General features: G+C 51.1%; 56 protein-coding genes and 1 pseudogene (2 of these 57 only partly in view). 34 read left to right on the forward strand and 23 right to left on the reverse strand.

The window, feature by feature from the left end; translation table 11 throughout:
* On the reverse strand, positions 1 to 1004 hold the 5' portion of the coding sequence (locus tag EHN13_RS15050) for a CynX/NimT family MFS transporter (RefSeq protein ID WP_048211931.1). 184 nt of this gene lie to the left of the window's left edge; the window shows 1004 of its 1188 coding nt (coding positions 1-1004); the start codon lies at positions 1002 to 1004; its stop codon lies beyond the left edge, outside the window.
* Between the two features lie 99 nt (positions 1005 to 1103).
* Here EHN13_RS15050 and EHN13_RS15055 point away from each other — a divergent pair.
* Positions 1104 to 1896, forward strand: a pseudogene (locus EHN13_RS15055) (AraC family transcriptional regulator); the annotation flags it as partial.
* On the opposite strand, the gene EHN13_RS15060 reads toward EHN13_RS15055, so the two are convergent.
* The 3 genes from EHN13_RS15060 to dgcJ form a co-directional block, all read right to left on the reverse strand.
* Positions 1879 to 2325 carry a DUF441 domain-containing protein gene (locus EHN13_RS15060; protein WP_042308914.1) on the reverse strand — a complete coding sequence of 149 codons (447 nt, stop codon included), beginning with the start codon at positions 2323 to 2325 and terminating at the stop codon, positions 1879 to 1881. The pseudogene EHN13_RS15055 and the gene EHN13_RS15060 sit on opposite strands and share 18 nt — an antisense overlap.
* Before the next feature lie 138 nt (positions 2326 to 2463).
* The gene (locus tag EHN13_RS15065) at positions 2464 to 2967 is read right to left on the reverse strand and encodes a YbaK/prolyl-tRNA synthetase associated domain-containing protein (RefSeq protein ID WP_048211929.1); all 504 of its coding nucleotides are present in this window, start codon (positions 2965 to 2967) and stop codon (positions 2464 to 2466) included.
* A 43-nt stretch (positions 2968 to 3010) separates the two neighbouring features.
* Entirely contained in the window at positions 3011 to 4501 is a 1491-nt protein-coding gene (gene dgcJ, locus EHN13_RS15070) for a diguanylate cyclase DgcJ (RefSeq protein WP_048211928.1), read from the reverse strand.
* A 165-nt stretch (positions 4502 to 4666) separates the two neighbouring features.
* On the opposite strand from dgcJ, the gene EHN13_RS15075 reads away from it, so the two are divergent.
* Positions 4667 to 5437 (forward strand): class I SAM-dependent methyltransferase, encoded by a 771-nt coding sequence (locus tag EHN13_RS15075; protein ID WP_115643511.1) that lies wholly within the window; start codon positions 4667 to 4669, stop codon positions 5435 to 5437.
* A 65-nt stretch (positions 5438 to 5502) separates the two neighbouring features.
* Here EHN13_RS15075 and EHN13_RS15080 read toward each other — a convergent pair whose 3' ends face one another.
* Both EHN13_RS15080 and yeaG read right to left on the reverse strand, forming a co-directional pair.
* Positions 5503 to 6786: a YeaH/YhbH family protein gene (locus EHN13_RS15080; RefSeq protein WP_048211926.1), complete on the reverse strand. Its 1284-nt coding sequence runs from the start codon at positions 6784 to 6786 to the stop codon at positions 5503 to 5505.
* Between the two features lie 121 nt (positions 6787 to 6907).
* Entirely contained in the window at positions 6908 to 8842 is a 1935-nt protein-coding gene (gene yeaG, locus EHN13_RS15090) for a protein kinase YeaG (protein WP_005120355.1), read from the reverse strand.
* Between the two features lie 433 nt (positions 8843 to 9275).
* Here yeaG and EHN13_RS15095 point away from each other — a divergent pair, with 433 nt between their 5' ends.
* From EHN13_RS15095 to EHN13_RS15110, 4 genes are all read left to right on the forward strand, one after another.
* Positions 9276 to 10022, forward strand: a complete 747-nt coding sequence (locus tag EHN13_RS15095; protein ID WP_048212595.1) for a MipA/OmpV family protein — start codon at positions 9276 to 9278, stop codon at positions 10020 to 10022.
* Between the two features lie 579 nt (positions 10023 to 10601).
* A complete protein-coding gene (locus tag EHN13_RS15100; RefSeq protein ID WP_124021664.1) occupies positions 10602 to 10844 on the forward strand; it encodes a hypothetical protein in 243 nt (80 codons plus the stop codon).
* Positions 10845 to 10854: 10 nt separating this feature from the next.
* On the forward strand, positions 10855 to 11205 hold the full coding sequence (locus EHN13_RS15105; RefSeq protein ID WP_124021665.1) for a hypothetical protein: 351 nt from the start codon (positions 10855 to 10857) through the stop codon (positions 11203 to 11205).
* Positions 11206 to 11382: 177 nt separating this feature from the next.
* On the forward strand, positions 11383 to 12237 hold the full coding sequence (locus EHN13_RS15110) for an aldo/keto reductase (RefSeq protein WP_124021666.1): 855 nt from the start codon (positions 11383 to 11385) through the stop codon (positions 12235 to 12237).
* A 98-nt stretch (positions 12238 to 12335) separates the two neighbouring features.
* Here the strand turns inward: EHN13_RS15110 and EHN13_RS15120 are convergent, their stop codons facing one another.
* Complete coding sequence (locus tag EHN13_RS15120) at positions 12336 to 13220, reverse strand: D-hexose-6-phosphate mutarotase (protein WP_124021667.1); 885 nt, start codon at positions 13218 to 13220, stop codon at positions 12336 to 12338.
* 83 nt (positions 13221 to 13303) lie between these two features.
* Positions 13304 to 14299 carry a glyceraldehyde-3-phosphate dehydrogenase gene (gene gapA / locus EHN13_RS15125; protein WP_124021668.1) on the reverse strand — a complete coding sequence of 332 codons (996 nt, stop codon included), beginning with the start codon at positions 14297 to 14299 and terminating at the stop codon, positions 13304 to 13306.
* A gap of 341 nt (positions 14300 to 14640) precedes the next feature.
* Here gapA and msrB point away from each other — a divergent pair, with 341 nt between their 5' ends.
* Positions 14641 to 15054, forward strand: coding sequence for a peptide-methionine (R)-S-oxide reductase MsrB (gene msrB / locus EHN13_RS15130; RefSeq protein WP_061067757.1), 414 nt, complete (start codon positions 14641 to 14643; stop codon positions 15052 to 15054).
* A gap of 42 nt (positions 15055 to 15096) precedes the next feature.
* Entirely contained in the window at positions 15097 to 15372 is a 276-nt protein-coding gene (locus EHN13_RS15135; protein ID WP_048211919.1) for a YeaC family protein, read from the forward strand.
* Between the two features lie 44 nt (positions 15373 to 15416).
* Here the strand turns inward: EHN13_RS15135 and yajD are convergent, their stop codons facing one another.
* On the reverse strand, positions 15417 to 15761 hold the full coding sequence (gene yajD, locus EHN13_RS15140; RefSeq protein WP_003030690.1) for an HNH nuclease YajD: 345 nt from the start codon (positions 15759 to 15761) through the stop codon (positions 15417 to 15419).
* A 94-nt stretch (positions 15762 to 15855) separates the two neighbouring features.
* Positions 15856 to 17109 (reverse strand): chitinase ChiD, encoded by a 1254-nt coding sequence (chiD, locus tag EHN13_RS15145; RefSeq protein ID WP_116360183.1) that lies wholly within the window; start codon positions 17107 to 17109, stop codon positions 15856 to 15858.
* A 296-nt stretch (positions 17110 to 17405) separates the two neighbouring features.
* On the opposite strand from chiD, the gene EHN13_RS15150 reads away from it, so the two are divergent.
* The 8 genes from EHN13_RS15150 (at position 17406) to EHN13_RS15185 (ending at position 26150) form a co-directional block, all read left to right on the forward strand.
* Complete coding sequence (locus tag EHN13_RS15150; RefSeq protein ID WP_101741742.1) at positions 17406 to 18482, forward strand: zinc-binding dehydrogenase; 1077 nt, start codon at positions 17406 to 17408, stop codon at positions 18480 to 18482.
* A 27-nt stretch (positions 18483 to 18509) separates the two neighbouring features.
* Positions 18510 to 19889 carry an MFS transporter gene (locus tag EHN13_RS15155; protein WP_124021669.1) on the forward strand — a complete coding sequence of 460 codons (1380 nt, stop codon included), beginning with the start codon at positions 18510 to 18512 and terminating at the stop codon, positions 19887 to 19889.
* Positions 19890 to 19906: 17 nt separating this feature from the next.
* Complete coding sequence (locus EHN13_RS15160) at positions 19907 to 20950, forward strand: NAD(P)-dependent alcohol dehydrogenase (protein WP_101741741.1); 1044 nt, start codon at positions 19907 to 19909, stop codon at positions 20948 to 20950.
* Between the two features lie 24 nt (positions 20951 to 20974).
* Complete coding sequence (locus EHN13_RS15165) at positions 20975 to 21811, forward strand: ketose-bisphosphate aldolase (protein WP_124021670.1); 837 nt, start codon at positions 20975 to 20977, stop codon at positions 21809 to 21811.
* A 4-nt stretch (positions 21812 to 21815) separates the two neighbouring features.
* Positions 21816 to 22763 carry a carbohydrate kinase family protein gene (locus EHN13_RS15170; protein ID WP_048211913.1) on the forward strand — a complete coding sequence of 316 codons (948 nt, stop codon included), beginning with the start codon at positions 21816 to 21818 and terminating at the stop codon, positions 22761 to 22763.
* 9 nt (positions 22764 to 22772) lie between these two features.
* A complete protein-coding gene (gene ydjG, locus EHN13_RS15175) occupies positions 22773 to 23756 on the forward strand; it encodes an NADH-dependent methylglyoxal reductase (RefSeq protein ID WP_124021671.1) in 984 nt (327 codons plus the stop codon).
* Positions 23757 to 23892: 136 nt separating this feature from the next.
* The gene (locus EHN13_RS15180) at positions 23893 to 24651 is read left to right on the forward strand and encodes a DeoR/GlpR family DNA-binding transcription regulator (protein ID WP_124021672.1); all 759 of its coding nucleotides are present in this window, start codon (positions 23893 to 23895) and stop codon (positions 24649 to 24651) included.
* 140 nt (positions 24652 to 24791) lie between these two features.
* The gene (locus tag EHN13_RS15185; RefSeq protein WP_124021673.1) at positions 24792 to 26150 is read left to right on the forward strand and encodes an MFS transporter; all 1359 of its coding nucleotides are present in this window, start codon (positions 24792 to 24794) and stop codon (positions 26148 to 26150) included.
* Between the two features lie 37 nt (positions 26151 to 26187).
* Here EHN13_RS15185 and pncA read toward each other — a convergent pair whose 3' ends face one another.
* From pncA to sppA, 3 genes are read right to left on the reverse strand one after another with little or no spacing between them, the layout of a single operon-like run.
* The gene (pncA, locus tag EHN13_RS15190) at positions 26188 to 26826 is read right to left on the reverse strand and encodes a bifunctional nicotinamidase/pyrazinamidase (protein ID WP_124021674.1); all 639 of its coding nucleotides are present in this window, start codon (positions 26824 to 26826) and stop codon (positions 26188 to 26190) included.
* Between the two features lie 14 nt (positions 26827 to 26840).
* Complete coding sequence (ansA, locus tag EHN13_RS15195) at positions 26841 to 27857, reverse strand: asparaginase (protein ID WP_003030673.1); 1017 nt, start codon at positions 27855 to 27857, stop codon at positions 26841 to 26843.
* Positions 27858 to 27912: 55 nt separating this feature from the next.
* Positions 27913 to 29769 (reverse strand): signal peptide peptidase SppA, encoded by a 1857-nt coding sequence (gene sppA, locus EHN13_RS15200; RefSeq protein ID WP_124021675.1) that lies wholly within the window; start codon positions 29767 to 29769, stop codon positions 27913 to 27915.
* 174 nt (positions 29770 to 29943) lie between these two features.
* Between sppA and EHN13_RS15205 the strand changes: the two genes are divergently transcribed.
* From EHN13_RS15205 to EHN13_RS15215, 3 genes are all read left to right on the forward strand, one after another.
* Complete coding sequence (locus EHN13_RS15205) at positions 29944 to 30495, forward strand: NAD(P)H nitroreductase (RefSeq protein ID WP_061067766.1); 552 nt, start codon at positions 29944 to 29946, stop codon at positions 30493 to 30495.
* Positions 30496 to 30611: 116 nt separating this feature from the next.
* A complete protein-coding gene (selD, locus tag EHN13_RS15210) occupies positions 30612 to 31655 on the forward strand; it encodes a selenide, water dikinase SelD (protein ID WP_124021676.1) in 1044 nt (347 codons plus the stop codon).
* Between the two features lie 4 nt (positions 31656 to 31659).
* Positions 31660 to 33603, forward strand: coding sequence for a DNA topoisomerase III (locus EHN13_RS15215; protein WP_124021677.1), 1944 nt, complete (start codon positions 31660 to 31662; stop codon positions 33601 to 33603).
* Between the two features lie 89 nt (positions 33604 to 33692).
* Here the strand turns inward: EHN13_RS15215 and gdhA are convergent, their stop codons facing one another.
* Positions 33693 to 35036: an NADP-specific glutamate dehydrogenase gene (gene gdhA, locus EHN13_RS15220; RefSeq protein WP_101741733.1), complete on the reverse strand. Its 1344-nt coding sequence runs from the start codon at positions 35034 to 35036 to the stop codon at positions 33693 to 33695.
* Between the two features lie 236 nt (positions 35037 to 35272).
* Here gdhA and EHN13_RS15225 point away from each other — a divergent pair, with 236 nt between their 5' ends.
* Positions 35273 to 35548: a YnjH family protein gene (locus EHN13_RS15225; RefSeq protein WP_101741732.1), complete on the forward strand. Its 276-nt coding sequence runs from the start codon at positions 35273 to 35275 to the stop codon at positions 35546 to 35548.
* Here EHN13_RS15225 and EHN13_RS15230 read toward each other — a convergent pair.
* Positions 35508 to 35921 (reverse strand): pyrimidine (deoxy)nucleoside triphosphate diphosphatase, encoded by a 414-nt coding sequence (locus EHN13_RS15230; protein WP_124021678.1) that lies wholly within the window; start codon positions 35919 to 35921, stop codon positions 35508 to 35510. The two genes, EHN13_RS15225 and EHN13_RS15230, sit on opposite strands and share 41 nt — an antisense overlap.
* Positions 35922 to 36000: 79 nt before the next feature.
* Between EHN13_RS15230 and EHN13_RS15235 the strand changes: the two genes are divergently transcribed.
* Both EHN13_RS15235 and EHN13_RS15240 read left to right on the forward strand, forming a co-directional pair.
* Complete coding sequence (locus EHN13_RS15235) at positions 36001 to 36570, forward strand: carboxymuconolactone decarboxylase family protein (protein WP_124021679.1); 570 nt, start codon at positions 36001 to 36003, stop codon at positions 36568 to 36570.
* A complete protein-coding gene (locus tag EHN13_RS15240; protein ID WP_124021680.1) occupies positions 36563 to 37186 on the forward strand; it encodes a CDP-alcohol phosphatidyltransferase family protein in 624 nt (207 codons plus the stop codon). Before EHN13_RS15235 ends, EHN13_RS15240 begins: the two co-directional genes overlap by 8 nt.
* Positions 37187 to 37193: 7 nt before the next feature.
* Here the strand turns inward: EHN13_RS15240 and EHN13_RS15245 are convergent, their stop codons facing one another.
* From EHN13_RS15245 to xthA, 7 genes are all read right to left on the reverse strand, one after another.
* Complete coding sequence (locus EHN13_RS15245) at positions 37194 to 38501, reverse strand: rhodanese-like domain-containing protein (RefSeq protein ID WP_124021681.1); 1308 nt, start codon at positions 38499 to 38501, stop codon at positions 37194 to 37196.
* A gap of 88 nt (positions 38502 to 38589) precedes the next feature.
* Positions 38590 to 39222 carry an ATP-binding cassette domain-containing protein gene (locus EHN13_RS15250; protein WP_101741727.1) on the reverse strand — a complete coding sequence of 211 codons (633 nt, stop codon included), beginning with the start codon at positions 39220 to 39222 and terminating at the stop codon, positions 38590 to 38592.
* Positions 39222 to 40757 carry an ABC transporter permease family protein gene (locus EHN13_RS15255; RefSeq protein WP_124021682.1) on the reverse strand — a complete coding sequence of 512 codons (1536 nt, stop codon included), beginning with the start codon at positions 40755 to 40757 and terminating at the stop codon, positions 39222 to 39224. The genes EHN13_RS15250 and EHN13_RS15255 overlap by 1 nt, the downstream gene beginning before the upstream one ends.
* Positions 40730 to 41899: an ABC transporter substrate-binding protein gene (locus EHN13_RS15260; RefSeq protein WP_124021683.1), complete on the reverse strand. Its 1170-nt coding sequence runs from the start codon at positions 41897 to 41899 to the stop codon at positions 40730 to 40732. The genes EHN13_RS15255 and EHN13_RS15260 overlap by 28 nt, the downstream gene beginning before the upstream one ends.
* Before the next feature lie 31 nt (positions 41900 to 41930).
* Positions 41931 to 42641 carry a TVP38/TMEM64 family protein gene (locus EHN13_RS15265; protein ID WP_124021684.1) on the reverse strand — a complete coding sequence of 237 codons (711 nt, stop codon included), beginning with the start codon at positions 42639 to 42641 and terminating at the stop codon, positions 41931 to 41933.
* Complete coding sequence (locus tag EHN13_RS15270) at positions 42638 to 43294, reverse strand: TVP38/TMEM64 family protein (RefSeq protein WP_167470004.1); 657 nt, start codon at positions 43292 to 43294, stop codon at positions 42638 to 42640. The genes EHN13_RS15265 and EHN13_RS15270 overlap by 4 nt, the downstream gene beginning before the upstream one ends.
* A 223-nt stretch (positions 43295 to 43517) precedes the next feature.
* Complete coding sequence (xthA, locus tag EHN13_RS15275) at positions 43518 to 44324, reverse strand: exodeoxyribonuclease III (protein WP_116360166.1); 807 nt, start codon at positions 44322 to 44324, stop codon at positions 43518 to 43520.
* A 444-nt stretch (positions 44325 to 44768) separates the two neighbouring features.
* Between xthA and astC the strand changes: the two genes are divergently transcribed.
* The 7 genes from astC (at position 44769) to ves (ending at position 52555) form a co-directional block, all read left to right on the forward strand.
* A complete protein-coding gene (gene astC / locus EHN13_RS15280) occupies positions 44769 to 45989 on the forward strand; it encodes a succinylornithine/acetylornithine transaminase (protein WP_061067774.1) in 1221 nt (406 codons plus the stop codon).
* The gene (gene astA, locus EHN13_RS15285) at positions 45986 to 47020 is read left to right on the forward strand and encodes an arginine N-succinyltransferase (RefSeq protein WP_101741722.1); all 1035 of its coding nucleotides are present in this window, start codon (positions 45986 to 45988) and stop codon (positions 47018 to 47020) included. Before astC ends, astA begins: the two co-directional genes overlap by 4 nt.
* The gene (gene astD / locus EHN13_RS15290; protein WP_124021685.1) at positions 47017 to 48495 is read left to right on the forward strand and encodes a succinylglutamate-semialdehyde dehydrogenase; all 1479 of its coding nucleotides are present in this window, start codon (positions 47017 to 47019) and stop codon (positions 48493 to 48495) included. The genes astA and astD overlap by 4 nt, the downstream gene beginning before the upstream one ends.
* Positions 48492 to 49835: an N-succinylarginine dihydrolase gene (gene astB, locus EHN13_RS15295; RefSeq protein ID WP_124021686.1), complete on the forward strand. Its 1344-nt coding sequence runs from the start codon at positions 48492 to 48494 to the stop codon at positions 49833 to 49835. The genes astD and astB overlap by 4 nt, the downstream gene beginning before the upstream one ends.
* Complete coding sequence (gene astE, locus EHN13_RS15300; RefSeq protein WP_115602142.1) at positions 49828 to 50793, forward strand: succinylglutamate desuccinylase; 966 nt, start codon at positions 49828 to 49830, stop codon at positions 50791 to 50793. The genes astB and astE overlap by 8 nt, the downstream gene beginning before the upstream one ends.
* A 348-nt stretch (positions 50794 to 51141) precedes the next feature.
* A complete protein-coding gene (gene spy / locus EHN13_RS15305; protein WP_048211888.1) occupies positions 51142 to 51627 on the forward strand; it encodes an ATP-independent periplasmic protein-refolding chaperone Spy in 486 nt (161 codons plus the stop codon).
* 352 nt (positions 51628 to 51979) lie between these two features.
* Positions 51980 to 52555, forward strand: a complete 576-nt coding sequence (gene ves, locus EHN13_RS15310; RefSeq protein ID WP_124021695.1) for an environmental stress-induced protein Ves — start codon at positions 51980 to 51982, stop codon at positions 52553 to 52555.
* 57 nt (positions 52556 to 52612) lie between these two features.
* Here ves and nadE read toward each other — a convergent pair whose 3' ends face one another.
* Positions 52613 to 53443: an ammonia-dependent NAD(+) synthetase gene (nadE, locus tag EHN13_RS15315; RefSeq protein WP_101741717.1), complete on the reverse strand. Its 831-nt coding sequence runs from the start codon at positions 53441 to 53443 to the stop codon at positions 52613 to 52615.
* A 210-nt stretch (positions 53444 to 53653) separates the two neighbouring features.
* Here nadE and osmE point away from each other — a divergent pair, with 210 nt between their 5' ends.
* The 5 genes from osmE to chbR form a co-directional block, all read left to right on the forward strand.
* Positions 53654 to 53995, forward strand: a complete 342-nt coding sequence (osmE, locus tag EHN13_RS15320; protein WP_003030621.1) for an osmotically-inducible lipoprotein OsmE — start codon at positions 53654 to 53656, stop codon at positions 53993 to 53995.
* 298 nt (positions 53996 to 54293) lie between these two features.
* The gene (chbB, locus tag EHN13_RS15330) at positions 54294 to 54614 is read left to right on the forward strand and encodes a PTS N,N'-diacetylchitobiose transporter subunit IIB (RefSeq protein WP_003832547.1); all 321 of its coding nucleotides are present in this window, start codon (positions 54294 to 54296) and stop codon (positions 54612 to 54614) included.
* A gap of 82 nt (positions 54615 to 54696) precedes the next feature.
* A complete protein-coding gene (gene chbC / locus EHN13_RS15335; RefSeq protein ID WP_040233680.1) occupies positions 54697 to 56055 on the forward strand; it encodes a PTS N,N'-diacetylchitobiose transporter subunit IIC in 1359 nt (452 codons plus the stop codon).
* A 54-nt stretch (positions 56056 to 56109) separates the two neighbouring features.
* Positions 56110 to 56457, forward strand: a complete 348-nt coding sequence (gene chbA, locus EHN13_RS15340) for a PTS N,N'-diacetylchitobiose transporter subunit IIA (protein WP_101741716.1) — start codon at positions 56110 to 56112, stop codon at positions 56455 to 56457.
* 13 nt (positions 56458 to 56470) lie between these two features.
* Positions 56471 to 57212 carry the 5' portion of a transcriptional regulator ChbR gene (gene chbR, locus EHN13_RS15345; RefSeq protein WP_005120798.1) on the forward strand. The gene runs 98 nt beyond the window's last position, so only the first 742 of its 840 coding nucleotides appear in the window; its start codon is at positions 56471 to 56473; its stop codon lies beyond the right edge, outside the window.

Genomic DNA, 57212 nt, shown 5'->3' on the forward strand with positions numbered 1-57212 from the left:
GCGGCAGCCTGGTGCGCTGAGCTTGCACGTAGCCCGATAAAGGTGAGACCGAGGATCATCGTGGCACCGGAGCCAAAGCCAAACAGCACGGTCCACAGGGCCGCCTGCCCGGGCATAACAGCAAACCCTGCAGCGCCGACAGCGCACATTAACGAGACCAGTGCGGCGATAGTACGCTGATCTTTAAACCGATACAGAACGAGGGGGATCAGTAGCCCGGGAGCTGCGGTCGCCAGTTGCAGCAAACCATGCAGCGATCCCGCCTGTGCCTCACTGTAGCCGTGGCTGATCATAATGGCGGGTAACCAGCCGATAATGACATAATAGATGAGTGAGTTGATGCCCAAAAACAGCGTGACCTGCCAGGCGAGACTGGAGCGCCAGATCGCGCGGGAGTGCAACGCTCGCGAATTACTGAGGCTGGCATTGGCCGTCTGGCGCCATTGAGGTAACCAGATCAATAACGCCAGCAGCGGAAAGATCATTAACATCATCAGTGCGCCGCGCCAGCCAAATCCATTTAACGCCAGCGGCACGACCATTGCCGACCCCAGCGCTGCTGCAGCGCCCATCGTTAACGAATACGCCCCGGTAAGCTTTGCCACATGCTGTGAAAAATCACGCTTAATGAGTCCCGGCAAAAGGACATTTCCCAGTGCGATGCCACAGCCAATGACTGCCGTCCCACCAAACAAGGCTCCGGATGAAGGGAGCGAACGTATAGCAATACCCACACAGATCAGCAGCATGGCGGCTAACAGGCTGCGCTCAATGCCCCAACGGCGCGCAACGGCGGCAGCGAGGGGAGATACCAGCGCGAAGGCCAGCAGCGGCAGGGTAGTCAGAAGTCCCGTCTGGGCGGTACTCAGGCCGTAGTCGGCGCGAATGGCATCCAGCAATGGGGCTGCACCGGTAAAGGTGACGCGTAGTGTGGTGGCAATCATCAGGATCCCCGCGATCAGCAGCGCTGCGCTTTTGCCGCGGGAGGAAGGTGTAATAATCATTTTTTTCTCATATCGTCAGGCGAGGCGATACTTTAGCGTTTTTACACTATGGATGAATCAAGCTAGAATGACAGTTTATCGCTAAAATAGGACATTCTTATGTTGGGGCTGAGACTGGATGGGTATCAACCCGATCTTTACCACGATGCCGCCGTGGCTTTTTGTATTCAGGCTCAGGAAGATGAACTTTTCAGCCCACTGCATCAACACCGCAAAGGTCAGTTAATCCTGGCGTTGCATGGTGCAATTACCTGCGAAGTGGAGAACGCCATGTGGATGGTGCCGCCGCAATATGCGGTGTGGATCCCTGGCGAAATTCCACACAGCAACCACGTTACCGTGGGCGCGCAATTGTGTTTTCTGTTTATTGAGCCGCAGGCTGTCGTGATGCCTGAACGTTGCTGCACGCTGAAAATCGCTCCGTTATGTCGGGAACTTATTCTTGCGCTGGCGAACAAAACGGATGCCCAGCTCTGTGAACCAGCTACCCAGCGGTTAACGCAGGTGTTGTTTGACGAACTCCCGCAGCAGCCACAGGAGCAAATGCAGTTACCAGTATCCGATCACCCGAAAATTCGCAAGATGGTGGCGACGATGGCGCAGGAACCTGCACAATGGCAAACACTGGGGCAGTGGGCCAACGTGTTTGCCATGAGTGAGCGTAACCTTGCTCGTCTGGTTGTCAAAGAAACAGGATTAAGCTTTCGCCGCTGGCGTCACCAGCTACAGCTGATTCTGGCGCTGCAAGCTCTGATCGACGGGTACAATGTACAGCAGGTTGCTCAAATGCTCGGTTACGATTCAACGACCGCGTTTATCACCATGTTCAAAAAAGGCCTGGGACAAACGCCAGGCCGTTATCTGGCAGGATTGACTACTGCTTCCCAACAATCAACGAGACCAGACCTGCCGCAATGAGCGGTCCCACTGGCACCCCGCGAAACAGCGCCACGCCCAGAACCGTGCCCACCAGTAAACCGGCGACGAGTTGAGGTTGGCTACCCATCAGCGTGACGCCGCGCCCGCCAAGCCAGGAGACAACAACGCCGACGGCGATAGCGACCAGCGACTTCCAGTTTACAAAGGAGTGAATAAGCGTAGAGGGGGGCAGCGTTCCGCTGGCGATCGGCGCCATGACGCCAATGGTCAGAATAATAATCCCAACGGTAAGCCCCTGCTTTTCAATCCACGGGAAGAATGTATTCAGCGGAGTAACACGGACGATTATCAGCACCAGAATTGAAACGGCGACAGTGGTGTTGTGGCTGACAAAGCCCAGAGCTGCCAGTCCAAGCAGGATCAGCAGAGTGACATCAAACATCGTAGTTTCCTTGCCAAAAGAAAAAATAAGCCTGCTTACTGTACGCGTAAACGCGTGACGGAACAGGCTTTTTTTAATGATTATGATTTTTTTTGGGCTAATGCACGATGCGACGTTTTTTACTGCTAACGCAGACCGTTATTGTTCACGGCGGAAAGGGATTAATTCAGGTTGCGCGATACGCAGGTAATCTGCGGTATCCATGATCACAGATTTTTCCAGCAACCCGGCATTAAACGCAATTTCATGAAAACGCTCAAACAATAGCGGATCGGCGACCAGCTTGAGATTCGGGTGGAAGCTAAACGGCGGGATCGCGCCAAATACACAGCCGGTAAGTTCATCGACTTCCGCCGGGCTGGCAAGCGATGCTCTTAACCCACCAATATGACCCGCTAACAAACTGAGATCGGCCTGCTGGTCAGCGGGCAAAATTGCCAACACATGCTGATTAACGCCGTTGCCTTTGACCTTACAGACCAGGGCTTTTGCTCCCTGGCCGAGCGCGGTACCACGAATTTCAGAAACTGCCTCACATTTGCCGACGGCTTCATGGCTTACCACGCGGTACGTTGCGCCTTGCTCTGACAACAGCGAAATTAAACGCTGATGCGTTGCGTTACCTTTGTTCACTTCCGTCATGACTTACTCCTGGTACAACAATGAAAATCCTGCAGAAAAATAATCACGCACCGGCGCGTTTTTTCTGTTTATTCAGATAGAGCTGTGCATCAGATGCTTTGTAAGCATCATCAATAGTGTCGTTCGGCTGCATATTATAAACCCCGGCGGAGAAGCTGATGGATATATCATGCGCAATAATTTGTAAGTTATAGCGAATTCTCTCCAGCAGGCGGGGCGTTAAATCACTGGGATGGTCGATGAGGATGATACAAAACTCATCGCCGCCGAGGCGGATGGCGTAGTCGCTTTTGCGAATGGAACTTTGAATGGCTTTGGCCAGATGAGTGATAATCCGATCACCTTCTTTATGCCCTAACGTATCATTGATGACTTTCAGTTTATCGCAGTCGATGGCGATAAAGGTGACGAGAGTGCCCGTATTGACCAACTGCTGCAAACGTTGTTCGAGCGTCGGGGTTAAAACTTTCCGATTGTAGAGTCCGGTCATGGCGTCACTGATATTTTCGCGCGTGACGTTGTGATACAAGCGAAAATGCGTTCTGACCAAATTCAACAGCAAAATTGTTGCCAGCAGATAGAAAGCGAAGATTTTCCAGGATGAGACAATAAAGTACATTAAATCAAGCGTTAAGGTGATGCGTATGCCGCCTGGAATGTCCTTCTCGTAGTGAACATAGTGAAACAGGTTAGTCTCACTTTGGTGAACGAGAATCTCTTTACCGGAGCTGGTATCCGAGAGCGTAACGTTAAGATAGCGCCATACCAGAGGCCGGTCGCTGGTATAAAAGATATTCTTTAAATTCTCTTTGTTGATATCCACCATTACTACACCTTTTAACTTACCGGTAGAGTAGACCGGCGTTAAAAAGCTCATCACCTTTTTCCCGGTCAGGTTATCCAGATAAATACTGGAGATCACCGTACGCCCCGTGAAAATACCGTCAATATCATTCTGGTCGATGCCCAGGGTGCCTTTTTGCAAAAACGTCCAGTTATGTATCGCAAATTGGCGCGAGTCGATTCGGTCATAGAAATAGACGTAGTTATTTTTGAGGTCGACGTAATATCGGAATTTATACTCCAGAGTACCTAATCCCTGACCGTAATCTTTCTGCTCACGATTAGCGTTTACCGCCTTATCAAAAGAGGGCAGCAGGAATATGTCTTCAAGTTGTTCGCTACATTTCGTTGAGGTGGTTTGCAGCGTCCCGTGCAATGGCGGGTAGTTATGCTCTGTGAGATTGAGTCCATGAGTGCCGTTAACGCTGTCGAAAGCGTTGCAAAGTGCTTTTTGTTGTTCGACAGACGCGGGTTCCTGAGGGGATGAAAATGTGCGCATCAGATGGGCGGCAATACTTTGATTAGTATACTTATCATAAAGAAACGATGAGTCGGCTTTCTCATTGATATAGCGCATGTACGCATTCATCGCTTTATCGCTGGCAATGAGCTCATAAACCAAAAAAGAAGACGTCAAAACAATTACGCTAACGGAGATAAAGAGCCTGAGCGCTTTATGATGCAATTTCATAATGATTTACAGCCCTGTAAGTCTGATACTTCAGTCTATCACACGGTATAGCTCCTCTCTAACGCTACGCGGAAGGACATTTTGTAATAAAAAACATTCGTACTCTTCACCTTTAACTCTTAATGTTGTATTTATAATGCAACTTATAGAAAAGGAGACAGGCAGATGAGCACGACTGAAAAAGCGGGCCATACGTTCTTAGCCAGCCTGGGCAAAACCCGTCTGCGTCCGGGGGGCATTGAAGCAACAGAGTGGTTGTTCAGCCAGTCACAGCTGGCGCCCGACAGCCAGGTGCTGGAAGTGGCCTGTAATATGGCCACCACGGCGATAGAGATAGCGCAACGCTTTGGTTGTACGGTCTACGCTATCGATATGGATAAAACCGCGCTATCAAATGCCAGAAATAATGTGGCAGCAAATGGGCTGGAAAATCACATTCATGTGATGGCTGCGAATGCCAGTACCCTTCCTTTTGCGGATAACAGCTTCGATGTGGTGATTAACGAGGCCATGCTGACAATGTATGCCGATAAAGCGAAGGCGAAATTAATTGCCGAATATTATCGCGTGTTGAAACCCGGCGGTCGTCTGTTAACCCACGACATTATGTTCACCACTCAAAGACTGGACGCGAGCGAGCAGGGCAAGCTTGTGGAGGTGGTGAAATCAAACGTGAGTCCGATGACCAGACAAGGCTGGCGTGAGTTATTTCTCAACTGCGGTTTTGAACAGGTCATGCAGCAGAATGGCGCTATGTCGCTGATGTCGCCAGGAGGATTAATTCGTGATGAGGGAGTTACTGGGGCGATTAAAATTATGTTTAACGGTTTACGCACTTACGAAAATCGCCGTCGGTTCCTGAAAATGTTTCGCTTCTTCCGTTCGCAACGTCATCAGCTAAACTACATTGCCTGCTGCTCTGTTAAGGTAAAATAAAAACAGGATGGGGCACTATTTATAAAATCAGTCAGCACATATACGCGCTGACTGATTTGTTTAGGCTAATTATTGCTGGTCGTACTTTGCTTATGGAACAGTTCGCGGAATACCGGGTAAATATCATCCTGATCGCGAATATGCTGCATCGCAAAGTTATCAAACGTTGATTGCAGATGTTCGTATTCACGCCACAAGGTCTGGTGCGCACGGCGAGTGATTTCGATATAGCTGTAATATCTCACCACCGGCAGCAGTTTTTTCGCCAGGATTTCATGACATAGTGGTGAATCATCTGCCCAGTTATCGCCATCCGATGCCTGAGCGGCATAGATATTCCACTGGGCAGGGTTGTAGCGATCTTTTACCACTTCATCCATTAACTTCAGGGCGCTGGAAACTATGGTTCCCCCCGTTTCCTGAGAGTAGAAGAACTCGTGTTCATCAACCTCTTTCGCCTGAGTATGATGGCGAATATAGACAACCTCCACGTTTTTGTAAGTGCGACTCAGGAACAGATACAGCAGGATATAAAAACGTTTTGCCATATCTTTAGTCGACTGATCCATTGAGCCGGAGACGTCCATCAGACAGAACATCACCGCCTGGCTGGAAGGATCGGGTCGTTTCTCATAATTTTTGTAGCGTAAATCAAAGGTGTCGATAAACGGTACGCGTTCAATTTTTGCCCGTAGTTCGGCAATCTCTTTGCGTAACCGTTCCTCTTCCAGCAACTGCGCGGGTTCACTTTTGGCGATGGTTTCCAGATCGGCCTCAAGCGCATGCAGTTCACGACGTTTACCCGCCGTCATTGCTGTGCGACGCGCCAGTGAGTTTTGCAAGGAGCGCACCACGCTGATATTGGCGGGCACACCGTTGGAGGTAAATCCTGCACGGTGCGTTTTAAACTCCGTTAACTGACGTTGCTGATTCTGCTTCAGGTTAGGCAGCGCTAAATCTTCGAACAGCAGATCAAGATATTCATCTTTAGATATCTGAAAGACGAACTCATCCTGACCCTCGCCATCCTGACTGGCCTGGCCTTGTCCGCTACCTGAACCGCCGCCGCCCCCCTGCGGACGTTCGATACGGTCATTCTGTACAAAATGATCATTACCTGGATGCACGCGATGACGCAGGCCACCGCGCCCCTGATGAAACATCGGTTCGCTAATATCATCGGTCGGAATAGAGACAGATTCGCCGCTATCTACATCGGTCACCGAACGCTTGTTAATGGCCTCGGAGATCGACTGTTTAATTTGCGATTTATAACGGCGCAAGAAGCGTTGGCGATTTACCGTGCTCTTGTTCTTGCCGTTAAGACGCCGGTCAATAAACCAGGTCATATGCCCCCCGTACTGCCAACTGTTCGCCATGTCTGTAAGTGCCGGATGGCGCTGGCGCTATCCGGCCTACGGAACATTATTTTGCAAGCCCGGTAAGCGCATGCACCACCGGGCACTTATGTTAAGACGATTTACGTACGCGCAAATACCATTCGCACAGTAAACGTACCTGTTTACGCGTATAGCCTTTTTCCATCATACGGTCGACAAAATCGTCGTGCTTTTTCTGCTCGTCAGTCGAGGTTTTAGCGTTAAACGAAATGACCGGCAGCAACTCTTCGGTATTCGAGAACATTTTCTTCTCAATAACCGTGCGCAGTTTTTCGTAACTGGTCCAGTTTGGATTGCGACCGCTGTTATTCGCTCTGGCACGCAGAACAAAGTTGACGATCTCGTTACGGAAATCTTTCGGGTTGCTGATACCCGCCGGCTTTTCAATTTTCTCCAGTTCTGAGTTCAGTGACTCGCGATCAAACAGCTGACCGGTATCTGGATCGCGATACTCCTGATCCTGAATCCAGAAATCCGCATAAGTGACATAACGGTCGAAAATGTTCTGTCCGTATTCGGAATAGGATTCGAGATAAGCTGTCTGGATCTCCTTGCCGATGAATTCAGCATATTTCGGGATCAGATAGCCTTTCAGGAACTCAAGATAACGCTCAGCTTGCTCCTGCGGGAACTGTTCACGCTCGATTTGCTGCTCCAGTACGTAGAACAGATGAACCGGGTTAGCTGCCACTTCGGCATGGTCAAAGTTAAAGACGCGAGAGAGGATCTTAAACGCGAAACGCGTGGACAGACCGTTCATTCCCTCATCAACCCCGGCGTAATCCCGATACTCCTGATAGGATTTCGCTTTTGGATCGGTATCTTTCAGGCTTTCGCCATCGTAAACGCGCATCTTCGAGTAAATGCTCGAGTTCTCAGGTTCTTTCAGGCGAGAAAGAATGGTAAAGCGAGAGAGCGTTTCCAACGTGCCCGGTGCGCAAGGCGCATGGGTCAGCTCACTGTGGTTAAGCAGTTTTTCGTAAATTTTGATCTCTTCAGAGATCCGCAGGCAATAAGGCACTTTGACGATGTAAACACGGTCAAGGAACGCCTCATTGTTTTTGTTATTACGGAACGTTACCCATTCAGATTCGTTCGAGTGGGCAAGAATAATCCCGTTAAACGGCAGGGCGGAGATACCTTCTGTCCCGTTGTAGTTTCCTTCTTGGGTGGCGGTCAGCAGAGGATGCAGCACTTTAATCGGTGCTTTAAACATCTCAACGAACTCCATAATCCCCTGGTTTGAGCGGCATAGTGCGCCCGAATAACCGTAGGCATCAGGATCGTTCTGGGCGTGGTGTTCGAGTTTACGAATATCCACTTTCCCGACCAGCGCAGAAATATCCTGGTTGTTTTCATCACCAGGCTCCGTTTTAGCGATGGCGATTTGCTCGAGAATAGACGGCCAGACTTTGACGACGCGGAATTTAGTGATGTCCCCGCCGAAATCATGCAAACGCTTCGCAGCCCACGGCGACATGATTGTACCGAGATAGCGACGCGGGACCCCATACTCTTTTTCCAGGATCTGTGCATCTTCCTGCGGATTAAACAGGCATAACGGATGATCGTTAACCGGGCTACGTTCACCATTGGCGCTGAGGACATAAATGGGCACTCTTTGCATCAGCGATTTCAGTCGCTCTGCAAGCGATGATTTCCCGCCTCCCACAGGCCCCAGCAGATAGAGGATCTGCTTCTTCTCTTCCAGCCCCTGAGCCGCATGTTTCAGATAAGAAACAATCTGTTCAATCGCGTCTTCCATGCCGTAAAACTCTTCAAAAGCGGGATAACGTGCAATCACCCGATTCGAAAAGAGTCGAGAAAGTCGAGGTTCGTGGGCAGTGTCAACCATGACAGGCTCACCAATAGCCATTAATAGCCGCTCTGCCGCGTTGGCATAAGCACTGCGATCTTGCCGACAAGTGGTAAGAAACTCCTGCAGCGTGAACTCTTCGTCCTTGGCAGCTTCATAACGCTGGCGATAGTGATCGAATATATTCATGGTATGCCGTCCTTTCGTTTTTTAGCACATGTTAAGAGCCGTTCATATGAATAGTAGAGGCCCCTGAAGAGGTAAACTGAACGACGTCGCTGCTGAAGAAATAAGCAACTCTCATGCCATTTCGATGGTCAGGAGATCAACGTATTCGGTGATACACCTTCTAAATTTAAGCGTAGATGGCATTTGCAAAACTTGCCTGTACGCGCAAATGAATTTCAATGGCATATCAATAACTCATCAGCAAAAAAAGCACATGTTATGTAAAGAAATGGGGCTGAATTCATGTGGTGTTCACCGTACTGCAAGCAAAATGTCATCACTCGTTGAGAAATTAGGGGGTTACATTGGGCAGGTAATACGTAAAATAGTTGGGCTGAAGCGTATTGGCGGTTACACTTTCGTCGCTAAACATTTGAATAAGGAATTATGGATTGTGACCAAACTCAAACTTCTGGCACTTGGCGTGCTTATTGCCACGTCCGCGAGCGTCGCGCAAGCAGAAAGCAACCTGACGCTGGGCGCAGGCGTTGGTGTGGTTGAACACCCTTACAAAAACTACGATAGTGACGTTTACCCGGTCCCTGTTGTGACCTATGAAAGCGACAACTTCTGGTTCCGTGGTCTGGGCGGCGGTTACTACCTGTGGAATGACAATACAGATAAATTATCTGTGATGGCGTACTGGTCGCCACTGTACTTCAAGCCGGGCGACAGCGACGATAGCCGTCTGCGCAATCTCGATAAGCGCAAGAGCACCATGATGGCCGGGCTTTCTTACGTGCATAACACACAATATGGTTTCCTGCGTACCAGCCTCGCGGGAGACGCACTGGATAACAGTAATGGTATCGTATGGGATCTGGCATGGCTGTACCGTTATACCAACGGGGGCCTGACGCTGACACCGGGGATTGGTGTTGAGTGGAACAGTGAAAACCAGAACCAGTACTACTACGGTGTATCGCGCCACGAATCGTCCCGCAGTGGTTTACGCAGCTACGATCCTGAAAGCAGCTGGAATCCGTACCTTGAACTCAGCGCCAACTATAATTTCTTAGGCGACTGGAGCGTGTACGGTACTGCGCGTTACACCCGTTTGTCTGATGAAGTGACAGACAGCCCGATGGTAGACAAATCCTGGACGGGTCTGATCTCAACGGGTATCACCTATAAGTTCTGATGCATTTCCAATGCTGAACATGAGCCCGCGTTATGCGGGCTTTTTTATGCCTGACGGGAATGAATGTTGATCTCAAGCATGAGAATTCACGATTTCTGCTGATTCTGCCTTATGCGATGCTGCAACGAATAATTAACGTGTTTTACCTGGTGTAGTTACCAAAAAGGAACGTATTATTTAATTAGTCTGATATCGATTTTCTTACAGCGTAAGAAATACAGGTGTCGCAGAACCAATCATCGTTAGCGACTAACAAAATCTACTACGGCAATATACTGAAAATGCACTGTTTTGTTATTACTCCTGGATCTCAATTAACCTTGCAAAACGTGTTGAAAATATCTGATAACTATTTTTATCGTTTAATTTAACCATGAAAGTCATCTTTCATGTGAAAACTAAAAAACAAAACGTTTAATTTTATTTTACATTCTTTAGGTAATTATCTGAAAAAATTAAAATTGACATTAAATATTCTATTGCAGATATTACTCAAACTTTGAAAATAGTGAGCGTAATTCTTTCTTGCAGAAATATAATCTGCGATGAAGGTTTTTGAGAATAAACCTGGTATAGATAATGAAAAAATTAATCATGATAGCTGTGATGGGTGGGGTTCTGGCGGGTTGTTCTACCGAGGCCTCTCGCATGAATGACTGTGAGAACAAGGGCGTCAGTCGGGATGCATGCTACGTTGTTGAGCAGAATCGTCAGGCTACAATCAATGCTGCAGCGGAAAAACAGGCTATGGAAAATGCACAGAACCTGTACATCACAAATGACTGTAATTCCAGCCATCATCATAATCACAATAAATATTAAGGTTTTACTCATGAATAAATTAATTATTACCGCTGCGCTGGTGGCATCAACTGTTGTCCCTGCTCATGCTATTAGCGAGGCTTACCGTCGTCAGTTGCAACATGATCATAAAACCATGGTTAGTGAAGCGAATGTTCCGGTTAACGCCAGTATGGTAAAATCTATACATGTGAATAAACTGGGGGTTGATTTTAAACGTGGTACCGATGGCATTGCCTACATTAATGGTAGCCCGGCAGCCAATGATGAAAATAATGCAGATGCGCAAACTTACAGTGCAGGCCTGACTTCGGTTATTGTGTATAAGAACGGAAAAATAAACGCCATGAAAGAAGGTAAATATTTAGGCCGTTTAAAATAATCTCTGTACAGCTAACAAGTTATCTGTCTGAGCCCGGAAATAAATACTGTTCCCGGGTTTTTTATTGTGTCTGATTAACGACGAGCCCTCCAAACGAGGATGGTGCAATTTGTGCACCATCACAGGACACATCACCCATGTTTTGCTTTACTGTGGTGCATGTGCTCAGGGGGAACTATGACAGTAAAACAAGTGATGTTTACAAAACAGGTATCACTTCCTGCTATTGGGCAGGGAACATGGAACATGGGGGAGAACCCCTGCCGTCGTCGTGATGAAGTCTCGACGTTGCAGGCTGGCCTGGATCTGGGGCTGCGTCTGATTGATACGGCAGAAATGTATGCTGATGGTGCAGCAGAAGAGATTGTTGGCGAAGCCTTAGCGGGACGGCGCGATGGTGCATTTTTGGTTTCAAAAGTTTATCCGTGGAATGCCGGAGGCCAGAAAGCGATTGCTGCCTGTGAAGGCAGTCTGCGCCGGCTGAAAACCGACTATCTGGATCTCTATTTGCTGCACTGGACGGGGGACTTTACTTATGAAGAAACCGTCAGCGCCATGGAAAAACTCATCGCTCAGGGGAAAATTCGTCGGTGGGGTGTTTCGAATCTCGATTATGACGAGATGCAGGCGCTATGGCAGGTTGCAGGTGGACGACAATGCGCCACTAACCAGGTGCTATATCATTTAGCGTCGCGCGGCATTGAATATGACTTGCTGCCGTGGTGTCAGCAGCAGCAGATGCCGGTCATGGCATACAGTCCGCTGGCCCAGGCGGGACGGTTGCGCCGTGGTCTGCTCACTCATTCGGTGATTAGCGACATTGCACGTGCACACGATGCCAGTACCGCCCAGATCTTGCTGGCGTGGGTTATTCGTCAACCGGGCGTGATCGCGATTCCAAAAGCGGCAAGCGTAGCGCATGTCGAACAAAATGCCGCCGCGCTGAATATCACGCTCTCGGTTGATGAACTGAAGTTGTTAGATGAGGCATATCCGGCGCCAAAAGGTAAAACGGCGCTGGATATGGCCTGATTTGCCTGATGGCGCTGCGCTTATCAGGCCTACGGCTACGAGCGGTTTGTAGGCCGGATAAGGCGTCAGCCGCATCCGGCATGATGCGCAGAGTTGTCTTAGCGTTTAGCCACACGAATAGTCTGCGCGAGGCGAGATGGTTTTTCTTCGGTGGTTTTCTGCGGAGCGGTCGCGTAAGCCGTTTCTACACAAACAAACGTTTTGTAACCGTCATCCGGCATGTCGCCCATGCTAATGGACAGCGCCGGACCCGGGTTCCAGCCGACAACGTTCAGATGGTGGTGGTGCACGACATCGATATTGCGATTCAACGCATCATCATGAATCACGCTGCACGCTTCCGGATTCAGATAGACACGATCGGTGCGGTCCGGGAAGGTCTGAATGCCGTCAGCCAGCACATCTTCTTTCGCATCGTTCACTTTATCGATCAGGCGATCGCCAAGACCACTGACTTTCACTGCGGCAATATCACCCACGTTGAAGTAGGTATGCAGTGCGGAGGTGGTTTCAAACTCACCGTGGGCTTCCAGTTCGATTTCACAGGTAGCACCGACCTTAAAGCGGGCAAGCAGGGTAAAGTCGTGTGGCCATAGCTGACGCGTTTCAGCGTTGCTCTGCAGTTCAAACGTCAACACCACGCCATTGTCGTCTTCGTTATGCGCTTTCAGCGTCCATGGCAGGTTACGGGCAAAACCATGCGAAGGCAAACCCTGTTGAGCCGCCGGGCCAAACCACGGCCAGCAAATGGGGACGCCGCCACGCAGCGCTACGCCTGTTTTGAACGGGGTATTGTTACTGAGCCACAGGACTTCCTCTTCGCCGTTTGGTTTCCAGGAAAGAAGATGTGCGCCCTGTAGCGCGAAAGAAGCTTTAACCTGTGGGTGATCGATAACAAGAACCTCAAGTTCATCAAGCTGACGGCGGGAGAGGACAGGGGTAAGCTGTTCAATGACCGGGAGAGCGAAAATTTTGTTAATCATGATGCAATCCTTGGTATATAAATATTTTGGTCATAAAAAAAGGCGACCGAAGTCGCCTTTTTGGATCAGATACTCATCTCAACTTATTTGGAGATGTGAGCAATCAGGTCCAGAACTTTGTTGGAGTAGCCGGTTTCGTTGTCGTACCAGGATACCAGTTTCACGAAGTTGTCGTTCAGTGCGATACCAGCTTTAGCATCGAACACGGAAGTGCAAACTTCACCGTTGAAATCGGTAGATACGACGTCGTCTTCGGTGTAACCCAGAACGCCTTTCATCGGGCCTTCGGAAGCAGCTTTGATTGCTTTCTTAATTTCTTCATAAGAAGCAGCTTTTTCCAGACGAACGGTCAGGTCAACAACGGATACGTTCGGGGTAGGAACGCGGAACGCCATACCGGTCAGTTTGCCGTTCAGTTCTGGCAGTACTTTACCTACAGCTTTAGCAGCACCGGTAGAGGACGGGATGATGTTCTGGGATGCGCCGCGGCCGCCGCGCCAGTCTTTGTGAGACGGGCCATCAACGGTTTTCTGAGTAGCGGTGGTCGCGTGAACAGTCGTCATCAGACCTTCGATGATGCCGAAGTTGTCGTTGATAACTTTAGCCAGCGGAGCCAGGCAGTTAGTGGTGCAGGAAGCGTTAGAAACGATGTCCTGACCTTCATATTTGTCAAAGTTTGCGCCTTTAACAAACATCGGCGTGTTATCTTTGGACGGACCAGTCAGAACCACTTTTTTCGCGCCAGCAGTGATGTGCTTACGAGCAGTTTCGTCTGTCAGGAACAGGCCAGTAGCTTCAGCAACTACGTCAACACCAACTTCGTCCCATTTCAGGTTAGCCGGATCACGTTCAGCGGTAACACGGATTTTTTTACCGTTTACGATCAGATGACCGTCTTTCACTTCAACGGTACCGTTGAAACGGCCGTGAGTGGAGTCATATTTCAGCATGTAAGCCATGTAGTCAGCGTCTAACAGGCCGTTGATTGCAACGATCTCGATGTCAGAGCGTTCTTGAGCAGCACGGAAAACAATGCGACCGATACGGCCAAAACCGTTGATACCTACTTTGATAGTCATATATTCCACCAGCTATTTGTTAGTGAATAAAAGGTTGCCTGTAAAATTACAAAAACCTTACGCAGCGTCAAGCGGAATCGTGTCAATCATTGCGACAAATCAATCTGCTGCCTAAGCTTTGCGCAACTGACTCGCCTCACTCTTCCTTTGGGCTTGAAACCACATGGGGTCGGCGGCCCGAATTTTAAAGGGCAATTAAGATAAAAACGTGATTCTTATCACGAATTGCAGGCTGCCATTTCGCAAGGATCAAGTTTAGAACAAAAGTTCGCACTCCGGTGTTAATGTTTTGTTAGAATCTGTCTCGCAATGTGAGTTTAGATAAAGTGAGATGTGAGCAAATGGCTAATCAACCTTCTCCAGAAGAACTGAAAAAAAATTTAACCGAAATGCAGTTCTACGTGACGCAGAATCACGGGACAGAACCGCCATTTACCGGGCGTTTGCTGCATAACAAGCGTGACGGCATCTACCACTGTCTGATCTGCGACAAACCGCTATTTCGTTCCGAGACAAAATATGACTCTGGCTGCGGCTGGCCCAGCTTTTACGAGCCCGTCAGTGAAGAGGCTATCCGTTACATAAAAGATACTTCACATGGTATGCAGCGCATTGAAATTCGCTGTGGTAACTGTGATGCGCACCTCGGACACGTTTTTCCGGATGGTCCGAAACCTACCGGTGAACGTTACTGCGTTAACTCAGCGTCTTTGAACTTCACCGATGGTGAAAACGGCGAGCAAACCAAGGGCTAAAGAAACGATTCAGCAAATTATTCTACGCAGAGTGGATTTAACATGAATCTTGATGAGATGATCAACAGCATGACGCCGGAAGTTTATCAGCGCTTATCGACTGCCGTTGAACTCGGAAAATGGCCGGATGGCGTGGCACTAACGGCAGAACAAAAAGAGAACAGCTTACAGCTGGTGATGTTATGGCAAGCGCGAAACAATATTGACGCACAGCATATGACGATCGATACCAATGGTGAGATGGTGATGAAGAGTAAGCAGCAGCTAAAAATGGAATTTGGGATTACGCCCGAACCGATTGCGACGTTTAAATCCTGATTAACCTGGCCCGGCAAACATCGGTGTCGGGCCCGCAGTTGATGTTATTTCTTGTTCATCATCGCCTTCAGATCGGCAAACGGATTGTATTTCGCCTCGCCGACGTCTTTCTGCGCATCTTCCCCCGCCACTACAGTGGAACCATACTGATCCACCTCAGTGTATTTCGAATGCTCATGATCGTGACAGTACAGGCACAACATCTCCCAGTTGCTGCCATCTTCCGGGTTATTGGAGTGATCGTGATCGATGTGATGTACCGTCAGCTCGCGCAAATTTGAATACACGAACTCACGGGAACAACGTCCACAAACCCAGGGGAAGAGCTTTAGCGCCTTTTCCCGGTATCCGACTTCCAGACGGGCGTAATTTTTAGGGATAAAAGCCATAAAAGCGCATGCCTCCAGTAGAAAATGAAGAGCTGCGCCAAAGGCTGGCGCAGCAGAATGGGCTAATCATAACCTATTGTGTCAGGCGTTGGGATCAGTGTTTGATGCCTAACGAATCGGCTAACTGCTTCGCCAACTGGTTTTGGTCATCTGCACCGTATTCCCAGAACATGGCACCTCCCAATCCTTTGCTCTTGATGTAGTCAGCCTTGATCGCTACCGAGCGCGGGTTTTCATAAGAGAGGGCAAAAAGTGCTTTTCCATCTGCAGACTGCACCGAGAGCCACGGCACTTTTGCTTCATCATCCCAATGTTGGCTAAAGCGTTTTTGCGGATCGTTGATCAACTTCGCCACAATATCGTTGTACTTCACATAGGTATCTTTGCTCAGATCGACGCCCAGTGATTTGAACAACTCAATTTGCGCAGGCTCGAAATAGGGCTGGGTAACAGGATTTTTCTGCGCGTCAGGTTTGCTCCAGTCAATACCTGGCTCAACGGCGCGTTTTGGTACGCGTCCATAAAAACCGATGCCCAGGTTCATCTGACTCGCTTTTAGACCAGCGGCAAGGTAGTTGTCGACGACAAAATTGGCGCTGTACCTATCCGCTGCGGCGACCGTTGGCCACTGTGTCGAATCGTACAGATTCGAGTTGAAATACTGAGTACCGTAGGCCATGTCATAGGTCATCAGGTTGATGTAATCGAGCGATGGCGCAATGGCTTTCACATCCACCCAGCTTTTCGGACTTTCCGCATTCGCACCCACGGCGATGGTTAGCAGTTTTTTATGACCCAACGCGGCACGCAGCTCTGTTAACAGCGCGGTAAAGTTCGCGCGGTCGGCTGGCTGGCTTTCAACCAGTCCCCAGGCGCCGTTGACCGGATATTCCCAGTCAAGGTCGATGCCATCCAGTCCATATTTCGCAATTATCTCCTGCGCAGACTGAATAAACACCGCGCGCGATTCTTTCGTTGCGGCAGCCCCAGAGAATCCGCGTGCGCCCCAGCCGCCGACGGAAAGCAGAACTTTCAGGTTCGGATTCTGTTTACGCAGCTGTGGAATTTTCAGCAAATCATCCTGCACTTTCTGTGAAAGCCAAATTTGATGGAGCTTGCTGGCATCTTTTAAGGCGTCATTGGTCTCGTCTTTTTCATTGTTATAGACAAGGCCAAATGAATAGTTGAGATGGGTTATCTGGCGAACATCCAGTTTATTGATATCGCCACCAGGACCCGCGGTGACGTCACCACCGCCATTGAAGTAGCCAACAGACATCAGCGAACTGGCGGAAACAACGCTCGCGCAGAGCAGGGGTAATGCTGCCAACAAAGGCAAAAGTTTCATCGGTGTTCCTCTTTGACATTTAAACAAGCAAACACGCCACGGAAATGGCGTGGCGAAAAAAACAGCACTTGCAGGTTAACAGTTTCATAACAGAAAAAATGCGAAGGGGTTCACGGCATTTTAGCCAAGCGGCTGCAATGTGCCGTTGGCTTTCGATTCAATCTGGCACTTATTTGTGATCTAAGTTGTGAAATGCAGATCATAATCTGTGTTTTAAAGATTTTGTGTTGACCTCAAAAATTATATGGATAAGTATGATGCCAGGTGATGCAAAACTAAACACAAAGGAAAATTCAATGAAAGCACTGGCAAGATTTGGCAAGGCCTTTGGCGGCTACAAAATGATTGATGTCCCGGAACCGGTATGCGGCCCGGATGACGTAGTGATTGAAATCAAAGCGGCGGCTATCTGCGGCGCGGACATGAAACACTACAATGTTGATAGCGGATCTGATCAATTTAACTCCATCCGCGGCCATGAGTTCGCCGGTAAAATTGTCCGCGTTGGCGACAAAGTTAAGGACTGGAAAATCGGTCAGCGAGTGGTTTCTGACAACAGCGGGCACGTCTGTGGCGTTTGTCCGGCTTGCGAACAAGGTGATTTTCTTTGTTGTACAGAAAAAGTGAATTTAGGTCTGGATAACAATACCTGGGGAGGTGGGTTTTCGAAATATTGTCTGGTTCCTGGGGAGATCCTCAAAATTCACCGTCATGCGCTGTGGGAAATCCCAACAGGCGTTGATTATGAAGAGGCGGCTGTACTCGACCCCATCTGCAATGCCTACAAATCTATCGCTCAGCAATCCAAATTTCTTCCGGGTCAGGATGTAGTGGTTTTTGGTACCGGCCCGCTGGGACTTTTTTCGGTACAAATGGCGCGCATTATGGGGGCCGTTAATATCGTGATGGTCGGGCTGGAAGACGATGTCGCAGTGCGTTTCCCGATAGCCAAAGAAATGGGGGCCACGGCTGTCGTCAACGGTTCGACCGAAGATGTGGTTGCGCGCTGCCAGGAAATCTGCGGTAAAGACAACCTGGGACTGGTTATCGAATGCTCCGGCGCCAATATCGCCCTTAAACAATCGATCGAAATGTTGCGCCCGAATGGTGAAGTCGTTCGCGTGGGCATGGGCTTTAAACCTCTCGATTTTTCTATTAACGACATCACTGCGTGGAATAAAAGCATCATTGGTCATATGGCCTACGATTCCACTTCCTGGCGCAATGCTATTCGCCTGCTCGCTAGCGGTGCGATAAAAGTCAAACCGATGATCACTCACCGTATCGGCTTATCGCAATGGCGAGAAGGTTTTGACGCGATGGTCGATAAGACTGCGATTAAGGTCATCATGACCTACGACTTTGATGAATAACTCCATTTATTAAAGGAAGGTTCCCGGATGGAACAAATAGCAAAACCGCACTGCGGCGCGAGGTTGGACAGGCTGCCTGACTGTCGCTGGCATACGTCAATGTTTGCCATGGTTGCCTTCGGATTACTGGTTTGCTGGAGTAATGCCGTCGGCGGATTAATTCTCGCGCAGTTAAAAGAACTTGGCTGGACTGATAATTCCACCACCGCCACATTCTCTGCCATTACGACGGCTGGAATGTTTCTCGGTGCGCTCGGCGGGGGAATTATTGGCGATAAAATCGGGCGTAAAAACGCATTTATTCTGTATGAAGCGATTCATATTATTTCTATGATCGTGGGTGCGTTTTCACCCAATATGAACTTTCTGATCGCCTGCCGTTTTGTAATGGGAGTTGGATTAGGCGCGCTGCTGGTCACCTTATTTGCCGGGTTTACCGAATATATGCCTGGCAGAAATCGTGGTACATGGTCGAGTCGGGTCTCGTTTATCGGCAACTGGTCTTACCCGCTCTGTTCGCTGATTGCGATGGGGCTGACGCCACTTATCAGCGCAGAATGGAACTGGCGCGTACAGCTGTTGATTCCAGCGGTGCTGTCGCTCATAGCTACTGTTATTGCCTGGCGCAGTTTCCCCGAGTCGCCTCGCTGGCTGGAGTCTCGCGGGCGCTACCAGGAAGCCGAAAAGGTGATGCGGGCAATTGAAGAAGGTGTCATTCGACAGACCGGTAAGCCACTGCCGCCAGTCGTGATAAAGGATGATGGCAAACAACCGCGTTCTGTACCGTACTCCGCCTTATTAACAGGTGTATTGCTGAAGCGGGTTATTTTGGGTTCTTTTGTTCTGATTGCCATGAACGTCGTTCAGTACACCTTAATTAACTGGCTACCGACAATATTTATGACTCAGGGTATTAATCTGAAAGACTCCATTGTCTTAAATACCATGAGCATGTTCGGTGCGCCGTTTGGGATTTTTATCGCCATGCTGGTCATGGATAAAATTCCGAGAAAAACAATGGGTGTGGGGTTATTAGTGTTAATTGCTGTACTGGGTTATATCTATTCGCTGCAAACCAGTATGCTGTTAATTACATTAATCGGTTTTTTCCTGATTACCTTTGTTTATATGTATGTTTGTTATGCCTCCGCTGTCTATGTTCCGGAAATATGGCCAACCGAAGCGAAACTTCGCGGTTCGGGACTGGCCAACGCGGTCGGGCGTGTCAGTGGTATCGCCGCACCTTATGCAGTCGCAGTATTACTTAATGGTTACGGCGTGACAGGGGTGTTTGTACTGCTAGGTGCGGTCTCCATTATTGTCGCCATTGCTATTGCTACCATCGGAATTGAAACCAAAGGCGTCTCTGTCGAAAGTCTCGGGATTGATGCAGTCACCAGCAAATAATATTGACGGGAAATAAAATGAAAAACTCGAAAGCGATATTAAAAACGCCGGGCACGATGAAAATCATCGCCGCCGATATTCCGGTGCCCAATGAGCATGAAGTGCTGATCAAAGTTGAATACGTTGGCATTTGCGGTTCAGATGTTCATGGATTTGAATCAGGTCCTTTTATTCCGCCGAAAGATCCTCATCAGGAAATTGGTCTGGGGCATGAATGCGCCGGTACGGTGGTGGCGGTAGGGAACCGTGTAACCAAATTTAAACCGGGTGATCGGGTGAATATTGAACCCGGTGTACCGTGTGGTCACTGCCGCTACTGCCTGGAAGGGAAATACAACATCTGCCCTGACGTCGATTTTATGGCTACGCAACCCAACTATCGCGGCGCGCTAACCCACTATCTGTGTCATCCAGAGAGTTTCACCTACAAATTGCCCGATAACATGGACACCCTGGAAGGTGCGTTGGTGGAACCTGCGGCGGTGGGTATGCATGCTGCAATGCTGGCAGACGTTAAACCGGGTAAGAAAATCGTCATTCTGGGGGCGGGGTGTATTGGTTTAATGACTCTGCAAGCGTGTAAATGTTTGGGCGCAACCGAGATCGCGGTGGTTGATGTGCTGGAAAAACGTCTGGCGATGGCCGAACAGCTCGGGGCGACAACGGTTATCAACGGTGCAAAAGAGGACACTATTGTCCGCTGCCAGCAGTTCTCTGGTGATATGGGCGCGGACATTGTTTTCGAAACCGCCGGTTCAGCGATCACTGTTAAGCAGGCGCCGTATCTGGTGATGCGCGGCGGGAAAATAATGATCGTCGGTACAGTACCTGGTGATTCCGCAATTAATTTCCTAAAAATTAACCGTGAAGTGTCTATTCAGACCGTTTTCCGTTACGCCAACCGTTATCCGGTTACTATTGAAGCCATCTCCTCCGGTCGGTTCGATGTGAAATCGATGGTGACGCATATTTACGATTATGCAGATGTTCAGCGCGCGTTTGATGAATCCGTTAATAACAAAAGCGAAATTATTAAAGGCGTAATTAAAGTAAATCATTAATTTATCGCAAAGGGAGAAATAACTATGCTGGCAGATATTAAATATTGGGAAAATGATGCCCAAAATAAACATTATGCGATTGCTCACTTTAACGTGTGGAATGCAGAAATGCTAATGGGGGTGATTGATGCGGCGGAAGAGTCGAAATCGCCGGTGATTATCTCCTTCGGTACTGGTTTTGTGGGGAATACCTCGTTCGAAGATTTTTCGTACATGATGGTTTCAATGGCTAAAAAGGCCTCGGTTCCAGTTATTACCCACTGGGATCACGGCCGCAGCATGGAGATTATCCATAACGCCTGGACTCATGGCATGAATTCGCTGATGCGTGATGCCTCTGCCTTTGATTTCGAAGAGAATATTCGTCTGACAAAAGAGGCCGTGGATTTTTTCCATCCACTGGGTATTCCGGTCGAAGCTGAACTGGGCCATGTGGGCAATGAAACGGTGTACGAAGAAGCACTGGCGGGTTATCACTATACCGATCCGAACCAGGCGGCGGAATTTGTCGAGCGTACCGGCTGTGACTCACTGGCGGTGGCGATTGGTAACCAGCACGGCGTCTACACCTCCGAACCGAAACTGAATTTCGACGTGGTTAAACGCGTGCGCGAAGCCGTATCCGTTCCACTGGTACTGCATGGTGCGTCGGGTATCAGCGATGCGGATATCAAAAAAGCCATTTCATTAGGTATCTCTAAAATCAACATTCACACCGAACTGTGCCAGGCTGCGATGGTGGCAGTGCAGGAGAACCAGGACCAGCCGTTCCTGCACGTTGAACGTGAAGTACGTAAAGCCGTAAAAGCGCGCGCGCTGGAGAAAATCAAATTGTTTGGTTCAGACGGTAAAGCGGAATGACAACATGGATAATATCGAGGTTATTTGTATAGGGGCTGCTATTGTTGATATTCCTTTACAGCCTGTGAGTAAAAATATCTTTGATGTTGACTCTTATCCGTTAGAACGAATAGCGATGACAACCGGCGGTGACGCAATTAACGAAGCGACAATTATTTCTCGTCTCGGTCATCGTACAGCGTTAATGAGCCGGGTTGGGGCTGATGCAGCAGGTCATTTTATTCTCGACCACTGTCGTCGGGAGAATATAGATATTCAGAGCCTGAAGCAGGATGCCGCAATTGATACATCTATTAACGTGGGATTAGTCACCGCCGATGGCGAGCGTACTTTTGTGACTAACCGTAACGGCAGCCTGTGGAAGCTGAATATCAGCGATGTTGATTTTGACCGTTTCTCTCAAGCAAAGCTGCTGTCGCTGGCGAGTATTTTTAATAGCCCGTTACTGGACGGCGATGCACTGACGGCAATTTTCACTCAGGCGAAAGCGCATCGGTTAATTATCTGCGCGGATATGATTAAACCACGACTGAATGAAACGCTGGACGATATCCGTGAAGCGCTGAGCTACGTGGATTATCTGTTTCCCAATTTTGAAGAGGCAAAACTGCTCACCGGGAAAGAGACGCTGGATGACATTGCCGACAGTTTTCTGAACTGTGGCGTGAAAACCGTCGTGATTAAGACCGGCAAGAGAGGCTGCTTTATCAAGCGTGTCGATATGAAAATCGAGGTTCCAGCCGTTTCGGGAATTACCGCCATCGACACTATCGGCGCGGGAGACAATTTCGCCTCGGGATTTATTTCCGCGCTGCTTGAAGGCAAAACACTGCGTGAGTGCGCGCTGTTTGCTAACGCAACGGCAGCCATATCGGTTTTGAGCGTAGGGGCCACGACGGGTGTGAAGAACAGAAAGCTGGTTGAACAACTTCTCGATGAATATGAAGGATAATAGCGGCAGATGAAAATGATTCCTTTAGGCAGTACGGATATTACGCTTTCCCGCATGGGATTAGGTACCTGGGCGATTGGTGGCGGTCCGGCGTGGAACGGCGATCTCGACCTGCAGGTCTGTATCGATACCATTGTTGAGGCGCATCGCTGCGGTATTAATCTGATTGATACCGCGCCAGGCTACAACTTTGGCAACAGTGAAGTGATTGTCGGTCAGGCGCTGAAAAAGCTGCCGCGTAACGATATCGTTGTTGAAACCAAATGCGGCATCGTCTGGGAGCGAACAGGCAGCCTGTTTAACAAAGTGGGCGATCGCCAGCTGTATAAAAACCTCACGCCTGAGTCGATTCGCGAAGAGGTTGATGCCAGCCTGCAAAGATTGGGTATCGACAGTATTGATATCTATATGACCCACTGGCAGTCGGTCGAACCCTGTTTTACGCCGATTGCGGAAACCGTAGACACGCTGAACGCACTGAAAAAAGAGGGGAAAATCCGTTCGATTGGTGCGGCGAACGTCAATGCCGGGCATATCAGGGAGTATCTCAAACACGGTGAGCTGGATATCATCCAGGCCAAGTACAGCATTCTTGACCGGGCGCTGGAAGCTGAACTGCTGCCGCTATGCCAGCAGAATGGCATCATCGTGCAGGTATATTCACCGCTCGAGCAGGGGTTGTTGACCGGTACTATCGCCAGAGATTATGTCCCTGGCGGCGCGCGGGCTAACAAGGTCTGGTTTCAGCGGGAAAATATGCTGCGGGTGATTGATATGCTAGAGCAGTGGCAGCCGCTGTGTGAAAAATACCGCTGCACAATCCCCGCACTAGCTCTGGCGTGGATTTTAAAGCAAAGCGATTTGATCACCTTACTGAGTGGCGCAACCGCACCTGAACAGGTTCGCGAGAATGTCGAGGCGTTAACCATTCCCCTGACAGATGATGATTCATTATTGATGAGGCGAATGGCGGAAGCGTTGGATATAAATTAATTCAGATAGGATTGACCTCTGTTTCTGTGTAAAAGAGTATTAAAATCTGTGATTCAGACATGTTCTTTTGAAAATAAATATAGCCTGTGAGATACTAGGGTCTTATTATTACTTTGCAGGAAACAGAGGTATCATCGTGGCGGCAAAAGACAGGATCCAGGCCATTAAGCAAATGGTGGCTAACGATAAGAAAGTGGCGGTATCTAATTTAAGTTCAATCTTTCAGGTGACTGAGGAAACGATTCGCCGCGATCTTGAAAAACTGGAAGATGAAGGTTTTTTGACCCGAACATATGGCGGTGCAGTGCTCAATACCACCGCGTTGTCCGACAATATTCATTTTTATAAGCGTGCAAAATCTTTTTTCGAAGAAAAGCAGATCATTGCACGTAATGCATTACCGTTTATTAAAAATAAGACCACCATGGCTGCTGACTCCAGCAGTACCGCGATGGAATTATTAAAGCTGTTGAAGGAAAGAAACGATCTGACGTTGCTTACCAATTCGGCTGAAGCATTTCATGAGCTGGCGCAGTCGGAAATTAACGTGGTTTCTACCGGCGGTGAGCTGAATAAGAATACGCTGTCGCTGCAGGGAAGAATCACCAAGGAGATTATCAGCCGCTATCATGTGGATATCATGGTGATGAGCTGCAAAGGTTTGGATATGCAGAGTGGGGCGCTTGATTCTAATGAAGCGGAAGCGGAAATCAAAAAAACCATGATCCGCCAGGCGACTGAGGTGGCCCTGTTAGTTGATCACTCAAAGTTTGATCGTAAAGCTTTCGTTCAGCTCGTGGACTTTAGCCATATTAATTACCTAATAACCAATAAGGCACCGGGTGCAGAGTGGGTTGCATTTTGCAAAGAGAATAATATTCAACTCGTTTATTAACTATAACGAGGGTTGTGTCGATATTATTTTAGTTTGCACCTGGGAAATGCCATAAGAATCTAATGATGATGGATAGCGCGGAAAAATTGCTTCTGCCGCGATCGCCATACTTTCTATTTAGCTGAATTTGAGGCATCCAGATGGAACAATGTGACCCTATCGGCGCAAGATTAGATCGCTTACCTTTATCTCGATTTCATTTTCGTATTTTCGGCATTATTAGTTTTAGTTTGTTAATAACCGGTTTTCTCAGCTATTCCGGGAATGTGGTATTAGCAAAATTAGTCAGCACTGGCTGGTCAAACAATTATCTCAATGCCGCGTTTACCTCCGCGCTGATGTTCGGCTACTTTATCGGTTCACTAGCCGGTGGCTTTATTGGTGATTATCTCGGTCGACGCAAAGCGTTCCGCATCAATTTGTTAATCGTCGGGGCCTCAGCCTGCGCTGCAACGTTTGTGCCCAACATGTACTGGCTTATCTTCTTCCGCTGTCTGATGGGGATTGGAATGGGGGCGCTAATTATGGTGGGCTATGCCTCATTTACAGAATTCATTCCACCCGCGGTACGTGGGAAATGGTCTGCCCGTCTGTCATTTGTCGGCAACTGGGCACCAATGCTATCTGCGGCAATTGGCGTTGTGATCATTGCACTTTTAAGCTGGCGGGTGATGTTTCTGCTCGGTGGCATGGCAATGCTGTTGGCCTGGTATCTGTCGGGAAAATACTATATTGAATCCCCACGTTGGCTGGCTGGCAAAGGGCAGAGAAGCGAAGCTGAAAAACATCTTATGCAGGTTGAATCGCAAATTGAGATAGAAAAAAACATCACTTTACCATCCTGCCGGAACGAATGCTCGTCGGCGGATTTAAGCACGGCATGTGGTTCATTTTGGCTCTTGTTTAAGGGGCCAATGTTGCGCTGTACACTGGTGGCGATCACGGTGCTTATCGCAATGAATATTTCGCTCTACACCATTACGGTATGGATCCCGACGATATTTGTTAATTCGGGAATCGATGTAACGAAATCCATATTTATGACCGCGATAATTATGATTGGCGCGCCAGTTGGGATATTTATTGCCGCGTTAATTATCGATCGCTTTCCACGACGATTGTTTGGTTCATTCTTGTTGATTATTATCGCGCTGCTCGGCTATTTCTATTCACTTCAAACTGAAGAGTGGGCCATTCTGAGCTACGGGCTGGTGATGATTTTTTTTCTGTATATGTATGTCTGCTTTGCCTCTGCAGTTTATGTCCCGGAACTATGGCCCACGCACCTTAGATTGAGAGGATCAGGTTTTGTGAATGCGGTGGGAAGGATTGTCGCTGTGTTTACGCCCTATGGCGTCGCTATTTTGTTGACCCGCTATGGCTCCGTTACGGTCTTTATCGTGTTAGGAGTAATGTTGGTTCTATGCGCGCTGATTCTTTTTTGTTTTGGCATCGAAACACGCAAAGTATCGCTGGAAGAGATTTCAGCGCTGGCCTGAGATAACGCGCCGACAGGAGTGACCCTGTCGGCATCGCTTACGGCTGTGTTTCCAGCCAGTCGTCCAACGTATACAGCGTTGCGCCCGCCGCCGACATTTCTATAAAGGCGTTTGCACTGTCCTGGGGTTGGATATTGACGCCACGACAGCCGTCGGTAATAACGCTGACGGTGTAGCCAAGATCGAGCGCATCCAGTACGGTGAATTTAACGCAATAGTCGGTTGCCAGACCCATGATGATGAGTTCGGCAATGCGGCGTTCGAGTAGCCATGCATTCAGCGCGGTAGCCTGACGACGACCGTTATCAAAAAACGCACTATAGCTGTCGACCAGCGGGTTCTCACCTTTAGTGAACGTTTGAGTTATCGCATGCTGGTTCAGCAGCGGATGCAGGGCTGCACCTGCGCTGTTTTGTACGCAATGATCGGGCCAGAACGTCTGCGCCAGGCCATCGAGTTGTCCCTGACTGTAGGGGGCAACCTGATGCTGGCTGGCAAAGCTGCCGTGATTAGCCGGGTGCCAGTCCAGGCTGGCAACGACGGTGTCACCGCGTACGGCACACCAGTCAATCAGACGGTTGGCAATATCGATTGTGCTGTCACCTTGTGGGACCGCGAGGGCACCACCGGCACAAAAGTCATTTTGTAAATCGACCAACAGTAAGGCTCGGGCCATGGGCATAGACTCCTTTAATCGTCAGGCGTGAGCTCACCACGCAGATTTTGCGTCATCGCTTCACGGATCGTCTGCGTATCCAGTCCCTGACTCAGCAAATAGTGCAGTTTGGTGAGTGTGGCTTCGACGGTCATATCCGCGCCGCCAATCACGCCAGCATGCGCCAGCGCATTGCCTGTCGCGTAGCCCCCCATGTTCACCTTGCCGGACATACACTGCGTAAGGTTCACCACCACAATGCCACGCGAACTCGCATCTTCAAGTTCTTTCAGGAACTCTTTATTCTGCGGTGCATTCCCCACGCCGTAGGAGCGCAAAATTAATGCTTTTACAGGTTGGCGCAGGAAGTTGCGTACTACATCAGCGGAGATCCCAGGATAAATGGTGACCACGCCAATCGGTTGCGGAGTGATAGGATGCACAATCAACTCACCTGTGCCGTGAGGTGCGGGCGGTGTTCCCAGCCGACGAATGTGGATCCCGGCTTCCAGCAGTGGTGCAAGGTTGGGTGAGGCAAACGCGTCAAAACCATCAGCATGCGCTTTAGTGGTCCGGTTGCCGCGAAACAATCGATTGTTGAAAAACAGGGTAACTTCATTGATCGGGTAATTTGCTGCAACGTACAACGCATTCAGCAAATTGATTTGTCCGTCAGAACGTAGCTCTGCTAATGGGATTTGTGACCCTGTCACAATGACCGGCTTGCCCAGATTCTCCAGCATAAAAGAGAGCGCCGAAGCCGTAAACGCCATGGTATCGGTGCCGTGCAGAATGACAAAACCATCGTAATCGTCGTAGTGCGCTTTAATATCTTCCGCAATATGCTGCCAGTCTTCCGGCGTCATATCGGAGGAATCCATCAGCGGGGCGTATTCGTGGATGGTGAAGTCTGGCATCTCCGGGCGGTGGAATTCAGGCATCAATGCCAGCTGGCGCTGCAGGTGACCGGAAACGGGAATATAACCCTGTTCTGAGCGCTGCATACCAATGGTACCGCCGGTATAGGCAACGTAAATTGATTTTTTCTGCATGACTTTTCTTCTGTCTCAAAGAAAACCCCTCTTCATCCCGAAGAGGGGTCAATAGTTAGCGAACGTTGGCGCAGGTCAGGCAAAACGCATAGCGGTTTTGCGGATCGTTGAATGCGGCCAGCTTATCGCTTTCGGCTTTTACTGCACTGGCCGCAGAGGCCAGCGGTGGCGGGAGCATAGCCTGAATGGCGTCAGGCAGCATGGCACGAACGGAGCCAGACATGCTGTCCATCACCATATCAACGAATGTTGGTTCGTCCTGATAATACTCAATGTGCCACTGTTTCAGTTTGCCAAGCTCAGCCGCTTTCGCGACGGCGTCGTCAAAATCACCGAGGCTGTCTACCAGACCGTTGGCTTTCGCATCCTGACCGGTCCAGACGTGGCCCTGCGCGATTTTGTCAATCTGCTCAGGCGTTGTCTTACGCGCATCCGCAACCAGCGTGATAAAGCGTTTGTAGCCGTTCTCGATGCTAAGTTGCATCATTTGCTGCACTTCCGGCGGTAACGCTTTGGTGATGGAGATATCCGCCAGTGGGGATGTCGCCACGCCGTCGGTGTGTACGCCAATGGAATCCAGACTGTTTTCTACCGTGTTGATAACACCAAAGATGCCGATGGAGCCGGTCAGGGTGCTGGGGTTTGCCACGATGTAGCTGGCAGGCGTAGAGATCCAGTACCCACCAGAGGCCGCCATGCCGCCCATGGAAACGACAACCGGTTTGCCCGCCGCTTTTGCCGCTGCCAGCTCAGAACGGATTACTTCCGAGGCGCTGACGCTGCCGCCAGGGCTGTTAACGCGCAGAACAATGGCTTTCACTTTCGGATCAAGACGCGCTTCGCGGATCTGTGCGGCAGTGGTATCGCCGCCCACATTCCCAGGGGTTTCTTCACCGTCCATAATCGCGCCATTGGCGAAGATAACGCCAATGCTGTCGCCGGTATCAGCCGGGGTTTTCAGCGTGTAATCGTAGTAGCTGACAGAGCGGTAGTTTTTATCCGCTTTACTCCAGCCAAACTGTTTGGTCAGCATTTTTTCGACTTCAGCGCTGGAGGCGAGTGCATCCACCAGTTTGTTGTCGAGCGCATATTTCGCGGTATCACCATCGACTCTCGTCAATCCGTCAAGCATGGCCTGTGCGCCCGGGAACACCTGCTGCGCAGGGATCTGGCGATTGGCAGCGACCGTGTCGAGATAGTTCTGCCACAGCTCGCCTATCCAGCGGCTGTCGGCTTCACGCGCGGCAGGAGACATATCATCGCGGATAAATGGCTCGACGGCAGACTTATAAGTCCCGACACGGAACACGTGCGTGGAAACTTTCAGCTTGTCGAGCAGGGACTTGTAGTACAAACCGTTGGTGGCAAAGCCGTGCAGATCAACGGAACCCTGTGGAGAGAGGTAAATTTTGTTGGCAAAACTGGCGAGATAATACTGCCCCTGGCTGAAGTTATCGCCTACGGCAAAGACCGGTTTACCGCTGTCGCGGAATTCACGTAGCGCTTTACCGATATACTGCATGGAAGGCTGGTCGGCCCCGGCAAAGTTTTTCAGATCCATCACAATGCCGGTGATGTTGCGATCATCTTTTGCCTGGCGAATAGTATTCACGATATCGAACAGGGAGTTTTCCTGCAGGCGATCGGAACTGGCGCCAAACAGTTGACGACCAATAACGCTTAAGCGACTGGTGCTCGATGGCTTATCGACAATCACCCCCGAGATATCCAGCAACAGTGCGCCTCGCTCAGCATGTTCGCTGGTACTGCTGCTACTGACCTGCATCCAGATACCCACGCCAACCAGCACCAAAAAGATGAAGAACAGGTTAAGCACAAATTCACGGACGAAATTGAGTAATCGCCATGTCCATTTAAAAAATCCGGCAATAAATCGCCACAGGGTTCGCATGTATTCTCCCTACCGATTAACAACACGCCACCCGAAATTCCGGAGAAAGGCGTTAAGATGAGGCTATCGTAATGACCCGGCAGGCACTTGTCAGCAGGAATCGCCGCCTGTGCTGTAACAAAATCCGCCCACGTGTTAATTTTGTGAACAAATATCATTGTTGGAGTTAAGCAAATGGATGCACTCGAATTACTTATCACCCGTCGTAGCGCTTCTCGTCTTGTCGAACCGGCCCCGGCCGGAGAGCAACTGCAAAACATTCTGCGGGCGGGAATGCGCGCACCGGACCACAAGTCGCTACAACCGTGGCAATTTTTTGTGATTGAAGGTGAAGGACGCGAACGCTTTAGTGCCGTGCTTGAAAAAGGCGCGATCGCCGCAGGTAGCGATGAGAAAGCCCAGGAAAAAGCGCGCAGCGCACCGTTTCGCGCGCCGCTGATTATTACCGTGGTGGCGAAATGTGAAGAAAGCGACAAGGTTCCGCTGTGGGAACAGGAAATGTCTGCCGGTTGTGCAGTAATGGCGATGCAGATGGCCGCAATTGCCCAGGGCTTTGGCGGTATCTGGCGCAGCGGCGCATTAACCGAAAGTGCGGTCGTTCGTGAAGCATTCGACTGTCGCCCGCAAGATAAAATCGTCGGTTTCCTCTATCTGGGAACGCCGCAGCTAAAAGCCTCCACGACGATTAACCTTGCCGATCCGAGCGCATTCGTCCGTTATTTCTGATATCAACGGCAAAACTGTCTGGATTATGAGCAAAGAGACCCGAATTCAGACAGTCACTCTTACCACATCATGGAATGAGCGCTACCATATCCGGATTGCAATGACAGGAGATGTCCATGAGCGAGCACGCTATTCGTTTAACGCAATACAGCCACGGAGCCGGTTGCGGTTGTAAAATTTCCCCAAAAGTGCTGGAAACCATCCTGCACAGCGAGCAGGCGAAGTTTGTTGATCCGAACTTACTGGTGGGTAATGAAACTCGCGACGACGCGGCCGTATACGATTTGGGAAACGGCACCAGCGTTATCAGCACCACCGATTTCTTTATGCCGATTGTCGATAATCCGTTTGATTTTGGCCGCATCGCCGCGACTAACGCCATCAGCGATATTTTCGCTATGGGCGGCAAACCGATTATGGCAATTGCTATTCTGGGCTGGCCGCTGGATAAGCTGGCGCCGGAAATCGCCCGCGAAGTCACCGAAGGCGGACGTTTTGCCTGCCGTCAGGCGGGTATTGCGCTGGCGGGCGGCCACTCTATCGATGCCCCAGAGCCTATCTTTGGCCTTGCGGTAACCGGCGTTGTGCCGACCGAACGCGTGAAGAAAAACAGCACCGCAGAGGCAGGGTGTAAGTTATTCCTGACCAAGCCTCTGGGGATTGGCGTTCTGACGACAGCAGAGAAAAAATCACTACTGAAGGAAGAACACAAAGGACTGGCGACAGAAGTGATGTGTCGGATGAACATTGCCGGTGCGGCATTCGCCGATATCGACGGCGTGAAAGCCATGACCGACGTTACCGGTTTTGGTCTGCTGGGGCATCTGAGTGAGATGTGTCAGGGCGCAGGCGTTCAGGCGCAAATCGTCTACCAGGATATTCCTAAGCTGCCTGGCGTTGAAGAATACATCGCGCAGGGTGCGGTACCCGGCGGTACCCAACGTAACTTTGCCAGCTACGGACACCTGATGGGTGAAATGCCGCAATCGGTACGCGATCTGTTGTGCGATCCGCAAACTTCCGGTGGCCTACTGCTGGCGGTAACGCCGGAAGCTGAAGCCGAAGTGAAAGCGGCAGCGGCGCAGTTCGGTATCGATCTCACCGCCATTGGTGAGTTAGTGGACGCTCGTGGCGGTCGCGCCATGGTTGAGATCCGTTAACTCGATGCGGTTGTTTATTGCCGAAAAACCAAGTCTGGCGCGTGCTATCGCCGATGTGCTACCAAAGCCGCATCGCAAAGGCGATGGTTTTATCGAATGCGGAAATGGACAAGTGGTGACCTGGTGTATTGGTCACCTGCTTGAACAGGCGCAGCCGAATGCCTACGACAGTCGTTATGCTCGCTGGAGTCTGGTCGATCTGCCGATCGTCCCGGAAAAGTGGCAACTGCAGCCGCGTCCCTCAGTGACCAAACAACTTAACGTCATTAAGCGCTTTTTGCATGAGGCCAGCGAAGTTATTCACGCCGGTGACCCCGATCGTGAAGGGCAGTTGCTGGTGGATGAAGTGCTGGATTACCTGCAACTGGCGCCTGAAAAGCGCCAGAAGGTGCAGCGTTGCCTGATTAACGACCTCAACCCGCAGGCCGTTGAGCGGGCTATTGAGCGGCTGCGCGCCAACAGTGAGTTTATTCCGCTGTGCGTGTCGGCACTGGCGCGAGCGCGTGCGGACTGGTTGTACGGTATCAATATGACGCGCGCTTACACCATTCTCGGACGTAACGCGGGCTATCAGGGCGTACTTTCGGTCGGGCGCGTACAAACGCCGGTGCTCGGGCTGGTTGTGCGTCGTGATGAAGAGATTGAGAACTTCGTCGCCAAAGACTTCTTCGAAGTGAAAGCGCATATCGTAACGCCCGCCGATGAGCGGTTTACTGCTATCTGGCAGCCGAGCGAAGCGTGTGAGCCGTATCAGGATGAAGAAGGGCGCTTGCTGAATCGCACGCTGGCTGAACACGTGGTGAACCGAATTAACGGTCAACCGGCGATAGTCACCAGCTATAACGATAAACGGGAATCAGAATCCGCGCCGTTGCCGTTCTCGCTGTCGGCGTTGCAGATTGAAGCGGCGAAGCGCTTCGGTTTAAGTGCGCAAAACGTTCTGGATATCTGCCAGAAGTTGTATGAAACCCATAAGTTGATTACCTATCCGCGTTCGGATAGCCGTTATCTGCCGGAAGAGCACTTTGCCGGACGTCATGCGGTACTGAACGCGATTAGCGTCCATGCACCGGATCTGCTCCCGCAACCGGCGGTCAATCCCGATACGCGAAATCGCTGTTGGGACGACAAAAAAGTGGATGCGCACCACGCCATCATTCCTACCGCACGCAGTTCGTCCATCAACCTGAACGATAACGAAGCGAAAATTTACAACCTGATTGCCCGTCAGTATCTGATGCAATTTTGCGCAGATGCGGTATTCAGGAAGTGCGTTATTGAGCTGGATATTGCCAAAGGCAAGTTTGTCGCTAAAGCGCGTTTTCTGGCGGAAGCCGGATGGCGCACGCTGCTCGGCAATAAAGAGCGCGACGAAGATAATGACGGGACGCCGCTGCCGGTGGTGGCAAAAGATGACGAACTGCTGTGCGAAAAAGGCGAAGTGGTTGAACGTCAGACTCAACCACCACGTCACTTTACCGATGCCACGCTGCTGTCAGCGATGACCGGGATTGCGCGATTCGTGCAGGATAAAGATCTGAAAAAGATCCTGCGCGCAACGGATGGTTTAGGTACGGAAGCGACGCGCGCCGGAATTATCGAATTGCTGTTTAAGCGCGGATTCCTGGTGAAAAAAGGGCGGTATATCCATTCGACCGACGCGGGAAAAGCGCTGTTCCACTCGTTGCCAGAAATGGCGACACGCCCGGACATGACCGCGCACTGGGAATCAATCCTGACCCAAATCAGCGAAAAGCAATGTCGCTATCAGGATTTCATGCAGCCGCTGGTGGGGACGCTGTATCAGCTTATCGATCAGGCGCGCAGCACACCGGTACGACGCTTTCGTGGAATTGCTGCACCTGGCGGTAGTGGTGATAAGAAAAAGAGCGCGCCGCGTAAACGCCCGGCGAAAAAAAGCCCGCCATCTGAAGAGGCGGGCGTGTAAGTCTGTAGGCCTGATAAGCGTAGCGTCATCAGGCTTTGCCGGATGCGGCACCTGTGCCTTATCCGGCCTACGGGTCTACAGAGAAGATATTAAATCACACCCTGGCCCAGCATCGCGTCGGCTACCTTCACGAAACCCGCGATGTTGGCGCCACGTACGTAGTTGGTCTGCTTGCTTTCGCCGCCGTATTCAACGCAGGCATGGTGAATATCCAGCATGATGTGGTGCAGGCGCGCATCCACTTTCTCCGCTTTCCAGCCCAGACGTGCGGCGTTCTGCGCCATTTCCAGACCGGATGTGGCGACGCCACCGGCGTTGGCGGCTTTACCCGGTGCGAACAGTACACCTGCCTCGAGGAACAGGTCGGTGGCTTCGATGGTGGTTGGCATGTTCGCACCTTCAGCCACGGCCTTGACGCCGTTGGCGATAAGCATTTGCGCGGCTTCCACATCGAGTTCGTTCTGCGTGGCACACGGCAGGGCGATATCGACCGGAACTGACCACGGTTGTTTGCCTTCCAGGTAGGTCAGGCCAAACTCACGGGCATAATCTGCTACACGACCGTCGCGGCTGTCTTTGATTGCGCACAGACGCGCCAGTTTTTCTTTGGTAAATCCACTTTCGTCAACTACGGTACCGCTGGAATCGGAGGCGGTAACCACCCGCGCGCCAAACTCCATGGCTTTCTCAATGGCGAATTGCGCCACGTTACCGGAGCCAGAAACCGCTACGCGCATGCCTTCAAAGCCCAGTCCATGACGTTTGAGCATCGCTTCGGTGAAGTACACCAGACCGTAGCCGGTGGCTTCCGGGCGGATCAGACTGCCGCCGAAAGAGAGACCTTTACCGGTAAAGACGCAGGCGCTGTTGTTGGACAATTTTTTCATCATCCCGGCCATAAAGCCGACTTCACGGCCGCCCACGCCGATATCGCCCGCCGGAACGTCGGTATCGGGACCTAAATGGCGGAACAGTTCGGTCATCAGCGCCTGGCAGAAACGCATGATTTCGCCTTCGCTTTTCCCTTTCGGATCGAAATCGCTCCCGCCTTTACCCCCGCCCATTGGCAGGGTGGTGAGGGCATTCTTAAACGTCTGTTCGAAGCCAAGGAATTTCAGGATCGACAGGTTCACGGAAGGGTGGAAACGCATACCGCCTTTGTATGGGCCAATGGCAGAGCTAAACTGCACGCGCCATGCGCGGTTGACCTGTACCTGATTGCGATCGTCCAGCCAGACTACGCGGAACTGGATCACGCGCTCCGGTTCAACGAGACGTTCCAGCAATGACATCTGACGATAGCGCGGGTTTTGCTCAAGGAAAGGCCACAGCGTGGTCATTACCTCACGAACGGCTTGCGCGAACTCGGTTTGATGCGGGTCGCGCTTTTGCACATGGTTAAGGAATGACTCCAGAGAACATGTCTGATCCATAGATATAAAAACCTCTTATATATTGATATGGTTATATTTTTGATTTTTGTGTTAAGTGTTGTGCAGTTTTTGACTATAACATCAGCAGTGTGACGAGACGCAAGAAAAAATTAACCTCGCTAAGTAAATTAATATTGCGCCGTGAGTCATAACCAAAAACGATGAGCGAAGGGGCTAAAGTTTCTGCCGATTTATACCGTTATACTGAGCATAAATGTCAGTCAAAAGGAAAGAATATGCGCCGTTTAATCGTGGCAGGAGCGTTGGCACTGGTGTCCAGCGCGACGCTGGCAAATCAGCTTTATCGCCCGGACGTGCAGGTGAATGTCCCGCCGGAAGTGTTCAGCTCCAGCGGTCAGCGGGCGCAGCCATGTAATCAGTGCTGCATTTATCAGGATCAAAACTATTCAGAAGGGGCGGTGATTAAAGCCGATGGCGTGCTGCTACAGTGCCAGCGCGATGAAAAAACCATCAGCACGAATCCGCTGGTCTGGCGGCGTGTGAAAGGATAAACGCTTCTAACAACGGGATATCGGCAGGCGCCAGCGGATAACGCAGCGCCTCTTCGGGTGAACACCAGACGATATCCTGATGCTCATGGGCGTAAAGTGTGCCCTGATAAGCCGGCACGTGCCATGCATGAAGATGTATCAATCGGCCTGACACTTCACGCTGATGGCTGGCGATGTAATTTCCAACGATAGCCTCGATACCCAATTCCTCACGTAATTCACGGACCAGCGCCTGTGGTTGGCTCTCTCCAGGTTCAACCTTGCCGCCCGCAAACTCCCACATGCCTGACTGATCCGCATGCTGCGGACGCTGAGCCAGTAAAATTTTGCCATCACGTTCAATAATAGCGGCGACCACGTCGAGGGTTTTCATTATATTCATCAAGATCTAACGACAGAAAATGACATACTATCGTTATCTTTGTTTTATCTAAAGTATTCAGGAGCCACCGTTGAACGAACCTCAGTCGTGGGTAAAGCCGTTAACGCGTATCCCTTCCAGTCTAAAACCGCTCGCTGCTACGCAGAAAAAACATTATGGCGATGTGCTGCATCCTACGCGCTGGTGGGGGCGGATGCCGTTTCTTTTTTGGCTGGTAGCGCTGTTTGTCGGATTTCTGGAGCGTAAAAAGGCGCGTTTAACGCCGGTGATGCGCGCGCTGTTGATGACCCGCGTATCTCAGGTGTGCCACTGCGCTTTCTGCGTTGATGCCAACAGTCTACGGCTGGCTGAACGCTGTGGCGCGCTGGATAAAGTCTTACAGGTTGCCAACTGGCAAGAATCGGCGCTATTTAGCGCAGAAGAGCGCGTAGCGCTGGCCTATGCCGATGCGATCACCGCCACGCCGCCACAGGTTGACGCTGCGCTGAAAGCGCAGATGAAGCAGCATTTTACCGATGATGCCATTACGGAAATGACCGCGCTGATTGCGTTTCAAAATCTCTCGGCGCGTTTTAATGCCGCTCTCGATATTCCTTCGCAGGGACTGTGCGACACCTTCAAAGGACGCCCGCATGCTTGACCGTCATATTCATCCGCGTTTAAAACCGCTTTTGCATCGCTGCGTGGGCATTATTGATAAGCCTGCGATTACCCCGGACGGGCTTACGCTGGTCGGTTTTGCCATTGGCGTGTTGGCCTTGCCATTTCTGGCGTTAGGCTGGTATCTGGCGGCGCTGGCGGCCATTGTGCTCAATCGGCTTTTTGATGGGCTGGATGGGGCACTGGCGCGGCGCAGAGGGCTAACCGATGCAGGCGGATTTCTTGATATCTCGCTCGATTTTCTGTTTTACGCCTTAGTACCATTCGGTTTTATGCTCGCCGATCCGGCGGCTAACTCGCTGGCTGGCGGCTGGCTGCTGTTCGCCTTTATGGGAACCGGCAGCAGTTTTCTGGCCTTTGCCGCGTTGGCGGCGAAACATCAAATTGATAACCCGGGCTACGCGCATAAATCGTTTTATTATCTGGGGGGACTGACCGAAGGTACTGAGACGATTTTGCTGTTTGTGTTTGGGTGTCTGTTCCCGGAATATTTTGCCGTGATGGCGTGGGTTTTTGGCGCGCTGTGCTGGATGACGACGTTTACCCGGATCTGGAGCGGATACCTGACGCTAAAAGCGGTTCAGCGTCAGGCATAATCAGAGATTACTTGCTGCTGTCCGGACCCCGTTCACCGCTGGAGACCGGGTTTTTTGGATTGCTGCTCCACTCATACCAGCCGCCGTCGTAAACGGAGACGTTTTTCCAGCCCATCGCGCGGGCATACATAAACGTTTCCGAAGCACGCCAGCCGGTACCGCAATAGAACGAGACCTGCTGCTGTGGCAGAATATTCCATTGCTTCCACATGGCGGCGATGTCATCCGCGCTGCGCATGGTGCCATCCGGATTATGGAAATCTTCCATGTGGGTGGAATCACTGCCCGCGTGGCCCCAACGTGCGCCTGCAATCTCACCTTTTGGCTTAATGTAGCTATAGCCGCTGGTGGTACCGACAAATTCTGGCCATGAACGAATGCTCACCAAAGACGCATCCTGGCGATGAAGCAGACCGCGAGCCTGTTCCATATCGAGCATCAACTGCGGCTGGGCAGGAATGGTCACGCCGAAATCTGGTTCTGGTTTCACCGATGGCGCCGTGCCGCGTTCGACCGGTAAACCTGAGTCGGACCAGGTTTGCCAGCCGCCGTCGAGCAGACGAACATCTTTCACGCCGGCGTACAGCATAATTTGCGCCACGCGCGCAGCGGCATAGACATCGCGGCCATATAAAATCACCGTGGTGTCATGGCGGATACCGTGCTTCGCCAGCATCGTTTTGAGCTGTTCGTCGGACACTTTGTTCCACAGCGGTTCGCTTTCGACTTCGTTGGTATCAATGTAGCCCGCACCAGGGATGTGGCTCAGCAGATACAACTTCGGTGCGCCCCAGGCGGCCTCAATCACTTTCCAGTCGCCCGCCGGTTTAGCAGTTACGTTTTTACCCTGCTGCAGGTCGTGCAGCCACTGCGGGTACACCAGCTGTTCGAAGTGCGGCAGACGTTGCAGGCGGGCTGGGTCCGTAAGCGCATCGCTGAGGGTGGAGATATGGTTAAAGCCCACTTTTTGCAGGCGGGCTTTGACAGCCTGTATGTCGTTATCGCTGCCATACAGTGCCACCGGCGTGTCAGTGTTGAGTTGATGTGATTTAACCCAGGCGCTGAGTTGTTCATCATTCATCTTGTCGAGCCAGGCGGCAGACAGGTTCAGTGCGGAAGGTTCGTGTCCTGAAGGACCATTAAGCGACTGCGGCCAGCCGTTGTAAAAAGCGCTCTGACGGGTATCGATTGCCGCGCCTTGCTTTTGCTGTAACTGGTCGAGGGTGAGCGTCTGTGCTGTTTCAGCAGCCCAGGAAGAAGCGCAAGCGAGCCCTAAAGCCAGTGCCAGCGCGGTCATTTGAGAAACACGTTTCATCGAATAGCCCGACGTTGAAAAAAAGAGGACGACATTCTGTGCCGCCGGTTAAGTAAAAACCTTGCGTTAACGCAGCATATCGCCACATTCACGCCCAGTTTTCCATCTGAAATACACGGCCTGCTGGCGGGACATCCTGCGCGTCATGGGTAACCTGTACCACTGGAATACCCAGCTTACGTACCTCGGTAAAGACCCACCGGCGAAAGGTATCGCGCAGCGACGTGTCCAGCCTGCTAAAGGGTTCATCGAGTAACAGCGCCTGGGGCTGCGCCAGCAGTGCGCGGAGCAGGGCGACACGCGAACGTTGTCCGCCGGAGAGCGAAGCCGGATCGCGCGAATAAAAACCGGCCAGGTCCGCACGCGCGAGAGCGCTTTCCACCGCATGTCGTCTGGTGGAACCCTGTAGAGTGGCGGGTAGGGCCAGCAGTAAATTCTGCCCAACGCTGAAATGGTCAAACAGCAGTGCATCCTGAAACAGAATGCCAATCTGGCGCTGCGCCGTAGGCAGAGCGTCAACGCGTCGTGCGTTGAGCCACAGCTCGCCTGATGCCTGAAATTGAGGTGACAACGCCCCGACCATCCACGAAAACAGCGAAGACTTTCCACTGCCGGAGGAACCCATAATCGTGACAATGTCACTTTTATCAACCTGAAAGGTAACGTTCTTCAGCAGCGCAGTCGCACCCTGGTACAACGAAACGTTTTGCACAATGAGCATTAGCGGAGTCCTTGTCGAAAGCGGCCAATCCACGCGGCGAGAAAGGCTGCGAGTGCGAAAACGAGCAGTGGTAGAAGAAGCTGCCACAACGCTTGTGTTGCCAGAATCTCGCCGCTACCGCCGCTGCTTAATGCCACCGCTTCGGTGGTCAGCGTGGGATAGCGTCCGGCACCTAGCCACAGCGTCGGCATATACTGGGCGATACTGACCGAGAAGCCAACCGCGAAGGTAATCAATGCCGGGCGCACCAGCTGCGGGCATTTCACCAGCCAGAATATCCGCCCCCGCGACCAGCCCAGCGTTTGTGCAATCAAAATTAATCGCGGGTCAATGCGCTGCCAGGCCGGTTTAAGCACAAATAGCATCCAGGGCATCACCCACAGCAGGTGGCCCCAGATAATTGTCGTCATCAGTCCATCCTGTCCGGCATATAACGCCAGCAGATATTGTCCGGTTACCAGCGGTAGCGCAGGCAAAATGAGCGGTAGCCAGACCCAGCGGTGCCCGGTTTGTGGGCCCCATTCCAGCCAGACAAAAAGTATCAGTAGCGCTAACACGCTGGAAAGAAGCCCTAGCTGCAGGCTATTGCTGAGCGCCTCGTGGTTTAGTGAGGAATAGCTGGCGATAAGCGCCAGTACAAGCGCGCATACCACACCGCTGACGGGCAAGATCTGTACCAGCGGGCGTGCGATTGTTATAGGTGAAAAATGCAGGCGTTCACCATTTACTGCCGGGATAGTACGTCGCCAGGCTCGCCACAACAGATAACCCACCAGCGCGATAATGAGGAGCAACAGCACCAGCAACAGGCTGGCGAGTGCGCCTTTCGCCTGCTGTTCGACATCGCCCTGACTGAGCCATTGCCAGCTCAAAACTGCCAGTGTTGGCGGATTTCCGGGGCCGAGGACGATTGCCACATCCACAACGGAGAGTGACCAGGCAACAATCGCCAGCATAGCTTTACCTAATGCCGGGCCGATAGCAGGCAGTACCAGCCAGTTCAGGCATTGCAGTCGGCTGTAACCCAGCGAATCCAGCACGATAACCTGCTGCGAAAGTTGTTTTTCACTCAGTAGAGCCGAGAGGATCCATAACAAAAAAGCGCTCTCTTTCACCGCCAGTGTCACGCCAAGCCCAATGCCGTAACGGTCTGGCTGTGGGCTGAGGAACGGTAGCCATTGCCAGATTTTACCGCCTTCGGCAAAAACCAACAGCACGCTGGTGGCGAAGGCAACATGCGGGACCGCCAGCAGCCACGGAAGACGGGTGCTTAGTCGCGCCCAGCCTGCGCCGGGCCATAAAGCGAGGATTGCCAGTAGCGCGATGATCAGTGCGCCGCCGGCAGCCAGTCCTGTGGAAACCAGCGTCGCCAGTAACGCCTGCGGAAGTTGAGGGTCGGCAAAGAGAGCCAGCCAATGGGTTAGGCTAAGGGCTGGCGCTATCAGAGAGAAAGCCGCTGGCGCCAGCGGCAGATAAACTGCCGCCATGATGGCCCAGAGTAGCAAAATTAATGCGTACCGTAGCGGCGTAGCCATTCTTGTTCCAGAGCGTTTACCCAGGCAGCATGCGGTTCTGGCAGCACGGCGGGGAGTCCTTGCGGGATCCGTGCCAGCAGCGCATCACGTTGTTCGACGGGTAATTTTTGTGGATCAAGCACCGAAGGATCTCCCCAGACGCTCGGGTCAGCTTTGCGCAGCTGCGCTTCAGGTGAGAGCAGAAAGTTTGCCACCACTTTCGCTCCGGCGCTGGCGCGCGCATTCGCCGGAATAGCGACAAAATGCACGTTGCCGAGCATGCCCTGTGAAAAACCAAAACTGTAGCTGCTTTTGGGTAATTCGCCGCTGGTCACTTTTTGCTGCGCGTGGGCAGGGTTAAAGGTCAAGGATAAACGCAGGGTTCCAGAATTGAGCAGCGCATCCATTCGCGCAGGTGTGGGCGGAAAGTCTTTGCCTTCGCGCCACAGTACAGGGTGCAGTGTATCAAGATAATGCCACAACGGCGCGGTAACGTCGGCGAATGTGGCTGTATCTGGCGCGAGTTTTAGCGCTTGTGGTTGCGTGGTGAGCGAAATTAACAACTGCTCCAGAAACGCCGTACCGGTAAAGTCAGGCGGGCGCGGATAGGTCACCGTGCCGGGGTGCGCCTGCGCAAATTCAAGCAGTGCCTGCGGAGATTGCGGCGGCTGCGCGGTGAGATCGCGCCGGGCAATAAAGGTGAGTTGGGCACCGCCCCACGGGGATTCAGCCCCCTCCGTTGGCACGGAGAAATCCTCGCTCACCGGTTTTTGGGTATCAACATAGCGCCAGTTAGGCAACGTTTGCGCCCATTGGGTTTGCAGCAGCCCGGCTTCTTTCAGGGTGCGGAAATTTTCGCCGTTTACCCACAATAAATCGACAGAGCCGCCTGTTTTTCGCCCAGATGCCGCTTCTGTCTGGATGCGTTTTACCGCGTCGGCGGCATCTGCGAGACGTACGATTTTCAGGTTAATGGCGTAGTGCGTTTTCATCTCACCGCTAACCCAGTCGAGATACTGGTTAACTGCATTGTCGCCACCCCAGGCGTTGAACCACACCGTCTGACCGCGGGCATCGTTTTTGATTTGTTGCCAGCCGTCGTTCTGGGCAAACGTCGCCAGCGGACAGAGCATTAAACTCAGGCACAATAAGCAGTAACGCATAGTATCTCCATGGCTAAAAATGGGGGAAGTCTCAGGTTTTTTTTCGTTGATGTTCAAGATAAAGGCTTCTCGCCACTGAAATTATTACGCTCAGAGCGAACAGGATGAACAGGCCGGTTACAAACCAAAATGTACCGCCGGTTAACAGGCTACCCGCCCATGAATAGACGATAGTAGCGGGTAACTGTCCGATGCCGGTGGCGATGAAAAAATGGCGAAACCGAATCGAGGTCAGGCCTGCCGCGTAGCTTACCGGATCGAACGGTACAAAAGGTAACAGGCGACAGACCAGAATGGTGTGCTTGCCATAGCGCTCGAAAAAAGCGTCCATATTGTTCAGCACCGTTTTTCCGGTCAGCTTTTCTACCGCACCGCGACCTAAAATACGGGCAATAAAAAAGCACAGCGCCGCACCTACCATCGCACTGCTCCAGGACAGTATGCCGCCCCAAAATGCGCCAAACAGCGAGGCGTTGGCAAAGGTGATCACAAAAGCGGGAAGCGGGGCGACGATGGCCTGCAAGATCATCAGGAAGAATGAAACGACCGCCGCCTGAGTTCCGTAAGAACGAATAAAATTCTCAATTGCATGCTGATCGAGCGTGGCAAATGCCGCCAGGCTGGCGTGGAGAAAATCGCTCACGCCAGGTATCCACGCCCACGCCATCAGCGCGAGCAGCAGCAGAGCAATCAAACTCGCCCGGTAATAGCGAACCAGCCGAGCTTTGTTTCGTTTTATCATTTATCCGTACACTCATGATTTGCTGACGGATCGATATGCTTATACCGGGCCCAGGCTTTGGCTGCCTGAACGAGGGCGAATAACGCCAGCCCCGCCACGCTGAGCTTACCGATAAATACCAGGGTAATGCCTTCACTGGCCAGTTCGTGTGACATCAGCGTATAGATAAAAATACCTGGTAACGTGGTGATAGCTGAAATCAGAGTAAATGACCAGAACGGAATGGCCGTCAGCCCATAGGCATAGTTTTGAATATTATAAGGAAACAGTGGAACGAGGCGGGTCAGGATCAGAAAGTCGATACCGCTATGGGCAATCCCTTTTTCGATCGCCTGAAACGTCGCCGTATGCCCGACATGTTTCAGTAATAGTTCCCGCCCAAGCCAGCGTGCCAGTAAAAATGACAATGCCGAGGCAACAGTTGCTGCCAGTAAAGAGATGAGCGTGCCAACCAGTGGGCCGAAAAGGATACCGCCGACAATCACCAGTATGCTGCCGGGTATCAGGCACAGCGCAGCAACAATAAACAGCAGAATATAAAGTGCGTAGCCGAACAGCCCGCTTTGGTGGATGACATCTTGCAAATGATGGAGATTGGTTATCAGGTCAGACAGACCAAAATAGTGGAAAACCCCAGCCAGGGCGCAGAACAGCACTGCCACAATCAGCAGTCGGTATTCTGCCTTATGCGAACTTCTTTTTCATGGGGGGTCTCCTGTAAATCCGTGGGCAATGATGCGTTTTCACCAGCGAAAAGTGCGCGCGAAGATATAGTAAAATCCCGCTCGCAACAATGTATTACCGCCGCTTTTTTGATTTTGCACAGAATATACTGACTCTCCAGGCGAGGCCCGGAGAGCGAAAAAATGCAGATAATTAGACGCGGAATTTTGCCCACACTGGCGCGTGGTCGGACGGTTTTTCCATGCTGCGAATTTCATAGTCGATGCCGGTTTCTTCGCAGCGTTCCGCCAATGGGTTGCTCGCCAGCAGCAGATCGATACGCAGGCCACGGTTATCGTCAAAACCTTTTGAGCGGTAATCAAACCACGAGAACTGGTCGTTTTTATCAGGATGCGCGTGACGATAGGTGTCCACCAGCCCCCAACCTAACAGACGTTCCATCCACTCACGTTCTTCTGGCAGGAAGGAACATTTCCCGGTACGCAGCCAGCGTTTACGGTTCTCTTCGCCAATGCCGATATCGAGATCGGTTGGGCTAATATTCATATCGCCCATGATCAATACCGGATTGTCGCGCTTCAGCTCTGTCTCAAGATAGTTTTGCAGGTTCTGATAAAACGCGGCTTTGGCCGGGAATTTAGTTTCATGGTCACGACTTTCGCCCTGCGGGAAATAGCCGTTGATGACGGTGATGTTGCCAAGCGGAGACGGGATCTCCGCCATAATGATACGGCGTTGCGCCTCTTCGTCATCATTTGGGAAACCACGGCGCACTGCAATCGGCGTCTCTTTGGTCAACAGCGCCACACCATAATGGCCTTTCTGACCGTGATAGAAAACGTTGTAACCCAGTTTTGCTACCTCTTCGAGAGGGAACATATCGTCGTGAACTTTTGTCTCCTGTAAGCCAATCACATCCGGTTGGTGTTTTTCGACAATGGCTGCCAGTTGATGAGGACGGGCACGCAGGCCGTTGATATTAAAAGAGACAAATTTCATAGTCGCTGCCACTTTGTAAGATGAATAGTGCAAGGATGGTAGCAGAATTTCCACGAACTGACTGCTTCTTGTCACCTGATTCCAACAATGATTGCTAATGGTGTTAACGATGGCGCAAAAACTGCACCGTTTTGGCGCGAAGCGCGTCGCTATGGGGCAATAATTTCCGATAAATTTCGTATACGATCACAATTCCAGAATTATATTTGGTGACTGAATAAAATTTCGGTTTTTCCTCTAATTAGTCCTCTGTTACGCAAACATATTCACTTTATATGCACATATAGTGAATATTGCCGTGTTGTAACTTGTTGATATCCCGTTCTCTGACCCCGTTTATGCACTTTTTTCGCTGGCTGGCACGAACCCTGCAATCTACATTTACACCGCAAACACTATATTTATTAACATATAAATAACCTTTTATTTACCGTTGAGGTCGCTATGTCTCTGTCAATTACGCGTGAAAATTTTGATGAATGGATGATGCCTGTATACGCTCCGGCCCCTTTTATTCCGGTGCGGGGTGAAGGTTCACGTCTGTGGGATCAGCAGGGTAAAGAGTATATCGATTTCGCGGGAGGCATTGCGGTTAACGCGCTGGGTCACGCCCATCCGGCATTGCGCGAGGCATTAAACGACCAGGCGAGTAAATTCTGGCATACAGGAAATGGCTACACCAACGAGCCGGTATTGCGTCTGGCGAAAAAGCTGATTGACGCCACCTTTGCCGAGCGCATTTTCTTCTGTAACTCCGGCGCAGAAGCCAACGAAGCGGCACTAAAACTGGCGCGTAAATATGCCCACGATCGTTTTGGCAGCCAGAAGAGCGGGATTGTGGCGTTTAAAAATGCATTCCATGGCCGCACGCTGTTTACCGTCAGCGCCGGTGGTCAGCCCGCCTATTCACAGGATTTCGCGCCGCTGCCGCCGGATATCCGCCATGCCGTGTATAACGATCTCGATTCTGCCAGCCAACTGATTGATGACACGACCTGTGCGGTCATCGTCGAGCCTGTACAGGGCGAAGGCGGCGTGGTGCCGGCAACAAACGCGTTTTTGCAGGGGCTGCGTGAATTATGCGATCGCCATAATGCGCTGCTGATTTTTGATGAGGTTCAGACCGGGGTTGGCCGTACCGGCGAACTGTATGCCTATATGCACTATGGTGTGACGCCAGACCTGCTGACGACGGCCAAAGCGCTTGGCGGTGGTTTTCCTATTGGGGCGTTATTGACCACAGAACGTTGCAGCAGCGTGATGACCGTGGGCACTCACGGTACAACTTACGGCGGAAACCCATTAGCCACTGCCGTAGCGGGTAAGCTGCTGGAAATTGTTAACACGCCGGAAGTCCTCAATGGTGTGAAACAGCGTCATGACTGGTTTGTGGAACGTATTAACGCCATTAACGAACGTTTTGGACTGTTTAGCGAAATTCGTGGGCTTGGACTGCTGATCGGCTGCGTACTGAATGCGGAATATGCCGGGAAAGCAAAACTCATCTCGCAAGAAGCAGCCAATGCAGGGGTGATGGTACTGATTGCCGGCGCTAACGTGGTGCGTTTCGCGCCAGCGTTAAACGTCAGCCAGGAAGAGGTGGCAACCGGGCTGGATCGTTTTGCGCTGGCATGCGAACGCATTAAAGCAGGAGGTTCATCATGATGGTGATTCGCCCCATTGAACGTGCTGATATTACCGCGTTGATGCAGCTTGCCGGTAAGACCGGCGGCGGATTGACCTCGCTACCGGCGAATGAAGCGACGCTAATGGCGCGTATCGAACGTTCGCTACAAACCTGGCGCGGTGAGTTGCCCAAAAGTGAGCAGGGATATGTGTTTGTGCTGGAAGACAGCGCCAGCGGAACTGTGGCGGGGATTTGCGCCATTGAGGTGGCGGTAGGACTTAACGATCCCTGGTACAACTATCGGGTCGGTACTCTGGTGCATGCCTCGAAAGAGTTGAATGTCTATAACGCATTGCCGACGCTGTTTCTCAGTAACGATCACACCGGAAGCAGCGAGCTTTGCACGCTGTTTCTCGATCCGGACTGGCGTAAAGAAGGTAACGGCTATTTGTTGTCGAAGTCGCGCTTTATGTTCATGGCCGCGTTTCGTGACCGTTTTAACGAAAAAGTCGTTGCAGAGATGCGGGGTGTCATTGATGAACACGGTTATTCACCGTTCTGGCAAAGCCTCGGAAAACGTTTTTTTTCAATGGAATTCAGCCGCGCAGATTTTCTCTGTGGCACCGGACAAAAAGCCTTTATTGCTGAGCTGATGCCTAAACACCCTATTTACACCCACTTCCTGTCGGAAGAAGCACAAAGCGTGATTGGCGAAGTGCATCCGCAAACGGCGCCAGCCCGTGCGGTGCTGGAGAAAGAGGGGTTTCGCTACCGTAACTATGTCGATATTTTCGACGGCGGGCCGACTCTGGAATGCGATATCGACCGGGTGCGGGCAATACGTAAAAGCAGGCTGGTGGAAGTGGCGGAAGGTCAGCCAGCAACCGGCGATTATCCGGCTTGTCTGGTGGCTAATGAAAATTACCAAAACTTCCGCGTCATGTTAGTGCGTGCCGACCCGAATACCCAACGACTGGTGCTGACGGCAGCACAACTGGACGCCCTGAAATGTCACGCGGGTGACCATGTACGTTTTGTGCGTCTTTGTGCAGAGGAGAAAGCAGCATGACATTATGGATAAACGGCGACTGGGTAACAGGGCTCGGCGAGCGTCGGGTGAAAACCAATCCCGTCAGCGGAGATGTGCTGTGGCAGGGTAATGATGCCGATGCCACTCAGGTGGCGCAGGCGTGCCACGCAGCGCGTACGGCTTTTCCGGGCTGGGCAAGACAGTCTTTTGTCGCGCGTCAGGACATTGTCGAGAAATTCGCGACGCTGCTGGAGAGTAATAAAGCAGAACTGACGGCGATCATTGCACGGGAAACCGGCAAGCCGCGCTGGGAAGCTGCAACCGAGCTGACGGCGATGATCAATAAAATTGCCATCTCAGTGAAGGCGTATCACACCCGTACCGGGGAACAGCATAACGCGCTGCCAGATGGCGCTGCGACGTTACGTCATCGCCCACACGGTGTTCTGGCCGTGTTTGGCCCGTATAACTTCCCCGGTCATTTACCTAATGGTCATATCGTTCCGGCGTTGTTGGCTGGCAATACGTTGATTTTCAAACCCAGCGAGCTGACGCCGTGGACCGGTGAAGCCGTGGCAAAGCTGTGGGCGCAGGCGGGATTACCGCCGGGCGTGCTGAACCTGGTACAGGGCGGGCGTGAAACGGGGCAGGCCCTGAGCGCGCTGGAAGACCTTGATGGTCTGCTGTTTACCGGCAGCGCCAATACCGGTTATCACCTGCATCGACAGTTATCTGGCCAGCCAGAAAAAATCCTCGCTCTCGAGATGGGAGGGAACAACCCGCTGATTATCGAGAACCCGGAAGATATTGATGCCGCCGTGCATCTGACCATTCAATCTGCGTTTGTTACCGCCGGACAGCGCTGTACCTGCGCCCGCCGCCTGTTAGTTAAAAAAGGCGCGCAGGGTGATGCGTTCCTGACGCGTCTGGTGGAGGTTAGTCAGCGTTTAATGCCCGGCAACTGGGATGCAGAACCGCAGCCGTTTATGGGCGGACTGATTTCCGAACAGGCCGCGCAGCACGTTTATGATGCCTGGCAGCGTCTGGCGTCTTTGGGGGGCCGTACCTTGTTAGCACCGCGTCTGGTGAAAGCCGGAACGTCACTGCTGGCTCCCGGTATCATCGAACTGACCGGAGCGGCGAACGTACCTGATGAAGAGGTTTTTGGCCCTCTGCTTGGCGTCTGGCGCTATGACAGCTTTGATGACGCGATTCGCATGGCGAACAACACTCGCTTTGGACTGTCGTGTGGGTTAGTTTCACCCGATCGCAGCCAATTTGATCAATTGCTGCTGGAGGCGCGGGCAGGGATCGTCAACTGGAATAAGCCGCTAACCGGCGCGGCAAGCACTGCACCGTTTGGTGGGATTGGTGCCTCAGGCAACCATCGCGCCAGCGCGTGGTATGCCGCAGATTATTGTGCCTGGCCGATGGCAAGTCTGGAATCACCAGCCTTAACGCTGCCAACGGCGCTTAGCCCAGGACTCGATTTTTCTCGTGAGGATAAGCGATGAAAGCCCGTGAGATTAATTTTGATGGTCTGGTGGGACTGACCCACCACTATGCTGGATTGTCATTTGGTAATGAGGCCTCAACCAAACACCGTTTTCAGGTGTCGAACCCTCGTCTGGCGGCGAAACAGGGTTTGCTAAAGATGAAAGCGCTGGCGGATGCGGGATTTCCCCAGGCGGTGATCCCGCCCCATGAGCGGCCTTATATTCCGGTGCTACGGCAGTTGGGATTCAGCGGCAGTGATGAGCAGGTACTGGAAAAGGTGGCACGGCAGGCACCTCACTGGCTCTCCAGTGCCAGTTCCGCTTCGCCGATGTGGGTGGCGAATGCGGCAACGGTCTGTCCTTCGGCAGATTCGCTGGACGGAAAAGTGCATCTGACGGTCGCGAATCTGAATAACAAGTTCCACCGTTCACTGGAAGCGCCAACCACAGAAGCGTTGCTAAGCGCGATCTTCCGCGATGAGAGCCGCTTTACGGTCCATAGTGCATTGCCACAGGTTGCGTTACTGGGTGATGAAGGCGCGGCAAACCATAACCGTCTCGGTGGTGATTACAGCGACCCCGGCATACAGGTGTTTGTCTATGGTCGTGAAGAGGGCAACGGCGCGCATCCGAAGCGTTATCCGGCGAGGCAATCCAGAGAAGCCAGCGAGGCTGTTGCGCGACTGAATCAGGTGAACCCTAATCAGATTATCTTTGCTCAGCAAAACCCGGATGTTATCGATCTTGGTGTGTTTCATAACGATGTTATTGCGGTATCAAATCGTCAGGTGCTGTTTTGCCATGAATTGGCGTTTGCCAACCAGCAGGCTTTGTTACAGCAGTTGCATAGCCAGGTGGCGGGATTTACGGCGCTGGAAGTTCCCCTGGCTGAAGTGTCAGTGCAGGATGCCGTGGCAACATATCTGTTTAACAGCCAGCTACTCAGTCGTGATGACGGTTCAATGATGTTGGTCTTGCCGCAGGAATGCCGGGAGCATGCAGGGGTATGGCATTATTTAAACCGTCTGCTTGAAGATGACAACCCGATTGACGATCTACGGGTATTCGATCTGCGCGAAAGCATGTCCAACGGTGGTGGCCCGGCATGTCTGCGCCTTCGGGTCGTGTTAACCCCACAGGAGCAACAGGCGGTGAACCCGGCGGTTCTCATGAATGATGTGCTGTTTAACACGTTGAATAACTGGGTTGACCGTTACTATCGCGATCGTCTTACCGCCGCAGACCTTGCTGACCCGCAGTTGCTGCGCGAAGGGCGTGAAGCGCTGGATACGTTGACGCAATTACTCAACCTCGGTTCGGTGTATCCCTTCCAGCAGGAGCGTACACGCCATGGATAATTTCCTTGCGCTGACGCTTGCGGGGGGGGCGCCAGATGCCACCCGGGGGAAAGCTCACGGTTTTGACTGGCAATGGATCGGGCATGGCATGCTGGAGCTGACGCCGGTTGTTCCGGTTGAGCGTTCGCTGGTTTTGTCTGCGGGCATTCATGGTAATGAAACCGCACCAGTAGAAATACTGGATACATTGTTGGCCGGGTTGTTTAGCGGCAAGCTGCCGCTGACATGGCGGCTATTGCTGATCCTGGGCAATCCGCAGGCGTTAGCTGCGGGCAAACGCTACTGTCATAGCGATCTGAACCGTATGTTTGGCGGCCGCTGGCAGATTTTTACCGCGAGTGAAGAAACGCGCCGAGCCCATGAACTTGAGCTGTGTCTGGACGATTTTTACGCGCGGGCGCAAGAGTCAGTACGCTGGCATCTGGATCTGCATACCGCGATTCGCGGCTCACAGCATCTGCGTTTTGGCGTGCTGCCACAACGTAATGTTGCCTGGGACGAAGATTTTCTGGGATGGCTGGGAGATGCAGGACTTGAGGCGCTGGTGTTCCATCAGACGCCTGGCGGTACGTTCACCCATTTTAGCGCTGAACATTTTGGCGCGCTGGCCTGTACGCTGGAACTGGGTAAAGCGCTGCCGTTTGGACAAAACGATCTGTCCCAGTTTGCGCAGACGGCGGATGCGCTGGCGAAACTGCTGCAAGGCGAGCGAATCCCTACGGGAGAAACATCTCCGCTGCGCTATCGCGTGGTGGCGCAAATTACACGACGCAGCGACGATTTTATTCTCCATATGGATAACCAGACGCTCAACTTTACCCCCTTTAAAGAGGGGACCTTGCTGGCGCAGGATGGTGATGAACGTTTTATCGTCACCCATAACGTTGAATATGTTCTCTTTCCTAATCCAAATGTGGCCTGTGGTTTACGCGCGGGACTGATGCTGGAAAGGTTGTAAAAGATATATCCGCCCTCGGGTTAATCTCTGAGGGCTTATTATTGCGTGCTGTTTGTATTTATTACGGATTATTCCTGGTAAGCTGCTTTCTTAATAACCAGGTTTCAGGTATAGTTCTTCATAATTCTTTCAAAATCATCGTGTTGTGATTTTTTATTTCAACTCTGCGCAATTTATTCTTTTTTTCTTCATAATTGATGAAAGTTTGTTTTTTACACTTTCATTGTTTTACCGTTGCTCTGATTAATTGACGCTTAAGTCGGTAAAGTTAATCCCGTCAACACGACATCACATTGCATAAGCTTCGCATGAATGTCGTAAGAATAACTGAAAGGAAGGATAGAAATTATGCGTAAATTGACTGCTCTGTTTGTTGCCTCTACCCTGGCGCTGGGCGCTGCAAACCTGGCTCATGCCGCTGACGCTACCACAGCAGCTCCGGCAGATGCCAAACCGATGATGCACCACAACGGTAAATTCGCCCCGCATCACGACATGATGTTTAAAGACCTGAACCTGACCGATGCACAGAAACAGCAGATCCGCGACATCATGAAAGGTCAGCGCGATCAGATGAAACGTCCTCCGCTGGAAGAACGCCGTGCAATGCACGATATCATCGCCAGCGATAGCTTCGATAAAGCGAAAGCTGAAGCGCAGATTGCGAAGATGGAAGAGCAGCGCAAAGCTAACATGCTGGCGCATATGGAAACGCAGAACAAAATTTACAACATTCTGACCCCGGAACAGAAAAAACAGTTTAATGCCAATTTTGAGAAGCGTCTGACAGAACGAGCAGCGCAGAAAGGTAAAATGCCACAAGCTGCCGAATAATCGGTAGGCGTCTATACTCAATCATTCACGCTGTGTCGGAGCAGATTGCCCCGGACAGCGTGAAAAAAAACTCAAGACCGCCGGCCTTGTCCACAACACGTTTAACGATGTGGGCAGGATCGGCGGTTTTTTCTTTCCTACCTATTGCACAGCGCTTGGGACAGGTTATGCTCCTGAGGCCCGCGAAAATGCTACCTGGATCAGCGCGTTAAACTTTTTTGCAAAACGCCATGGTCATCGCTAAGGCAAATCAACTCTGCTGCCGATAACAACGAGCAGGGTGAATGATAACAATGATGATTTGGCTGCCTGATGACGGCATGTCGGCGCACAGTGCCTTTCTGGAGGGATGATGGAGTACTTTGATATCCGCAAAATGCCGGTTAATCTCTGGCGTAATGGTGCGGGAGAAACGCGTGAAATATGTTGTTTTCCGCCAGCAACGCGCGACTTTCACTGGCGGGCGAGTATTGCCTCCATTGCTGCGAACGGCGAATTTTCACTCTTTCCCGGAGTTGAGCGCGTTATTACACTGCTCGAAGGGGGAGAAGTCACATTGGAAGGTGCTAACACGTTACCGCATACGCTAAAACAGCATCAGCCTTTTACGTTCGCCGGTGACCGCGTGGTAAAAGCGAAGCTGACGGAAGGGCAGATGTCGATGGATTTCAATATCATGACCCGACGGGATGTCTGCCAGGCGAAAGTCAGAGTTGCCGACCGCACGTTTACAACTTTTGGTTCGCGCGGCGGCGTGGTATTTGTTATCAGCGGTGCCTGGCAACTGGGCGATAAGCTACTGACCGCCGATCAGGGTGCAAGCTGGCACGACGGTAAACACACCTTACGACTGCTGGAGCGCGAGGGAAAACTGCTGTTCAGCGAGATTAACTGGAAGCCAGGTTTTTCGCCTGATTCGGTGCAATGACGTCGCTTGGGCCGGATAAACCATTTTGTGGTTATCCGGCACGGGTAAATCAGCGAATTACGATTTTTTCCAGAAGTCGTCAAACACCGTAATCGGTGGGCGACGTTTGTGTTCTGTTTTCACGTACCAGCCTTCAATTTTCTTCGCAACGTCGGCATTCAACGTTTTTCCTTCCAGATAATCGTCAATGTTGTCGTAGGTAACGCCTAATGCGGCTTCATCTGGCAGAGAGGGACGATCGTCTTCGAGGTCGGCGGTTGGCGCTTTCTTGTATAAATGCTCAGGGCAACCCAATGCCGCAAGAAGCTGCTTACCCTGACGCTTGTTGAGGCGGAATATTGGGTTAATGTCAGTGCCGCCATCGCCATATTTGGTAAAGAATCCGGTAATGGCCTCTGCGGCGTGATCGGTACCCACGACAACACCGCTGGTCATTCCGGCGATACTGTATTGTGCCTTCATACGCTCGCGGGCTTTTTCATTGCCGCGCACAAAATCACTCAGTTCAATACCTGCTTCGCGCAATGCCTGCTCGCTGGCCAATACCGCGCCTTTGATGTTGACGGTGAGTACACGGTCAGGTTGTATAAACGCTATCGCGTCCTGACAGTCCTGTTCATCGGCCTGCACACCATAAGGCAGTCGCACGGCAATAAACTGCAAAGCATCGTTACCCGTTTCTTCACGTAACTCGGAAATCGCCATTTGGCATAACTTTCCGGCCAGGGTTGAGTCCTGTCCGCCGCTAATCCCTAACACCAGCGATTTAAGGAAAGGGTAGGTTTTGAGGTACGATTTCAGAAAATCCACGCTGCGGCGAATTTCCTCTTCTGCATTAATATGTGGTTTGGCACCAAGTGCCCGGATTATCTCTTGCTGCAGAGTCATTTAACCCCCTATGGAAAATAAAATGATCAAAAATAACGATGTGTTAAAGCTAACGCGTTGACGTCCAAACGACAAGGGATGCAGCCGGATATAACATCATTTTGTTTTGATAGAATTTTCTGAAATGACCCGAGTATCAACTGACAGCTTGAAAAATGCGTTGTTGTGCTCCAGGCTTATATAACACGCTGAAAAACAAGAGGACGGAATATGAACAAGAATCTAACAGGAATTCTGAGTGCAGCGGCGGTATTGACTATGCTGGCAGGCTGTACGGCTTACGATCGTACTAAAGACCAATTTGTGCAGCCCGTGGTGAAAGATGTGAAGAAAGGGATGAGCCGGGCGCAAGTGGCGCAGATTGCCGGTAAACCTTCTTCTGAAGTCAGCATGATCCATGCGCGTGGTACATGTCAGACCTACATCCTGGGTCAACGAGATGGTAAAGCAGAGACCTATTTTGTTGCATTAGATGATACTGGGCACGTGATTAATTCCGGCTACCAGACCTGTGCGGAGTACGACACCGACCCGCAGGCAGCGAAGAAGTAACAACTGTTTATTGCCTGAGCACTCTGACGAACCGGCCGCTGTGCCGGTTTTTTTGTGTCACGCGATCTTATTTATTGTCGCGAATTATTTGCCCGAAGTGTGAGGGGTGTCATAACCACAGGTCAAGGAGAGACAATTTAGTTGGTCAATGAAATACCATCCGCGGGTGCAATCCCGTATACTCATTTCAGCCACCTAAAAAAGTAATTTAGCTGACGCAAGTTACCCAGAGCATGGATGCAGGTTATGGCTTGCGGAGTGTCTGGTACACAGATAATCGCACATGAGGATCGTTTTAATGGAAAAGAAACACATTTATCTGTTTTGTTCTGCGGGCATGTCGACTTCTTTGTTGGTCTCGAAGATGCGTGCTCAGGCTGAAAAATACGAAGTGCCGGTTATCATTGAAGCGTTTCCCGAAACGCTGGCCGGAGAAAAAGGCCCAGTAGCCGATGTCGTGTTATTAGGTCCACAGATTGCTTATATGTTGCCCGAAATTCAGCGTTTGTTACCCAACAAACCTGTAGAAGTGATTGACTCGCTGTTGTATGGCAAAGTCGATGGTTTAGGCGTGCTTAAGGCTGCAGTTGCAGCAATTAAAAAAGCCGCAGCAAATTAATTATTTTAAATTTTCCCGTCAAAGAGTTATTTCATTAACATTCACCGCAATTGTTAATTGCGGTATTTAAGGGTATTTTTCTATGAGTAACGCTATTGCTTCACTTGAAAAGGTACTCCTTCCTTTTGCTGTAAAAATTGGAAAGCAGCCACACGTTAATGCAATCAAAAACGGTTTTATTCGTTTAATGCCGTTAACCCTCGCAGGGGCTATGTTTGTATTAATCAATAACGTTTTCCTGAGCTTTGGGGAGGGGTCGTTTTTTTATTCCATGGGCATTCGACTTGATGCTTCAACTATTGAAACACTAAATAGTTTAAAAGGCATCGGTGGGAACGTCTATAACGGTACGCTGGGTATTATGTCATTGATGGCGCCATTCTTTATCGGTATGGCGTTGGCGGAAGAACGCAAGGTCGATGCGCTGGCTGCTGGTTTATTATCTGTCGCCGCATTTATGACAGTCACACCTTACAGTGTGGGTGAAGCCTATGCCGTGGGTGCTAACTGGCTGGGCGGTGCGAACATTATTTCCGGTATTATTATCGGCCTGGTGGTCGCGGAAATGTTCACCTTCGTCGTGCATCGTAATTGGGTTATTAAATTACCTGATAGCGTTCCGGCTTCTGTTTCTCGCTCCTTCTCTGCACTGATTCCTGGCTTCATTATCCTCTCTATTATGGGGATCATCGCCTGGGCGTTGAACACCTGGGGAACGAACTTCCACCAGATCATCATGGATTCCATTTCAACTCCGCTGGCGTCACTGGGTAGTGTGGTGGGTTGGGCATACGTGATTTTTGTCCCGCTGTTGTGGTTCTTTGGTATTCACGGTTCTTTGGCACTGACTGCACTGGACAGCGGTATCATGACCCCCTGGGCGCTGGAAAACATCTCTATCTACCAACAGTTTGGTTCCGTAGACGCGGCACTGGAAGCGGGTAAGACGTTCCACGTCTGGGCGAAGCCGATGCTGGACTCCTATATTTTCCTGGGAGGGAGTGGGGCAACGCTGGGTCTGATTATTGCTATCTTCCTGGCATCTCGTCGCGCTGATTATCGTCAGGTAGCAAAACTGGCACTGCCATCAGGTCTGTTCCAGATTAACGAACCCATTCTGTTCGGTCTGCCGATTATCATGAACCCGGTTATGTTTATTCCATTCATCCTGGTTCAGCCGATTCTGGCAGCGATTACCCTGGCCGCTTATTACACAGGCATTATTCCACCAATTACCAACATTGCACCGTGGACTATGCCAACCGGTTTGGGCGCATTCTTTAACACCAACGGTAGCGTCGCTGCTCTGCTGGTCGCGTTGTTTAACCTTGGCATCGCAACGCTGGTGTACCTGCCATTTGTGGTCGTCGCCAACAAAGCTCAGAACGTCATTGATAAAGAAGAAAGCGAAGAAGATATCGCTAACGCATTGAAATTCTAAATTTAATCCGGCATGGCTATGCGGCCATGCCGGACTGAACCAGAGGAAAAAAGTATGTTGGATATCGAGAACATCGTCGACACGCAGTCAGAAGCAGAAGAGCTTGAAGAAGTGGTGATGGGGCTCATCATCAACTCGGGTCAGGCGCGTAGCCTGGCGTATGGCGCGCTCAAAATGGCCAAACAGGGTGATTTTGAGTCAGCGAAGACCATGATGGAACAGTCTCGCATGGCGCTGAACGAAGCACACCTTGTCCAGACTAAACTGATTGAAGGCGATCAGGGTGAAGGTAAAATGAAAGTCAGCCTGGTGCTGGTCCATGCACAGGACCACCTGATGACGTCGATGCTGGCACGTGAACTGGTGACAGAACTGATTGAGCTTCACGAGAAGCTGAAATAGCGAGGAGTGCAGAATGCAGCTACAGATTAACGCACCGGAAATCAAAACCGTCTATGAGCAGCAGCTTTTTAATGGCAAAAATTTTCATGTGTTCATCTATAACAAAACTGAGAGTATCAGTGGGCTGCATCAGCATGATTACTACGAATTTACCCTTGTATTAACTGGACGTTACTATCAGGAAATCAACGGTAAGCGTGTACTGCTTGAGCGCGGAGACTTTGTCTTTATCCCGTTGGGATCGCATCACCAAAGTTTCTATGATTTCGGCGCGACGCGAATTCTTAACGTTGGTATCAGTAAACGTTTTTTTGAACAGCACTACCACCCGTTGCTGCCATTTTGTTTTGTCGCATCGCAGGTGTATCGGGCGAACAGCTCGTTTCTTACCTACATCGAAACGGTTATAGCATCACTGAACTTTCGTGAAAGCGGACTGGATGAATTTGTAGAAGTGGTCACCTTCTATATTATTAATCGGTTACGCCATCATCGGGAAGAGCAGGTGCTGGATGATATTCCACAATGGCTTAAAACTACCGTGGAAAGCATGCATGACAAAAGGCAGTTCAGCGAAAATGCGCTGGAAAATATGGTACACCTGTCCGCAAAATCCCAGGAGTATCTGACCCGTGCAACCCAGCGTTATTACAGTAAAACGCCAATGCAGATTATTAATGAAATCCGCATTAATTTTGCTAAAAAACAGCTGGAAATGACTAACTATTCTGTAACTGATATTGCCTATGAGTCTG

The organism is Citrobacter youngae (genome assembly GCF_003818115.1).
In the GTDB taxonomy this organism is placed as follows: Bacteria; Pseudomonadota; Gammaproteobacteria; order Enterobacterales; family Enterobacteriaceae; genus Citrobacter; species Citrobacter youngae.

Excerpts from the sequence above, each read along its gene's own strand:
- sppA (WP_124021675.1), bottom strand. The coding sequence starts at position 29,769 with ATGCGAACCCTGTGGCGATTTATTGCCGGATTTTTTAAATGGACATGG.
- EHN13_RS15255 (WP_124021682.1), bottom strand. The coding sequence starts at position 40,757 with ATGGCTACGCCGCTACGGTACGCATTAATTTTGCTACTCTGGGCCATC.
- EHN13_RS15165 (WP_124021670.1), top strand. The coding sequence starts at position 20,975 with ATGCTGGCAGATATTAAATATTGGGAAAATGATGCCCAAAATAAACAT.
- chbA (WP_101741716.1), top strand. The coding sequence starts at position 56,110 with ATGTTGGATATCGAGAACATCGTCGACACGCAGTCAGAAGCAGAAGAG.
- EHN13_RS15230 (WP_124021678.1), bottom strand. The coding sequence starts at position 35,921 with ATGAAAACCCTCGACGTGGTCGCCGCTATTATTGAACGTGATGGCAAA.
- selD (WP_124021676.1), top strand. The coding sequence starts at position 30,612 with ATGAGCGAGCACGCTATTCGTTTAACGCAATACAGCCACGGAGCCGGT.
- EHN13_RS15225 (WP_101741732.1), top strand. The coding sequence starts at position 35,273 with ATGCGCCGTTTAATCGTGGCAGGAGCGTTGGCACTGGTGTCCAGCGCG.
- EHN13_RS15170 (WP_048211913.1), top strand. The coding sequence starts at position 21,816 with ATGGATAATATCGAGGTTATTTGTATAGGGGCTGCTATTGTTGATATT.
- EHN13_RS15240 (WP_124021680.1), top strand. The coding sequence starts at position 36,563 with ATGCTTGACCGTCATATTCATCCGCGTTTAAAACCGCTTTTGCATCGC.
- EHN13_RS15160 (WP_101741741.1), top strand. The coding sequence starts at position 19,907 with ATGAAAAACTCGAAAGCGATATTAAAAACGCCGGGCACGATGAAAATC.
- EHN13_RS15260 (WP_124021683.1), bottom strand. The coding sequence starts at position 41,899 with ATGCGTTACTGCTTATTGTGCCTGAGTTTAATGCTCTGTCCGCTGGCG.
- dgcJ (WP_048211928.1), bottom strand. The coding sequence starts at position 4,501 with ATGAAATTGCATCATAAAGCGCTCAGGCTCTTTATCTCCGTTAGCGTA.
- EHN13_RS15155 (WP_124021669.1), top strand. The coding sequence starts at position 18,510 with ATGGAACAAATAGCAAAACCGCACTGCGGCGCGAGGTTGGACAGGCTG.
- EHN13_RS15105 (WP_124021665.1), top strand. The coding sequence starts at position 10,855 with ATGAATAAATTAATTATTACCGCTGCGCTGGTGGCATCAACTGTTGTC.
- pncA (WP_124021674.1), bottom strand. The coding sequence starts at position 26,826 with ATGGCCCGAGCCTTACTGTTGGTCGATTTACAAAATGACTTTTGTGCC.
- osmE (WP_003030621.1), top strand. The coding sequence starts at position 53,654 with ATGAACAAGAATCTAACAGGAATTCTGAGTGCAGCGGCGGTATTGACT.
- astB (WP_124021686.1), top strand. The coding sequence starts at position 48,492 with ATGAAAGCCCGTGAGATTAATTTTGATGGTCTGGTGGGACTGACCCAC.
- ydjG (WP_124021671.1), top strand. The coding sequence starts at position 22,773 with ATGAAAATGATTCCTTTAGGCAGTACGGATATTACGCTTTCCCGCATG.
- EHN13_RS15150 (WP_101741742.1), top strand. The coding sequence starts at position 17,406 with ATGAAAGCACTGGCAAGATTTGGCAAGGCCTTTGGCGGCTACAAAATG.
- yeaG (WP_005120355.1), bottom strand. The coding sequence starts at position 8,842 with ATGAATATATTCGATCACTATCGCCAGCGTTATGAAGCTGCCAAGGAC.
- EHN13_RS15065 (WP_048211929.1), bottom strand. The coding sequence starts at position 2,967 with ATGACGGAAGTGAACAAAGGTAACGCAACGCATCAGCGTTTAATTTCG.
- EHN13_RS15075 (WP_115643511.1), top strand. The coding sequence starts at position 4,667 with ATGAGCACGACTGAAAAAGCGGGCCATACGTTCTTAGCCAGCCTGGGC.
- ansA (WP_003030673.1), bottom strand. The coding sequence starts at position 27,857 with ATGCAGAAAAAATCAATTTACGTTGCCTATACCGGCGGTACCATTGGT.
- astE (WP_115602142.1), top strand. The coding sequence starts at position 49,828 with ATGGATAATTTCCTTGCGCTGACGCTTGCGGGGGGGGCGCCAGATGCC.
- yajD (WP_003030690.1), bottom strand. The coding sequence starts at position 15,761 with ATGGCTTTTATCCCTAAAAATTACGCCCGTCTGGAAGTCGGATACCGG.
- EHN13_RS15245 (WP_124021681.1), bottom strand. The coding sequence starts at position 38,501 with ATGAAACGTGTTTCTCAAATGACCGCGCTGGCACTGGCTTTAGGGCTC.
- EHN13_RS15185 (WP_124021673.1), top strand. The coding sequence starts at position 24,792 with ATGGAACAATGTGACCCTATCGGCGCAAGATTAGATCGCTTACCTTTA.
- spy (WP_048211888.1), top strand. The coding sequence starts at position 51,142 with ATGCGTAAATTGACTGCTCTGTTTGTTGCCTCTACCCTGGCGCTGGGC.
- EHN13_RS15250 (WP_101741727.1), bottom strand. The coding sequence starts at position 39,222 with ATGCTCATTGTGCAAAACGTTTCGTTGTACCAGGGTGCGACTGCGCTG.
- EHN13_RS15110 (WP_124021666.1), top strand. The coding sequence starts at position 11,383 with ATGACAGTAAAACAAGTGATGTTTACAAAACAGGTATCACTTCCTGCT.
- chbB (WP_003832547.1), top strand. The coding sequence starts at position 54,294 with ATGGAAAAGAAACACATTTATCTGTTTTGTTCTGCGGGCATGTCGACT.
- astD (WP_124021685.1), top strand. The coding sequence starts at position 47,017 with ATGACATTATGGATAAACGGCGACTGGGTAACAGGGCTCGGCGAGCGT.
- EHN13_RS15215 (WP_124021677.1), top strand. The coding sequence starts at position 31,660 with ATGCGGTTGTTTATTGCCGAAAAACCAAGTCTGGCGCGTGCTATCGCC.
- chiD (WP_116360183.1), bottom strand. The coding sequence starts at position 17,109 with ATGAAACTTTTGCCTTTGTTGGCAGCATTACCCCTGCTCTGCGCGAGC.
- gdhA (WP_101741733.1), bottom strand. The coding sequence starts at position 35,036 with ATGGATCAGACATGTTCTCTGGAGTCATTCCTTAACCATGTGCAAAAG.
- astC (WP_061067774.1), top strand. The coding sequence starts at position 44,769 with ATGTCTCTGTCAATTACGCGTGAAAATTTTGATGAATGGATGATGCCT.
- EHN13_RS15100 (WP_124021664.1), top strand. The coding sequence starts at position 10,602 with ATGAAAAAATTAATCATGATAGCTGTGATGGGTGGGGTTCTGGCGGGT.
- astA (WP_101741722.1), top strand. The coding sequence starts at position 45,986 with ATGATGGTGATTCGCCCCATTGAACGTGCTGATATTACCGCGTTGATG.
- EHN13_RS15080 (WP_048211926.1), bottom strand. The coding sequence starts at position 6,786 with ATGACCTGGTTTATTGACCGGCGTCTTAACGGCAAGAACAAGAGCACG.
- chbC (WP_040233680.1), top strand. The coding sequence starts at position 54,697 with ATGAGTAACGCTATTGCTTCACTTGAAAAGGTACTCCTTCCTTTTGCT.
- EHN13_RS15120 (WP_124021667.1), bottom strand. The coding sequence starts at position 13,220 with ATGATTAACAAAATTTTCGCTCTCCCGGTCATTGAACAGCTTACCCCT.
- nadE (WP_101741717.1), bottom strand. The coding sequence starts at position 53,443 with ATGACTCTGCAGCAAGAGATAATCCGGGCACTTGGTGCCAAACCACAT.
- EHN13_RS15135 (WP_048211919.1), top strand. The coding sequence starts at position 15,097 with ATGAATCTTGATGAGATGATCAACAGCATGACGCCGGAAGTTTATCAG.
- EHN13_RS15060 (WP_042308914.1), bottom strand. The coding sequence starts at position 2,325 with ATGTTTGATGTCACTCTGCTGATCCTGCTTGGACTGGCAGCTCTGGGC.
- xthA (WP_116360166.1), bottom strand. The coding sequence starts at position 44,324 with ATGAAATTTGTCTCTTTTAATATCAACGGCCTGCGTGCCCGTCCTCAT.
- msrB (WP_061067757.1), top strand. The coding sequence starts at position 14,641 with ATGGCTAATCAACCTTCTCCAGAAGAACTGAAAAAAAATTTAACCGAA.
- EHN13_RS15205 (WP_061067766.1), top strand. The coding sequence starts at position 29,944 with ATGGATGCACTCGAATTACTTATCACCCGTCGTAGCGCTTCTCGTCTT.
- ves (WP_124021695.1), top strand. The coding sequence starts at position 51,980 with ATGGAGTACTTTGATATCCGCAAAATGCCGGTTAATCTCTGGCGTAAT.
- gapA (WP_124021668.1), bottom strand. The coding sequence starts at position 14,299 with ATGACTATCAAAGTAGGTATCAACGGTTTTGGCCGTATCGGTCGCATT.
- EHN13_RS15265 (WP_124021684.1), bottom strand. The coding sequence starts at position 42,641 with ATGATAAAACGAAACAAAGCTCGGCTGGTTCGCTATTACCGGGCGAGT.